The sequence below is a fragment of the Actinomadura sp. NPDC048955 genome (assembly GCF_040649435.1).
Classification (GTDB): Bacteria; Actinomycetota; Actinomycetes; order Streptosporangiales; family Streptosporangiaceae; genus Spirillospora; species Spirillospora luteofluorescens.
The window spans coordinates 1-53,481 of the sequence record NZ_JBEZJI010000059.1 but is presented as its reverse complement, the minus strand read 5'-3'; the positions used below and the strand labels follow the sequence as shown (position 1 = coordinate 53,481).

General features: G+C 73.9%; 57 protein-coding genes, 1 pseudogene and 2 riboswitches. Of the genes and pseudogenes, 24 read left to right on the top strand and 34 right to left on the bottom strand.

Annotated features, from left to right (window positions below; translation table 11 throughout):
* Positions 1–148 (bottom strand): maltotransferase domain-containing protein (locus tag AB0C84_RS37050; protein ID WP_361075324.1); only part of this gene is annotated, 148 nt, incomplete at its 3' end.
* 210 nt (positions 149–358) lie between these two features.
* Between AB0C84_RS37050 and AB0C84_RS37045 the strand changes: the two genes are divergently transcribed.
* Positions 359–1,159, top strand: coding sequence for an SAM-dependent methyltransferase (locus AB0C84_RS37045; RefSeq protein ID WP_361075316.1), 801 nt, complete (start codon positions 359–361; stop codon positions 1,157–1,159).
* 266 nt (positions 1,160–1,425) lie between these two features.
* Here AB0C84_RS37045 and AB0C84_RS37040 read toward each other — a convergent pair whose 3' ends face one another.
* Genes AB0C84_RS37040 through AB0C84_RS37015 form a run of 6 tightly spaced genes read right to left on the bottom strand, consistent with a single transcriptional unit; the run spans position 1,426 to position 6,335 of the window.
* Positions 1,426–2,169 carry a copper homeostasis protein CutC gene (locus AB0C84_RS37040; protein ID WP_361075314.1) on the bottom strand — a complete coding sequence of 248 codons (744 nt, stop codon included), beginning with the start codon at positions 2,167–2,169 and terminating at the stop codon, positions 1,426–1,428.
* Positions 2,166–3,107 (bottom strand): asparaginase, encoded by a 942-nt coding sequence (locus AB0C84_RS37035; RefSeq protein ID WP_361075312.1) that lies wholly within the window; start codon positions 3,105–3,107, stop codon positions 2,166–2,168. Before AB0C84_RS37035 ends, AB0C84_RS37040 begins: the two co-directional genes overlap by 4 nt.
* Before the next feature lie 8 nt (positions 3,108–3,115).
* Complete coding sequence (locus AB0C84_RS37030; RefSeq protein WP_258943145.1) at positions 3,116–3,958, bottom strand: amino acid ABC transporter permease; 843 nt, start codon at positions 3,956–3,958, stop codon at positions 3,116–3,118.
* A complete protein-coding gene (locus tag AB0C84_RS37025; protein WP_179847852.1) occupies positions 3,955–4,599 on the bottom strand; it encodes an amino acid ABC transporter permease in 645 nt (214 codons plus the stop codon). The genes AB0C84_RS37030 and AB0C84_RS37025 overlap by 4 nt, the downstream gene beginning before the upstream one ends.
* Before the next feature lie 19 nt (positions 4,600–4,618).
* The gene (locus AB0C84_RS37020; protein WP_179847853.1) at positions 4,619–5,554 is read right to left on the bottom strand and encodes a glutamate ABC transporter substrate-binding protein; all 936 of its coding nucleotides are present in this window, start codon (positions 5,552–5,554) and stop codon (positions 4,619–4,621) included.
* A gap of 52 nt (positions 5,555–5,606) precedes the next feature.
* Complete coding sequence (locus tag AB0C84_RS37015) at positions 5,607–6,335, bottom strand: amino acid ABC transporter ATP-binding protein (protein WP_258943148.1); 729 nt, start codon at positions 6,333–6,335, stop codon at positions 5,607–5,609.
* Between the two features lie 116 nt (positions 6,336–6,451).
* On the opposite strand from AB0C84_RS37015, the gene AB0C84_RS37010 reads away from it, so the two are divergent.
* Positions 6,452–7,609, top strand: a complete 1,158-nt coding sequence (locus tag AB0C84_RS37010) for an ROK family protein (protein ID WP_361075309.1) — start codon at positions 6,452–6,454, stop codon at positions 7,607–7,609.
* 4 nt (positions 7,610–7,613) lie between these two features.
* On the opposite strand, the gene AB0C84_RS37005 is transcribed toward AB0C84_RS37010, so the two are convergent.
* Complete coding sequence (locus AB0C84_RS37005; RefSeq protein ID WP_258943150.1) at positions 7,614–7,976, bottom strand: STAS domain-containing protein; 363 nt, start codon at positions 7,974–7,976, stop codon at positions 7,614–7,616.
* A gap of 180 nt (positions 7,977–8,156) precedes the next feature.
* Here AB0C84_RS37005 and AB0C84_RS37000 point away from each other — a divergent pair, with 180 nt between their 5' ends.
* Positions 8,157–8,840: a carbon-nitrogen hydrolase family protein gene (locus AB0C84_RS37000; protein WP_361075307.1), complete on the top strand. Its 684-nt coding sequence runs from the start codon at positions 8,157–8,159 to the stop codon at positions 8,838–8,840.
* 72 nt (positions 8,841–8,912) lie between these two features.
* Positions 8,913–9,188 carry a sulfurtransferase TusA family protein gene (locus AB0C84_RS36995; protein WP_361075305.1) on the top strand — a complete coding sequence of 92 codons (276 nt, stop codon included), beginning with the start codon at positions 8,913–8,915 and terminating at the stop codon, positions 9,186–9,188.
* A gap of 40 nt (positions 9,189–9,228) precedes the next feature.
* On the opposite strand, the gene AB0C84_RS36990 is transcribed toward AB0C84_RS36995, so the two are convergent.
* On the bottom strand, positions 9,229–9,867 hold the full coding sequence (locus tag AB0C84_RS36990) for an FMN-binding negative transcriptional regulator (protein WP_361075303.1): 639 nt from the start codon (positions 9,865–9,867) through the stop codon (positions 9,229–9,231).
* A 52-nt stretch (positions 9,868–9,919) separates the two neighbouring features.
* On the opposite strand from AB0C84_RS36990, the gene AB0C84_RS36985 reads away from it, so the two are divergent.
* On the top strand, positions 9,920–10,873 hold the full coding sequence (locus AB0C84_RS36985) for an ATP-dependent DNA ligase (RefSeq protein WP_361075301.1): 954 nt from the start codon (positions 9,920–9,922) through the stop codon (positions 10,871–10,873).
* Between the two features lie 9 nt (positions 10,874–10,882).
* On the opposite strand, the gene AB0C84_RS36980 is transcribed toward AB0C84_RS36985, so the two are convergent.
* From AB0C84_RS36980 to AB0C84_RS36950, 7 genes are all read right to left on the bottom strand, one after another.
* Positions 10,883–12,112: a cytochrome P450 gene (locus AB0C84_RS36980; RefSeq protein WP_246396248.1), complete on the bottom strand. Its 1,230-nt coding sequence runs from the start codon at positions 12,110–12,112 to the stop codon at positions 10,883–10,885.
* 267 nt (positions 12,113–12,379) lie between these two features.
* The gene (locus AB0C84_RS36975) at positions 12,380–12,652 is read right to left on the bottom strand and encodes a DUF6295 family protein (protein WP_361075299.1); all 273 of its coding nucleotides are present in this window, start codon (positions 12,650–12,652) and stop codon (positions 12,380–12,382) included.
* An 11-nt stretch (positions 12,653–12,663) separates the two neighbouring features.
* Positions 12,664–13,407: a dienelactone hydrolase family protein gene (locus tag AB0C84_RS36970; protein WP_361075297.1), complete on the bottom strand. Its 744-nt coding sequence runs from the start codon at positions 13,405–13,407 to the stop codon at positions 12,664–12,666.
* A 96-nt stretch (positions 13,408–13,503) separates the two neighbouring features.
* Complete coding sequence (gene tnpB / locus AB0C84_RS36965) at positions 13,504–14,970, bottom strand: IS607 family element RNA-guided endonuclease TnpB (RefSeq protein WP_361075322.1); 1,467 nt, start codon at positions 14,968–14,970, stop codon at positions 13,504–13,506.
* 138 nt (positions 14,971–15,108) lie between these two features.
* Positions 15,109–15,939: an undecaprenyl-diphosphate phosphatase gene (locus AB0C84_RS36960; protein WP_258943256.1), complete on the bottom strand. Its 831-nt coding sequence runs from the start codon at positions 15,937–15,939 to the stop codon at positions 15,109–15,111.
* Positions 15,940–16,101: 162 nt separating this feature from the next.
* On the bottom strand, positions 16,102–16,947 hold the full coding sequence (locus AB0C84_RS36955; protein WP_361075295.1) for an LLM class flavin-dependent oxidoreductase: 846 nt from the start codon (positions 16,945–16,947) through the stop codon (positions 16,102–16,104).
* 62 nt (positions 16,948–17,009) lie between these two features.
* Positions 17,010–17,462 carry a MarR family transcriptional regulator gene (locus AB0C84_RS36950; protein ID WP_258943158.1) on the bottom strand — a complete coding sequence of 151 codons (453 nt, stop codon included), beginning with the start codon at positions 17,460–17,462 and terminating at the stop codon, positions 17,010–17,012.
* A 157-nt stretch (positions 17,463–17,619) separates the two neighbouring features.
* Between AB0C84_RS36950 and AB0C84_RS36945 the strand changes: the two genes are divergently transcribed.
* On the top strand, positions 17,620–19,071 hold the full coding sequence (locus tag AB0C84_RS36945) for an MFS transporter (RefSeq protein WP_361075293.1): 1,452 nt from the start codon (positions 17,620–17,622) through the stop codon (positions 19,069–19,071).
* A 21-nt stretch (positions 19,072–19,092) separates the two neighbouring features.
* Here AB0C84_RS36945 and cobF read toward each other — a convergent pair whose 3' ends face one another.
* Positions 19,093–19,842, bottom strand: a complete 750-nt coding sequence (gene cobF / locus AB0C84_RS36940) for a precorrin-6A synthase (deacetylating) (protein WP_361075291.1) — start codon at positions 19,840–19,842, stop codon at positions 19,093–19,095.
* A 60-nt stretch (positions 19,843–19,902) separates the two neighbouring features.
* On the opposite strand from cobF, the gene cbiE reads away from it, so the two are divergent.
* From cbiE to AB0C84_RS36925, 3 genes are read left to right on the top strand one after another with little or no spacing between them, the layout of a single operon-like run.
* Complete coding sequence (cbiE, locus tag AB0C84_RS36935) at positions 19,903–21,120, top strand: precorrin-6y C5,15-methyltransferase (decarboxylating) subunit CbiE (protein ID WP_361075289.1); 1,218 nt, start codon at positions 19,903–19,905, stop codon at positions 21,118–21,120.
* Positions 21,117–21,872 (top strand): precorrin-4 C(11)-methyltransferase, encoded by a 756-nt coding sequence (cobM, locus tag AB0C84_RS36930; RefSeq protein WP_361075287.1) that lies wholly within the window; start codon positions 21,117–21,119, stop codon positions 21,870–21,872. The genes cbiE and cobM overlap by 4 nt, the downstream gene beginning before the upstream one ends.
* Complete coding sequence (locus tag AB0C84_RS36925; RefSeq protein WP_361075285.1) at positions 21,857–22,579, top strand: cobalt-precorrin-6A reductase; 723 nt, start codon at positions 21,857–21,859, stop codon at positions 22,577–22,579. Before cobM ends, AB0C84_RS36925 begins: the two co-directional genes overlap by 16 nt.
* Here the strand turns inward: AB0C84_RS36925 and AB0C84_RS36920 are convergent.
* Genes AB0C84_RS36920 through AB0C84_RS36910 form a run of 3 tightly spaced genes read right to left on the bottom strand, consistent with a single transcriptional unit; the run spans position 22,570 to position 25,768 of the window.
* Positions 22,570–24,057, bottom strand: coding sequence for a precorrin-2 C(20)-methyltransferase (locus AB0C84_RS36920; protein WP_361075283.1), 1,488 nt, complete (start codon positions 24,055–24,057; stop codon positions 22,570–22,572). The genes AB0C84_RS36925 and AB0C84_RS36920 overlap by 10 nt on opposite strands.
* Positions 24,057–24,677, bottom strand: coding sequence for a precorrin-8X methylmutase (locus tag AB0C84_RS36915; protein WP_258943164.1), 621 nt, complete (start codon positions 24,675–24,677; stop codon positions 24,057–24,059). Before AB0C84_RS36915 ends, AB0C84_RS36920 begins: the two co-directional genes overlap by 1 nt.
* Entirely contained in the window at positions 24,674–25,768 is a 1,095-nt protein-coding gene (locus tag AB0C84_RS36910) for a precorrin-3B synthase (RefSeq protein WP_361075281.1), read from the bottom strand. The genes AB0C84_RS36915 and AB0C84_RS36910 overlap by 4 nt, the downstream gene beginning before the upstream one ends.
* Positions 25,769–25,813: 45 nt before the next feature.
* Positions 25,814–25,985, top strand: a riboswitch (cobalamin riboswitch).
* A 31-nt stretch (positions 25,986–26,016) separates the two neighbouring features.
* Between AB0C84_RS36910 and cobN the strand changes: the two genes are divergently transcribed.
* Complete coding sequence (gene cobN / locus AB0C84_RS36905) at positions 26,017–29,613, top strand: cobaltochelatase subunit CobN (protein ID WP_361075279.1); 3,597 nt, start codon at positions 26,017–26,019, stop codon at positions 29,611–29,613.
* Here the strand turns inward: cobN and AB0C84_RS36900 are convergent.
* From AB0C84_RS36900 to AB0C84_RS36875, 6 genes are read right to left on the bottom strand one after another with little or no spacing between them, the layout of a single operon-like run.
* On the bottom strand, positions 29,568–30,899 hold the full coding sequence (locus tag AB0C84_RS36900; protein ID WP_361075320.1) for a cobyrinate a,c-diamide synthase: 1,332 nt from the start codon (positions 30,897–30,899) through the stop codon (positions 29,568–29,570). The genes cobN and AB0C84_RS36900 overlap by 46 nt on opposite strands.
* Positions 30,896–31,498: a cob(I)yrinic acid a,c-diamide adenosyltransferase gene (gene cobO, locus AB0C84_RS36895; protein WP_361075277.1), complete on the bottom strand. Its 603-nt coding sequence runs from the start codon at positions 31,496–31,498 to the stop codon at positions 30,896–30,898. The genes AB0C84_RS36900 and cobO overlap by 4 nt, the downstream gene beginning before the upstream one ends.
* On the bottom strand, positions 31,499–33,589 hold the full coding sequence (locus AB0C84_RS36890; protein ID WP_361075275.1) for a VWA domain-containing protein: 2,091 nt from the start codon (positions 33,587–33,589) through the stop codon (positions 31,499–31,501). It lies immediately after the preceding gene.
* Positions 33,586–34,167 carry a histidine phosphatase family protein gene (locus tag AB0C84_RS36885; RefSeq protein ID WP_361075273.1) on the bottom strand — a complete coding sequence of 194 codons (582 nt, stop codon included), beginning with the start codon at positions 34,165–34,167 and terminating at the stop codon, positions 33,586–33,588. The genes AB0C84_RS36890 and AB0C84_RS36885 overlap by 4 nt, the downstream gene beginning before the upstream one ends.
* A complete protein-coding gene (locus tag AB0C84_RS36880; protein ID WP_361075271.1) occupies positions 34,142–34,930 on the bottom strand; it encodes a CbtA family protein in 789 nt (262 codons plus the stop codon). Before AB0C84_RS36880 ends, AB0C84_RS36885 begins: the two co-directional genes overlap by 26 nt.
* An 8-nt stretch (positions 34,931–34,938) precedes the next feature.
* Positions 34,939–35,124, bottom strand: a complete 186-nt coding sequence (locus tag AB0C84_RS36875) for a CbtB-domain containing protein (RefSeq protein WP_179835852.1) — start codon at positions 35,122–35,124, stop codon at positions 34,939–34,941.
* A gap of 59 nt (positions 35,125–35,183) precedes the next feature.
* Positions 35,184–35,244: riboswitch (cobalamin riboswitch) on the bottom strand.
* Between the two features lie 217 nt (positions 35,245–35,461).
* Between AB0C84_RS36875 and AB0C84_RS36870 the strand changes: the two genes are divergently transcribed.
* Positions 35,462–36,373, top strand: coding sequence for a class I SAM-dependent methyltransferase (locus AB0C84_RS36870; protein ID WP_258943172.1), 912 nt, complete (start codon positions 35,462–35,464; stop codon positions 36,371–36,373).
* Positions 36,374–36,417: 44 nt separating this feature from the next.
* A complete protein-coding gene (locus tag AB0C84_RS36865) occupies positions 36,418–37,263 on the top strand; it encodes an LLM class F420-dependent oxidoreductase (protein ID WP_361075269.1) in 846 nt (281 codons plus the stop codon).
* 93 nt (positions 37,264–37,356) lie between these two features.
* Here AB0C84_RS36865 and AB0C84_RS36860 read toward each other — a convergent pair whose 3' ends face one another.
* Entirely contained in the window at positions 37,357–38,145 is a 789-nt protein-coding gene (locus AB0C84_RS36860; RefSeq protein WP_281382439.1) for an SAM-dependent methyltransferase, read from the bottom strand.
* A 128-nt stretch (positions 38,146–38,273) separates the two neighbouring features.
* Here AB0C84_RS36860 and AB0C84_RS36855 point away from each other — a divergent pair, with 128 nt between their 5' ends.
* Positions 38,274–39,605, top strand: coding sequence for a cytochrome P450 (locus tag AB0C84_RS36855; RefSeq protein ID WP_361075267.1), 1,332 nt, complete (start codon positions 38,274–38,276; stop codon positions 39,603–39,605).
* 25 nt (positions 39,606–39,630) lie between these two features.
* A complete protein-coding gene (locus tag AB0C84_RS36850) occupies positions 39,631–40,170 on the top strand; it encodes a YciI family protein (RefSeq protein ID WP_361075265.1) in 540 nt (179 codons plus the stop codon).
* Between the two features lie 15 nt (positions 40,171–40,185).
* Here the strand turns inward: AB0C84_RS36850 and lexA are convergent, their stop codons facing one another.
* The 3 genes from lexA to AB0C84_RS36835 form a co-directional block, all read right to left on the bottom strand.
* Positions 40,186–40,848, bottom strand: coding sequence for a transcriptional repressor LexA (gene lexA, locus AB0C84_RS36845; protein WP_361075263.1), 663 nt, complete (start codon positions 40,846–40,848; stop codon positions 40,186–40,188).
* A 61-nt stretch (positions 40,849–40,909) separates the two neighbouring features.
* Positions 40,910–41,575: a DJ-1/PfpI family protein gene (locus AB0C84_RS36840; protein WP_361075261.1), complete on the bottom strand. Its 666-nt coding sequence runs from the start codon at positions 41,573–41,575 to the stop codon at positions 40,910–40,912.
* Between the two features lie 9 nt (positions 41,576–41,584).
* Complete coding sequence (locus tag AB0C84_RS36835) at positions 41,585–42,010, bottom strand: LPXTG cell wall anchor domain-containing protein (protein WP_246396249.1); 426 nt, start codon at positions 42,008–42,010, stop codon at positions 41,585–41,587.
* 123 nt (positions 42,011–42,133) lie between these two features.
* Here AB0C84_RS36835 and AB0C84_RS36830 point away from each other — a divergent pair.
* The 3 genes and pseudogenes from AB0C84_RS36830 to AB0C84_RS36820 all read left to right on the top strand — a co-directional run.
* Positions 42,134–42,601: pseudogene (locus AB0C84_RS36830) on the top strand (DJ-1/PfpI family protein); the annotation flags it as partial.
* Between the two features lie 271 nt (positions 42,602–42,872).
* Positions 42,873–43,097: a helix-turn-helix domain-containing protein gene (locus tag AB0C84_RS36825; RefSeq protein WP_361075318.1), complete on the top strand. Its 225-nt coding sequence runs from the start codon at positions 42,873–42,875 to the stop codon at positions 43,095–43,097.
* Between the two features lie 124 nt (positions 43,098–43,221).
* Positions 43,222–43,395 (top strand): hypothetical protein, encoded by a 174-nt coding sequence (locus AB0C84_RS36820; RefSeq protein ID WP_361075259.1) that lies wholly within the window; start codon positions 43,222–43,224, stop codon positions 43,393–43,395.
* A gap of 93 nt (positions 43,396–43,488) precedes the next feature.
* Here AB0C84_RS36820 and AB0C84_RS36815 read toward each other — a convergent pair whose 3' ends face one another.
* Positions 43,489–43,893: a hypothetical protein gene (locus tag AB0C84_RS36815; protein WP_361075257.1), complete on the bottom strand. Its 405-nt coding sequence runs from the start codon at positions 43,891–43,893 to the stop codon at positions 43,489–43,491.
* Between the two features lie 181 nt (positions 43,894–44,074).
* Between AB0C84_RS36815 and AB0C84_RS36810 the strand changes: the two genes are divergently transcribed.
* Both AB0C84_RS36810 and AB0C84_RS36805 read left to right on the top strand, forming a co-directional pair.
* On the top strand, positions 44,075–44,704 hold the full coding sequence (locus AB0C84_RS36810) for an ATP-dependent Clp protease proteolytic subunit (protein WP_361075255.1): 630 nt from the start codon (positions 44,075–44,077) through the stop codon (positions 44,702–44,704).
* Positions 44,701–45,303 (top strand): ATP-dependent Clp protease proteolytic subunit, encoded by a 603-nt coding sequence (locus AB0C84_RS36805; RefSeq protein WP_258943182.1) that lies wholly within the window; start codon positions 44,701–44,703, stop codon positions 45,301–45,303. The genes AB0C84_RS36810 and AB0C84_RS36805 overlap by 4 nt, the downstream gene beginning before the upstream one ends.
* 9 nt (positions 45,304–45,312) lie before the next feature.
* Here the strand turns inward: AB0C84_RS36805 and AB0C84_RS36800 are convergent, their stop codons facing one another.
* Positions 45,313–45,675, bottom strand: coding sequence for a helix-turn-helix transcriptional regulator (locus AB0C84_RS36800; RefSeq protein ID WP_361075253.1), 363 nt, complete (start codon positions 45,673–45,675; stop codon positions 45,313–45,315).
* Between the two features lie 82 nt (positions 45,676–45,757).
* Between AB0C84_RS36800 and AB0C84_RS36795 the strand changes: the two genes are divergently transcribed.
* From AB0C84_RS36795 to AB0C84_RS36785, 3 genes are all read left to right on the top strand, one after another.
* A complete protein-coding gene (locus tag AB0C84_RS36795; RefSeq protein ID WP_361075251.1) occupies positions 45,758–46,885 on the top strand; it encodes an FAD-dependent oxidoreductase in 1,128 nt (375 codons plus the stop codon).
* 53 nt (positions 46,886–46,938) lie between these two features.
* Positions 46,939–47,646, top strand: a complete 708-nt coding sequence (locus tag AB0C84_RS36790) for a TetR/AcrR family transcriptional regulator C-terminal domain-containing protein (protein ID WP_361075249.1) — start codon at positions 46,939–46,941, stop codon at positions 47,644–47,646.
* 118 nt (positions 47,647–47,764) lie between these two features.
* Positions 47,765–48,745 (top strand): NAD(P)-dependent alcohol dehydrogenase, encoded by a 981-nt coding sequence (locus AB0C84_RS36785; protein WP_361075247.1) that lies wholly within the window; start codon positions 47,765–47,767, stop codon positions 48,743–48,745.
* A 12-nt stretch (positions 48,746–48,757) separates the two neighbouring features.
* Here the strand turns inward: AB0C84_RS36785 and AB0C84_RS36780 are convergent, their stop codons facing one another.
* Positions 48,758–49,630 (bottom strand): DMT family transporter, encoded by an 873-nt coding sequence (locus tag AB0C84_RS36780; protein WP_361075245.1) that lies wholly within the window; start codon positions 49,628–49,630, stop codon positions 48,758–48,760.
* 155 nt (positions 49,631–49,785) lie between these two features.
* Between AB0C84_RS36780 and AB0C84_RS36775 the strand changes: the two genes are divergently transcribed.
* Both AB0C84_RS36775 and AB0C84_RS36770 read left to right on the top strand, forming a co-directional pair.
* Entirely contained in the window at positions 49,786–51,831 is a 2,046-nt protein-coding gene (locus tag AB0C84_RS36775; RefSeq protein ID WP_361075243.1) for a right-handed parallel beta-helix repeat-containing protein, read from the top strand.
* A 68-nt stretch (positions 51,832–51,899) separates the two neighbouring features.
* The gene (locus AB0C84_RS36770; protein WP_361075241.1) at positions 51,900–52,310 is read left to right on the top strand and encodes a Rid family hydrolase; all 411 of its coding nucleotides are present in this window, start codon (positions 51,900–51,902) and stop codon (positions 52,308–52,310) included.
* Here AB0C84_RS36770 and AB0C84_RS36765 read toward each other — a convergent pair.
* Positions 52,265–53,095, bottom strand: coding sequence for an alpha/beta fold hydrolase (locus tag AB0C84_RS36765; RefSeq protein WP_361075239.1), 831 nt, complete (start codon positions 53,093–53,095; stop codon positions 52,265–52,267). The genes AB0C84_RS36770 and AB0C84_RS36765 overlap by 46 nt on opposite strands.
* Positions 53,096–53,481 lie beyond the last annotated feature (386 nt).

Genomic DNA, 53,481 nt, shown 5'->3' with positions numbered 1-53,481 from the left:
GCCGCTCGTGCCCCTCCCGGAACACCGTCGCCGACACCTCGACCGTCTGACCCACGACCGCCTTCGCCGGCCACCGGCCGCACCCCACCACCGGCGCCACGTCCAGGATGGGGATGCGGCCGAGCTCCGCCTCCAGCTTCACCTGCATGTGTCCCGCTCCCGCTCGTCGCGCCGGGCCGTCCGGTACCGGTCGCAGACATCCATGCCCCGTCCGCAACTCACCGGCATCCGCGAAATCACAAGATCATGCAAAGAACCGTCCGGCCGCGGCGCGCTCATCGGGGTGGGGCGACCGGCGGGCGGGCGGCGCGCCGCGGCGCTAGGTTGGGCGGAAACCGAGGATCTTGGAGGTACCGCGGTGGCGGAGGGACCGGAGATCGACACGAACGTTCCGCATTCGGCGCGGGTCTGGAACCATCTGCTCGGCGGGAAGGACAACTACGAGGTCGACCAGCGGGCCGCCGAGCAGTTCCGGGCCATGTTCCCGCAGATCGTCGACATCGCCCTCGCCGACCGCGCGTTCCTCGGCAGGTCCGTCCGCCACCTCGCGGGCGAGGCCGGCGTCCGGCAGTTCCTCGACATCGGCACCGGCCTGCCGACCATGGACAACACCCATGAGGTCGCGCAGCGCGCGGCGCCGGACGCGCGCATCGTCTACGTGGACAACGATCCCCTGGTGCTGACCCACGCGCGGGCCCTGCTCAGCAGCAGCCCCGAGGGCGCCTGCGACTACCTCCACGCCGATCTGCGCGAACCGGGCGACATCCTGGCGAAGGCCGCCGCGACGCTCGACTTCGGAAGGCCGGTGGCGATCATGCTGCTGGGCGTCATGCACTTCGTCCACGACGACGGCGAGGCCCGCCGGGTCCTCGACGTGCTGCTGGACGCCGTGCCGTCCGGAAGCCACCTGGTGATGACGCACGCCACCCTGGACTTCGACGCGGGGGAGACCGCCCAGGCCGAGGCGCAGCAGGACTGGAACGAGAAGTCGGCCAATCCGATGGTCCCGCGCACGCGCGCGGCCGTCACCCGCTTCTTCGACGGCCTCGAACTCCTGGACCCCGGAGTCGTCTCCATGTCCAGGTGGCGTCCCGAGCACACTCCCTGGGGCGAGCCCGCCGAAGTGGCCGGTTACGCCGCCGTCGCCCGCAAGCCCTGACCCTTCCCGCGCGAGGGAGGGCGGACGGCGCCCGCGGGCGTCGGCGGCTAGGTCCTGTGTCGAAGTGGCTCCGGTCAAGCGTGCGAACGCGTGACCTGGCCGGTGGAGCGAAGCCGGAGGCGAGCGGAGCCGGGCAGATCGCGAAGCGATGCCGCGTTCGCCAAGTCTCGGTCACGTAGCGAGCCGCCAGGCGAGCGAAGTGGGCCGGGACTGTGGAAAACACAGCCGCCAGGCGAGCGAAGTGGGCCGGGACTTTGAAACACAGGCTAGCTGGCCGCGCGGATGACCGAGGCGATGCCGTCGGACGTCGTGACGAGGCGCTGGTACTCCGGCCTCCGCAGCTCCCCGCCCATGAACGGGTACGGGTTGCGGTGCACGGCCGGGCTCGGCTCCTCGCTGAGCGCGGCGAAGTGGATCTCGGTGGCGCCGGTCGCGGCCACGACCCGCGCGACGTTGCGGTCGGTGACGCCGCCGCCGGGCATCACGATGACGCGGTCGCCCGCGTGCCGCACCAGCTCGGCGATCAGCGGCGCGCCCTCCAGCGCGCTCGCGTCCTGCCCGGACGTCAGGACGCGGGCCACGCCGAGGCCGGCGAGGACGTCCAGCGCGCCGAACGGGTCGGCGGCCATGTCGAAGGCCCGGTGGAAGGTGACGGGCAGCCCGCCCGCCGCCGCCATGAGCCGCTCGACGACCGGGCGGTCGACCGTCCCCTCCGGGGTGAGCGCGCCGATCACCACGCCGTGCGCGCCCGCCTCCCGGACGAGCGCCACGTCGTGCTCCATCGCCGCGACCTCGTGCTCGTCGAAGATGAAGTCGCCGCCGCGCGGGCGGATGATGACGTGCACCCTGATCGACGACACGGCCGCGAGCGCGGCGCGGACCGTCCCCAGCGTCGGGGTGAGCCCCCCGTCGAACAGTGCCGCGCACAGCTCGACGCGCTGGGCGCCCGCCTTCTCGGCGGCGACGGCGCCCGCGACGCTGTCGATGCAGATCTCGTAGGTGAGGCTCACGAACGTCCTTCCGGGATGGTGCGGATCTCGCCCACCGGGCGCCCGCCGCCGAGAACGGGGACGGTGCCCAGCGGGTCGGCCGGGGTGGTGTCGGCGCCGAGCGCGGCGAGCGCGCGCAGCGCGATGGCGGTGGTGGCGCGGGGGCTGCCGTCGATGACCTTCACCGCGACGGCGCGGCCCTCGGCGGTGGCGGCGACGAGCACGCCCTCCGCGCCGCCCTTGACGACCGAGCCGGGCAGCGCCCGCATGAACTCGGTGTTGACGTGGCCCGTCCCGCCGACGTACTCGGGGTGGGCGCGCATGGCGTCCGCGACCGGGCGGGCGTCCCCGGCGATGACGAGGGAGCGCGCGGCCCGGGCCAGGCCGGTCAGGGTGAGGCCGAACAGCGGCGCGCCGCACCCGTCGATCGCGACGGGCGAGGGGTCCTCCCCGGCGCAGTCGGCCATCACCTGCCGCACCAGCTGCTGCAGGGGGTGCGACGGGTCGAGGTAGGTGTCGGGCGGCCAGCCGTTGGCGGCGCACGCGGCGAGCATGGCGGCGTGCTTGCCGGAGCAGTTCATCCGCACCCGCGACTCGCCCTCGCCCGCCCTGATCAGCGCGTTCCGCGTCGCCTCGTCCTCGGGCCAGGACGGCGGGCACCGCAGCGCGTCCGCGCCCAGTCCCGCGTCCGACAGGATCCCCTCGACGGTCTTGACGTGGAAGTCCTCGCCGGTGTGGCTGCCCGCCGCGATCGCGAGGCGCTCCCCGTCCAGCGGCGCGCCCGCCTTCAGGCAGGCGAGCGCCTGGAACGGCTTGGTCGTGGAGCGCGGCAGGACGGTCTCCCCGACGGCGCCCCGCGCGTGGGCGAGGGTGCCGTCCGGGGCGAGTCCGGCGACGCTGCCGTAGTGGCGGCTTTCGGGGAAGCCGTTGCGCACGACCTCCGCCAGTACTTCGTACATGTCGGTCCTCACGGTCGCGCCGCCGGGGCGGCCTCGCGGACGGCGCGGGACGGACGGGTCCGCTGCCGCGCCTCCAGCGTCCGCGCGAGCTTGGCCAGCGACGCGTTGATCACCAGGTAGATCAGCGCGATCACCAGGTAGGTCTGGATGAGCAGATGGTTGTAGTTCGCCAGCACCTTCCCGCTGTAGAGCAGTTCGGCGTAGCTGACGACGTACCCGAGCGAGGTGTCCTTCAGCAGCCCGGCGGACTGGCTGACCAGCGACGGCAGGACGCGCCGCGCCGCCTGCGGCAGCACGACGAGCCGCATCGCCCGCCCGCGGGTCAGGCCCAGCGCGAGCCCCGCCTCCAGCTGCCCGCGCTCCACCGACCGGATCCCGGCCCGGAAGATCTCGGCGAACGCGGCGGCGTTGGACACCGACAGCGGGACGACGAGCTTCCAGAACAGCGGGAGGTCGAGGCCGTACTTCGGCAGCGCGAACAGCACGATGTAGACCAGCAGCAGCGCCGGGACCGTCCGGACGATCTCGACGTAGGCCGCCGACGGGACGCGCAGCCACCGCGCCGGCGACAGCCGCCCGAGCGCGAGCGCGACGCCCGCCGCCATGGCGAGGACGATCGACACGGCCGCGGCGTACAGCGTGGAGCGAAGGCCCTCCAGCAGGTACCGCCACATCGGCCACGTCCCGTACGGGCGCCACCGGTCGGCGGCGAGCTGGCCGTTCTCGCCGAACTGGCGCAGCGCGAGCGCGACCAGGACGGCGCCGCCGAGCAGCGTCAGCGCGGTGGCGATCCGGATGCGGCGCCGGGCGCGGGGGCCCGGCTCGTCGAACAGCAGGCGCGAGGAGCTCATCGCAGGATCGCCAGCTTCCGTTCCAGGCCGCCGGTCACCAGGCCGAAGACCGCCGACAGCGCCATGTACGCCAGGCCCGCCGTCACGAAGATCCAGATCGGCTGCGCCTCGGCGAGGTTGACCCGGTTCGCGGCGGCGGTCAGCTCGACCACGCCGACCGCGGCGGCCAGCGCCGTGTTCATCAGCGTCATGATCGCGATGTTGCCGAGCGGCTGGACGACCGTCCGCAGCGCCTGCGGGAGGACGACCAGCCGCAGCGACTGGACGAACGTCAGCCCGAGCGCGCGGGCGGCCTCGCCCTGCCCGGCCGGCACCGCGTTGATCCCGGAGCGGATCGCCTCGGCCGTGTACGCCCCCTGGTAGAGGGCGATCACGATGACCGAGGTGGTGAACAGCCCGGCGATCACCCCGATCTCGGGGAGCCCGAACACGGCGATGACGAGCCACACCAGCAGCGGGATGTTCTGCAGGACCTCGACGTAGGCCATCCCGGCGGCGCGCAGCACGCGCACCGGGCTGACCCGCATCGCGGCGACGGCGATCCCCGTCGCGAGGGCTCCGGCGAGGGCCAGCAGCGTCAGCTCGACGGTGAGCAGGAGGCCGTCGCCGAACTCCCCGAGGTGGTCGGTGATGACGTTCATGACAGGGCGGGGCCTCCGCTCACTCCGAGCCCGGGGCCGAGCCGATCGCGGGCGGCTGCGGCGCCTCGCCCTGCACGACCGTCCCGATCGAGTTCTTCCAGACCTTCGCCCACAGGCCCGACTGCTGGATCTGCTTGAGCCAGTCGTTGACGAACTGCTTCATCTGCGCGTCGCCGTGCTTGAGGCCGATGCCGTACGGGTCGCTGGTGAACGGCTTGCCCTGGATCTGGATGGAGGGGTCCTGCTTGGCGGTCGCGAGCAGCACGGCCTCGTCCTGGACGTAGGCGTCGCCGCGCCCCTGCTTGAGCGCCTGCACGCACTCGGGGTCGCTGCCGAACGTGACGATCTTCGCGCCCGGGGCGGCCTTCTTGATGGCCGGGATCGCCGGGGTGTTGGCGCCCGCGATGACGGTCTTGCCCTTCAGGTCGGCGGGGGCCTTGATCCCGGTCTCGTCCTTCTTGGTGGCGATGACCAGGCCGGAGCTGTAGTACGGCCCGGCGAACGCGACCTGCTTGGCACGTTCCGGAGTGATGCTGTAGGTCTGGAACACCACGTCCACGGTGCCGTTGGACAGCAGCGCCTCGCGGGTCTCCGACGCCGAGTTGACGATCTTCACGTTGGGCTTGCCGATGATGTACTTGGCGAGCAGCCGGCCGAAGTCGGCGTCCAGCCCCTCGACCTTCTTCGTCGCCGGGTTCTGCTGGGACAGCAGCGGCGCGTCCAGCGAGCCGCCCACGACCAGCTCGCCGCGCTGCTTGATCTTCTCCATGGTGGAGCCGGCGGGCAGGTTCGCGGCGACCGGGGCCGAGGCCGCCAGGTCGTCGCCGCTGCCGCCGCCGGAGCCGGGAACCGCGGAGTCGGAGTCGCCGCCGGAGCAGGCCGCCAGGCCCGTCAGCGACAGCGCGGCCACCGCGGCCACCGCCGCCCGCCGCATCCCCGCAGGGGTACGCACCATGATCATCAACCTTTCTCGGGTGGCGCGCCATGGGCGGCGCGCCGGGGTCGCACTAGTGGCTGAGGACCTTGGCCAGGAAGTCCCGGGCCCGGTCGCTGGCGGGGGAGTCGAAGAAGGCGGCCGGCGCGCCGGTCTCGACGACCTCGCCGTCCGCCATGAACACGACGCGGTCGGCGACCCGGCGGGCGAACCCCATCTCGTGGGTGACGACCACCATCGTCATGCCGTCGCGGGCGAGGCCCGTCATCACGTCGAGGACCTCGCCGACCATCTCGGGGTCGAGCGCCGAGGTCGGCTCGTCGAACAGCATCGCCTTCGGCCGCATCGCGAGCGCGCGGGCGATCGCGGCGCGCTGCTGCTGGCCGCCCGACAGCTGCGCGGGCAGCTTGCCGGCCTGCTCGCCGATGCCGACCCGGTCGAGCAGTTCGCGCGCGGTCCGCTCGGCCTCGGCGCGCGAGACGCCGCGCACCCGGGTGGGCGCGAGCGTCAGGTTCTCCAGGACGGTCTTGTGCTGGAACAGGTTGAACGACTGGAACACCATGCCGACGTCCGCGCGGAGGCGGGCGAGGGCGCGGCCCTCCTCGGGCAGCTCCTCGCCGTCGATGCGGACGACGCCGGAGTCCGGCGTCTCCAGCCGGTTCAGGCACCGGCACAGCGTCGACTTGCCCGACCCTGACGGGCCGACCACCACGACGACCTCGCCGCGGGCCACGTCCAGGTCCACGTCGCGCAGGGCCGTGTGATCGCCGAAGCGCTTGTACAGCCCGCGAACCTCGATCATTCGGTCACCTTCGTTCCAACTTCCTTCGAAATCGAAGTCAAAGAGGACGATAGAGCGTCAAATCGACGTAAGTCAACGCGTTGCCGTACCAAGTTCGCGCATGCTATCTATCTGGGGTGCGTAACAGCAGAGACGACGGACCGGCGGCACTCGTGCGGCTGGTGGCGACCGGCCAGGCGGAGTCGCGGGCCGAGCTCGCCCGGCTCTCCGGCCTCGCCGCCTCCAGCGTCTCGCTGCGGGTCGAGCAGCTCATCGAGGCCGGCCTGTTCGCAGAGGAAGGCGCCGGGGCCTCGCGCGGGGGCCGGCGGCCCCGCCGCCTTCGGCTCGCCCGCGAGGCGGGCATGCACCTGGTCGCCGACCTCGGCGCGCACCACGCCCGCCTCGCGGTCGCCGACCTCGCCGGGACGCCCCTCGCGCTGTCCGACCTCGCGTGCGACATCGCCGTCGGGCCCGAGGAGACGCTGGCGGCGGTCCTGCGCAGCCTGCACGCCCTCGCCGGCGACCACGGCCTGCGCGACGTCCCCGTCCGCGGCGTCGGGATCGGGCTTCCCGGTCCGGTCGACCCGGCGACGGGCCAGGTCGTCTCGCCCTCGCGCATGCCCGGCTGGAACGACTTCCCCGTCCGCGACTACACGGCCGGCCTCGCCGGCGTCCCGGCCCTGGTCGAGAACGACGCCAACCTCATGGCCGTCGGCGAGCACCGCGCGTCATGGCCGGCGCTCGACAACGTGATGGTCATCAAGCTCGGCAGCGGCATCGGCTGCGGCGTCATCGTGGACGGGCGGCTGCACCGGGGGCGCGGCGCGGCGGGCGACATCAGCCACGTCCGGATCCTGTCCGAGGCCACCGTCGACTGCTCCTGCGGCCACCCCGACTGCCTGGAGGCCCACGCCAGCGGCGCCGCCCTCGCCGCGTCCCTGGCCGCCCAGGGCATCGAGGCGGACAACCCGTCCCGGATCGTCGACCTCGTCACCGACGGCGTCCCCCAGGCGACCAGCGCGGTGCGCACGGCCGGGCGCCTGATCGGCGACGTGCTGACCGCGCTCGTGAACTTCTTCAACCCCGACGCGCTCGTCATCGGCGGCAGCCTGTCCAACGCCGAGCCGCTGGTCGCGACGATCCGGGGGGTCATCTACGAGCGCTGCCTGCCGCTCGCCACCCGCAACCTGGAGATCGCCACCTCCCGCGCGGGCCGCGACGCCAGCATCCTCGGCGCCGGCCACCTGCTCCTCGGCGCCGCGGACGAGTGGATCGACCGCGCCCTGGAGCGCTGAGGGGCTACGCGCCCGCCGACGCCGACAGCGCCTCGCGGGCCGTCGCCACGTCCGGCGCGATCGCGACGCGGCGCTGGAGCCCCGCCACCTCCGACACCCGGCGGACGATCCCGCGCGGCGGCAGCACCACCCACATGGGCACGCCCAGTTCGCTCGCCCGCATCTGCGACCGCGTGATGACGTTCAGGCCGTTGGAGTCGCAGAACGTGCAACCGGTCAGGTCGAGGATCAGTGCGGGCGTCCCGGCGTCCAGAAGCCGGACGGCCTGGGCGAGGACGGCCTCGCCGTTGCTGAGGTCGACCTCGTCCGGGAACGTCAGCGTCCCGCAGGTCTCCGTGCGCTCCACGCGCCCCACTCCGAGATCCATGACTCGCCCCAAAGCCGATTTCCTCACCTGGATGACAACGGGGGGTACTTCACTGCGACTGTAAGCTCCAAAGCTGGACGAAACCTGAAAGAAAGAGTCAAGTCTAGGACCTCCCTCGCCCATATCGCCGACGATCCCGTTCACTAGCGTTTGATCCTGTTTTGTCGAGTTGGAGGACGCGTGCCGGAGCCGCTCACCCTCGCCGCCGTCCAGCCGCCCTCCACGTCACACGACGTGGCGGCGAACGTGACGGAGCACGTCCTGACCATTCATGCCGCCCACTCCAGGGTGGTCCTCTTTCCCGAGCTCTCCCTGACCGGATACGAACTTGACGCTCAGGACGTCGTCCCGGATGACCCCCGCCTGGAACCTTTGATCAAAGCGTGCGCGTCCTCGAACACCGTCGCCCTCGTGGGCGCCCCGGTCGGCGGGAGCATCGCGATGCTCCGGGTGGACTCCACCGGCATCACGGTCGCCTATCGCAAGATGTGGCTGGGCCACATCGAGGTGGACCAATTCGAACCGGGCGAGAAGCCCGCCGTCATCACCGTCGACGGCCGCCGCCTCGGCCTCGCCATCTGCAAGGACACGGGCGTCCGGCGCCACGCGGCCGACACCGCCGCACTCGGCGTCGACGCCTACCTCGGCGGCGTGTGCGAGGACGACGCGGACGTCCTCGCGAACCGGTCCCGCCGGATCGCCGCCGAGCACGGCGTCTGGGTGGCGTTCGCCAGTTTCGCGGGCATGACGGGCGGCGGCTACGAGCCGGCCGCCGGATGCTCCAGCATCCGCACCCCGGCGGGCCTCGTCGCCGCCCAGGCGGGCCCGGAACCGGGCGGCATCGCCCGGGCGGTCCTGGTCTGACCACCGCCCTTGTCACACGAAAGCCCTATATTTCCCCCTACGCCTGCACGTCGCGCGGACCCGGGGGTGGGAATGAGCTCGGACCCAGTCGTCATCGACGGCGGCGACCGTTCCTGCGTGCGCCTCCTGCTCGAACTGCGCGGCCACATCGCCGGCCTGGCGCCCGGGACCGTCGTCCACCTCATCGCCGCCGACCCCGCGGCCCCCATCGACCTGCCCGCCTGGTGCCACCTGACCGGCCACCACTACCTGGGCCCCGTGGACGGCTCACCCACTCCCACCTACGCGCTCCGGGTGGCGGCCGACGCCCGCCCGACCTCACCGGAATCCCCCTGGCGCCCCCGCTGACCGCCGGGCCCGGCGGCCGCCGGCGACGCTCCGCGCCCCCTCACTCTTCGCGTGCCGCGCGCCGCGCCGCGGTCCGGACGGCGTCCGCCATGGTCGCGTCGCCCCGGGCCCGGTAGCCCGCGATGACGCCCGCGATGTCGGCCTCGGGGCGGTTCTGGCTCATCTTCACCTTGGCCTCGACGCGAGTGACGCGCAGCTCCAGGCCCACGATCGCGCGCAGCTGACCGGCGACGAACGCGGGCGGGGCGTCGTCGACCGCCCAGGACGGGTCGCGGCCCTGCTCGTGGCGTTCGGTCAGGCGGCGGACCATCGACTCCACCCACGCCGGGTCGTCGTGCACGACGAGGCGGCCGTAGACGTGGGCGGTGAGGTAGTTCCACGTCGGCACCACGCGCCCGTGCTCGGCCTTGGACGCGTACCAGGACGGCGACACGTACGCGTCCGGCCCGTGGACGATGAGCAGCGACTCCCCGGACGCGGGCTCGCGCCACTGGTCGTTGTTGCGCGCCACGTGCGCCAGCACCGCGCCGTGCTCGCCGACCGTCGGGTCGTACAGGACGGGCAGGTACGTCGCGGTCAGCCCCCGCGGGGAGACGGTGACGAGATCGGCCGCCCCGCACCCGGCCAGCAGCTCCCTGACCTCGGCGTCGTCCGCCGAGAAATGCGCCGGTACGTACATGGACGCGACGCTACCCCACGGCGATGTCGGGGCCGCGTGCGAAGCTGGTGGGGTGAGCGCCGATGAAGAGCGTGACGGGGTTCGGCTGACGAACCTCGACCAGCCCCTGTTCGAGGGGGCGGACGCGACGAAACGCGACCTGGTCGACTACCTGGACGCCGTCGCCGGCTGCCTGGTCCCGCAGCTCGAGGGCCGGCCGCTGTCGGTCAAGCGCGTGCTGCGCGGCCAGAAGCCGTTCATGCAGAAGAACACGCCGAAGTACACCCCGTCCTGGGTGCGGACGGTGGCGGTCTGGGCGGCGACGTCGCAGCGGGAGGTGTCCTACGCGCTGTGCGACGACCGCCGCACGCTGCTGTGGTTCGCGAACCAGCGCGCCGTCGAGTACCACCCGCCGCTCGTGCGCGCCGAGACGTGGGACAGGCCCACCCACCTGGTCATCGACATCGACCCGCCCGGCGCGGACGCGTTCGGCGACGCGGTCGCCGCCGCCCACCTCGTGCGCCGCGCGATGGACGACTCGGGCCTGCGGGGCGCCGTCAAGACCAGCGGCGCCAAGGGCGTCCACGTGTTCGTCCCCCTGGACGGCGCCACGCGCGTCGAGGACGTCGCCGCCGCGACGCGCGCCCTGGCCGTCCGCGCCGAGCGGCTCGACCCCGGCCTGGTCACGACGGCGTTCATCCGCGAGGACCGCGGCGGCAAGGTGTTCCTCGACTCGACCCGCGCGGGCGGCGCGACCGTCGTCGCCGCCTACAGCCCGCGGATCCGTCCGGGCACGCCCGTCTCGTTCCCCGTGGCCTGGGACGACCTCGACCGGGTGGCGCCTTCCGACTTCACGATCCGCACGGCCGCCGCGGCGCTCGCGGGGCGCGACGTCTGGACCGGCCTCATGCCGGAGCCGCAGGCGGTCCCCGCCGACCTGGTCGAGCAGGGCCACACGATCCCGATCGCCCGGGTCCAGGCGATGCACGAGGGCAAGCGCCGGGCCCGGGCGCGCCGCGACGGCTAGCGGAGCCGCTCAGGAACCGAGCACCACGGGCAGCGTCCGGTGGCCGTTGGAGATGAACGACTCGACCGGCCTCAGGTCGGCGGGGTCGACGGCGAGCGCCATGTCGGGGAAGCGGGCGAAGAGCGCCGGCAGCGCGATCTCCGCTTCCAGCCGCGCGAGGTGGGAGCCGACGCAGTAGTGCACGCCGTGCCCGAAGGAGATGTGCTCCTTGTTCGCGCGCCTGAGGTCGAACAGGTCGGCGTCGTCGCCGTGCAGGGCGAGGTCGCGTCCCGCGGCGGCGTAGGCGGCGAGGATCGCCTCGCCCTTGCCGATCGTCACGCCGTCGACGTCGATGTCCTCCACGGCGTAGCGCAGCGGCAGGTTCGCGACCGGCGCCTGCCAGCGCAGCGACTCCTCGATGACCTCCGTCCACGGCACCTCGCCGGACCGGACGAGCGCGTACTGCTCCGGGTGCGTCAGCAGCGCCGTGATCGCCTGGTCGAGCAGGTTCACCGTCGTCTCGTGCCCGGCGGAGATCATCAGGATCAGCGTGTCGACCAGCTCCTGCTCGCTCAGCCGCGAGCCGTCCTCGTCGCGGGAGGAGATCAGCACGCCGGCCAGGTCGTCGGCGGGCTCGCGCCGCCGGAACGCGACGAACTCCTGGAGGATCCCGTACATCTCGGTCTGGTTGGCGAAGGCTTCCTCGGCGGTCAGCGCCGTGTTGAAGACGCCGTCCACGCAGCGGCGCAGCGCGGGCCGGGTCTCGTCGGGGACGCCGAACAGCCGGCAGATCACCTCGATGGGCAGCGGGTAGGCGAACGCCTCGCGCAGGTCGGCGCGGCCGCCGGGGGAGGCGGCCAGGCCGTCCAGGAGCGACCGGGTGATCTCCTCGACGTCCGGCCGCAGCGCCTCGGTGCGGCGCGGGGTGAACGCCCGCGAGATGATGGTGCGGAGCCGCCGGTGGTCGTCGCCGTAGGCGGTGAACATGTTCCGCACCGAGACCCACAGGCTCAGCGGCCAGTCCTCCGCGATCTCACCGTTGATCCATTTCGTCCAGTGCAGGTTCGGATTCTTGGACACCCGCGGATCGGCCAGCAGTCGTTTCAGCTGCTCCTGGCCGGTCACCGCCCAGGCGACGACGCCTCCGGGCAGTTCCACGGGGGTCACCGGCCCCCGCGACCGCAGCTTCGCGGCCTCTCCCTGGACGTCGCTGCCGGCCGGGTCGATGACGAGCGGGATCTCCATTGAGGTCCTCTCCAAGCGGGATATGGAACATGTCCGTAACGACATGCATGCGATGAGCGACGGGTGCCAACGTAAGGGGTCGTGGCGCCTTACCGCCAATTCACCTGGAAATGGACGCGTCCCGCTCGTTTCGGCCTTTCCTTAAACAGCCGTACGGAAATCCTCAGCTCGGGTCTCGGTGTGCTGGGGCCCCGCCGCCTCACCCGTGCCCGGGCGCCGCCGCGTTGCCGGGCGGCACCTCAGGCACGGTGCCGTACGGGTGGGAACCGGGCCCGATCCGGTTCAGCCGGCGGCCGAGGCGAGGCCGGGCGGGGCGGCGGCGAGGGCCCGCTGGATGGCCTCGACGAGCGCCAGCGCCGACTCCTCGGTCAGCTCGACCGCGACGCGCGCGGACGGCCCCTCCCCGGCGTTGGTGAAGTCGATGTTCACGGTGTGCTCGTGGCAGGCGTGGTACGGGTGGTCGACGTAGACCGCGCCGCCGGTCAGCGTGAACCAGCCGTTCGCGCCCTTGGCCGCGCCGTCCAGCTCCGTCTTCACCGTCTGGTAGGTGCACATGGGGCCTCCTCTCAGGCGCCGAGGTGGCGGCCGAGGAAGGCGAAGATCTTCTCCCAGCCGTCCTTGGCCGCGGCGGGACGGAACGCGGGCCGCTCGACGGCGAAGAACGCGTGCCCCGCGCCGGGGTAGCTGTGGAACTCGTGCTCCTTGCCGAGCCTGGTCAGCTCGGCGTCCAGGGCGGCGACCTCGCCGGGCGCGGGGAACCGGTCCTCCTCGCCGAACAGGCCGAGCAGCGGGCACGACAGGCCGGGCGCCTTGGACAGGATCGACCGGGCGGAGGTCGGGTAGTCCTCGGGCGGATCGCTGACGACGAAGGCGCCGTAGCAGTCGACGGCCGCGTCGAGGTCCAGCTCGCAGGCCGCCAGGAACGCGTGCCGCCCTCCCGAGCAGTGCCCGATCACCCCGATCCGGCCGCTGGCGTGGTCGAGCGAGTTCAGATGCGCGGCGGCCCCGGCGACGTCGCCGACGAGTTGCTCGTCCGGGACACCGCCCTTGGCGCGGGCCGCGGCCGCCTGGTCGTCCGGGCTGACGCCGGCGCCCTCGCGCGAGTACAGGTTCGGGGCGATCGCGGCGTACCCGTGCGCCGCGAACGTCCGGACGAACTCCTTGGTGCCGGGGTCGTAGCCGGGCATGTGGTGGATCACCACGACGCCGCCGCGCGGGGCGTCGCCCAGCGGCCGCGCCAGGTAGGCCTCCAGCTCGTCCTCGCCGTGCCCGGTGATGGAGACCGTGCCGGCCCACATCGCGTCGCTCATGCTCGAAGCTCCGTTCCTCAGCGGGGTCCGCGCGCACGCCGTGCTCTCACCGGCGTGCGGACCGTGACAGTCTCTCGCATACCGTTGCTCAGAGCCTTAGCGGCGCTGAGCATCCCGGGCCTTTTGGCCTAGAAGGTCCGTCACAACACCAGAGCTTGGGTCTTTGGTGTGAGTACGGTCTCTCGTTTCTGTCTGTCGCTGGTGCGGCAGGGTTTCGCCACCTGCCCGCCCCGTCCCGGCCTGTCGGCGGGGGCGGGTGGTGCGGGTCTTGTGGTCGGCTCCACGAGGTTTCGGCGCCACGGGGGTGCCCAGGTCTCCGGCCACTCCGGTACCTGTTACAGCGCCTGCCGCGAGTGCGGCGAGGTTGAACGCGGCGTTGGCGTCCCGGTCGATGACCAGGCCGCAGGCGTCGCATTCGAAGGTCCGGATGTGCAGCGGCAGTTTGGCTTTCACCGCGCCGCATCCCGAGCAGGTCTTCGAGGAGGGGGACCAGCGGTCGGCGACCGCGATGCGGCAGCCGTTGCGCTGGGTCTTGTAGGTGAGTTGGCGGCGGATTTCCGCGAACCCGGCGTCGGCGATGTGGCGGGCGAGGCGTCGGTTGCGGAGCATCCCGGCGACGTTGAGGTCTTCGACCACGACGGTGCCGTACTCGGCCGCCACCTTCGTGGTGAGCTTGTGCAGTGCGTCCTGGCGGAGGTTGGCGACGCGGTGGTGGACTCGGTTGCGGGTCGCATTGGCCTTCTCCCACCGCTTGGACGGCTTGCGTCCGCTCTTGCGGTCGGGCCCCTGGCGGCGGGAGGCGATGCGGGAGGCGCGGCGCAGCCGTGTGAGCGCCGCGTCCAGGTGCCTGGGGTTGGGCTCATGGCGTACTTGGCCGGTGCTGTCGGCCATGACCGCGAGGGTCTTCACACCGAGGTCGATGCCGACCGCCGCGTCCGGCCGGCCGACCTTCACCGGGTCACGCTTGACCTCGGTCTGGAAGGAGACGAACCAGCGCCCGCGCTCGAACCTGACGGTCGCCGACAGGATCCGCGCCGTCCCGGCTTGGACGTGGGCGAAGAGCTTGGAGGTGGGTTCGTGTGTGCGGATCGTCCCGAGCCTGGGCAGCGTCACGTGACGGCCGCTGGACTCGACACGGATGGTGCCGGTGGTGAACCGGCAGGCCAGACGCGCTTTCCGTTTCGACTTCAAGCGTGGCATCCCGATCCGCTTGCCCCGCCGCTTACTCTGTTTCGACCTCGCGTAGTTGTCGAACGCGGCGGCGGCGTTGGCCAGGCCCGTGGAGTACGCCTCTTTGGAGTTCTCCTGCCACCAGGCGGCAAATCTCGGATCGGTGTGCTTGGCGGCGTTGAACGCCTTGCGCAGCGCGGGCAGCGACCAGGGCCGCCACTGAGTTAGCGCCTCTTCGGGGATGCCGTAGGACTCTTCCGCACGGCGCTGCCACCAGGACGCCTCGACCCACGCGACGGCCCAGTTGTAGGCGGCGCGGGCCGCACCGCAATGCGAGCGCAGCGCAGACTCTTGGGTGGCGTTGGGATCCAACGCGAACCGATACGCCTGCATTACGAAACCGGGCTGCGGACGGAAATTCTTCACTCGACGGCCGAGTTCGTGGCCATGGCCCTCGTGCGAGCCGCACGGTTCTTCGCCACTCGTCGCCCGTAGAGCCGTGTGCACATCGAAGTCAGCGCCTCAGTGAAGTCAGGCGTTCAGCGCGCCCGCGCCGAGGAGGCCGAACAGCAGCAGGCCGACGACGATCCGGTAGACCACGAACGAGGTGAAGCTGTGCCGCGCCACGAACCGCAGCAGCCAGGCGATGGAGGCGTAGGCCACGACGAACGACACCGCCGTGCCGACCGCGAGCGGCAGGACTCCGGCGCCCGAGCCGAGCGCGCTCGGCAGCTCGTAGATGCCGGCGCCGGTCAGCGCCGGGATGCCCATGAAGAACGACAGGCGGGTCGCGGCGACCCGGTCGAGGCCGAGCATGAGGCCCGTCGACATCGTCGCGCCCGACCGGGAGAAGCCGGGGAACAGCAGGGCGAGGATCTGCGACGAGCCGATCAGCATCGCGTCGGTGAGGGACGTGTCGTCCTCGCCGCGCTTGTGCGTGCCGAGCCGGTCGGCGGCGAACATCACGGCGCTGCCGCCGATCAGGGACCCGGCGACCACCCACAGCGAGGCGAGCGGGCCCTCGATGAGGGGCTTGGCGGCGACCCCGACGATCACGACCGGGATGGTGGCGTAGATGACCCACCAGGCGAACTTGTAGTCGTGGTGGTAGCGCTCGGATGGCCGGGCGATCCCGACGCCCCACGCCTTGACGATCCGGACGATGTCGGAGAAGAAGTACACCAGCACCGCCGCGATCGCGCCGACCTGGATGACCGCGGTGAACCCGACCACGGCCTTGTCGTCCACCGGGATGTCCATCAGACCCTCGGTGATCTTCAGATGCCCGGTCGAGGAGACCGGGAGGAACTCGGTCAGGCCCTCCACGATCCCGAGGACGATCGCCTGCCCGACATTGATCACGCTCAAGGACCCAGTTCCTCTCCGACCTGCGCTGGCTTCGCGCCGAGCCTACTGCCGCGCCGCGGCCGGATCCCGCGACGGGAACGATAACTTCACTGATCGTTAACCCGGCGGACCGCCTTCGGTCACGCTCGGCTCCGGCCGGCCTGGTCCGGGCGTGTGCTACCGGCCGGAGCCGGCCAGGGCGGCGACCGCCGCGAGGTCGCGCCAGGCGTCGCCGGGGCGCAGCGTCTCGTCCGGGTCGCCGTTGAAGGGATCGAGGAGGACCGTGCCCGCGCCGAGCAGCCGCAGCTGCTCCAGGTCGTCGGCGACCTGGTCGAGGGTCCCCTCTCCCGTGAGCCGGTCGGGACCGGTGACGGGGGAGGACGTCAGCCGCAGGGCGATGCGGGGCTCCAGGCCGGGCATCGGGCGCCCCTGCTCGTCCGCGACGGCCTTCAACCGCTCCAGCGCACCGCGGAGCCAGGGGAGGGCGAAGCGCAGGGGGTGCCAGGCGTCGCCGACGCGCACGGCCCGGCGGAGCGCGGCGTCGCTGTTGCCGCCGATCCAGAGGGGGATCCGCCCCGCGCGGTAGTCGCCCTCGTCCTCCCAGGCGGCGCGGATCGCCCGCAGGTACTCGTCGGTGAGGGCGCCGCGCCGGGTGTACGGGACCCCGAGCGCGGCGTACTCCTCGCGGGCCCAGCCGACCCCGGCGCCGAGGACGAACCGCCCGCCGCTCAGGTCGTTGAGGTTGGCGGCCATGCGCGCGATGAGGAGCGGATGCCGGTACGGGACGACCAGCACGGTGGTGCCGAGCCGCACCCGTTCGGTCACGCCGGCGAGCCAGGAGAGCGTGGTGAACGGCTCGTAGAACGGCGCCGGGTACTGCGCGGCGACGTCGGCCGTGATCGCGACGTGGTCGGAGACCATCAGCAGGTCGAAGCCGAGGCCCTCGACCGTCCGCGCCCACTGCCGCAGGACGCCCGGGTCGGTGCCGGGGCCGAAGTTGGGGACGTTCACACCGAGGCGCATCGCCCCAGGCTAGTGGCACGGTCCAGCGGGCCGGGGCGCTCGGTCAGGGCCGGGGCGCCCGGTCAGGGGCGGGGCCAGGGGCTCCCGGCGAGGCGCTCGATGTCGGTGTTGAAGCGCTGGAGGAAGGAGGCGAAGGCCTCGACGTCCTCCGCCGTCCAGTCCGCCATGATCTTGTCGATGCCGGCGGTGATCTGGTCGCGCTCGCTGTCGAGGCGGCGCTCGCCCTCGCCCGTGATGCGGAACTTGCGGGCGATGCCGCCGGCCGGGTCGGGGATGCGCTCGACGAGGCCGTCGCGCAGCATGGCCGAGGTCTGCCGGTTCAGCGTCGAGGGGTCCAGGTCGAAGGCCTCGCTGAGCTGCCGGATCGACATGGGGCCCTCGATGCGGATGCGGCTCAGCAGGATGTAGGCGCTGCGCTCCAGCAGGCCGCCCTCGCGCCGGGAGCGCCGGGTGGCCAGGCTGTGCCGCCCGAGCAGCATGGTCTCGTACTCGATCAGATCCGTGGGCTTGTGCATGCCGGTCCTTCTCCCGGACGCGGTCCGCCCGGGTCGCTCCTGCCTGGATGCTCGCACCCCATGACTACCACAGGGATGTGCATCGTACATAAGTTGTGCATCGACCATAACGTATGTATGGTGCACAAGTTCCTCGACCCGACAGAAGGGATGTCACGTGGACGAGTCCGCGCCCGCCGTCCGACCCGGCGGGATCGTCGGCGTTCTCGCCGTGGGCGGCATCGTCGCCGCGTTCATGCAGACCCTCGTGGTGCCGCTGATCGCCGAGCTGCCGCGGCTGCTGCACACCACGGCCTCCAACGCGACCTGGGTGATCACCTCGACGCTGCTGGCCTCCGCGGTCGCGATGCCGATGATCGGGCGGCTCGGCGACCTGTACGGCAAGCGGCGGATGCTGCTGGTCTGCATGGTGCCGCTCATCACCGGGTCGGTGATCTGCGCGTTGGCCGGCTCGCTGGTCCCGATGGTCGTCGGCCGGGGCCTGCAGGGCGTCGGCATGGGCATGATCCCGCTCGGCATCAGCGCGCTGCGCGACCTGCTGCCGCCCGAGCGGCTGGGGTCCTCGATCGCGCTGCTGAGCTCGTCCATGGGCATCGGCGGGGCGTTCGGCCTGCCGCTCGCGGCCGTCATCGCGGACAACATGAGCTGGCGGGTGCTGTTCTGGGGCTCGGCCGCGATGAGCGCGCTCGTCGCCACGCTGATCTACCTGCTGGTGCCGGCCACGCCCGTCCAGGCCCGGGGCCGCTTCGACGCCGTGGGAGCGGTCGGCCTCGGCATCGGCCTCGTGTGCCTGCTGCTCGGCGTCTCCAAGGGCGCCGACTGGGGCTGGGCGAGCGGCACGACCATCGGGCTGTTCACCGCCACGGTCGTCGTGCTGCTGGCGTGGGGCTGGTGGGAGCTGCGGACCCGCGAGCCGCTGGTCGACCTGCGCGTCACCGCGCGCACCCAGGTGCTGCTCACCAACGCGGCCTCGGTCGTGATCGGGTTCTCGATGTACGCCCAGTCGCTGATCGTGCCGCAGCTGCTGCAGCTGCCGAAGGCGACCGGGTACGGGCTGGGCCAGTCGATGGTGGCCGCCGGCCTGTGGATGGTGCCGTCCGGCCTGCTGATGATGGCGGTGTCCCCGCTCGGCGCGCGGCTGTCGGCCGCCCGCGGGCCCAAGGTCACCCTGGTCGCCGGGAGCCTGGTGATCGCTCTCGGGTACGGGTCGTCCACGCTGCTCATCGGCGCCGCGTGGGGCCTGATGGTCGTCACGGCGATCTGCGGCATGGGCGTCGGCCTCGCCTACGGCGCGATGCCCGCCCTCATCATGGGCGCGGTGCCGCGGTCGGAGACCGCCTCGGCCAACAGCTTCAACACGCTGATGCGCTCGGTCGGCACCTCGGTGTCGGCGGCCGTGGTCGGGGTCGTGCTGTCCCAGCTGACCATCGACCTCGGCGGGCACGTGCTGCCGTCCGAGGACGGCTTCCGCGCGGGCCTGCTGATCGGCTGCGGCGTGGCGCTGCTCGCCGGGGCCATCGCGCTGGCCATCCCCGGGCGCGGGCGCCCGGTCACCGCCGGGGCCGAGCAGGCCGCCCCGGCTGAGGAGCGCGCCGCGTTCAAGGCCTGACCCCGGTCAGGGACGTGCCGGTCAGGGACGTGCCGGGGGCTCGCGCCGCAGGAGGTAGGTGTCCATGATCCACCCCTTGCGGGCGCGGGCCTCGGCGCGCACGGCGCGGATCCGCTCGGCCACCTCCGCGACCGGGCCGGAGACGAGGATCTCGTCGGGCGTGCCCAGGTAGGCGCCCCAGTAGATGTGGTAGCCGTCGCCCGCCTCGGTGAACGCGCAGTGCGCGTCCAGCATGACGAGGACGTCGTCGGCGGTGGGGCCCTCGGCGGCGAGACGGCGGCCGGTGGTGACGTGGACGGGGCGCCCCACCCGCGTGAGCCCGACGCCGTGCCGCGCGGTGAGCGCCGAGACGCTGCTGATGCCCGGGATCACCTCGCACTCGAACTCGGCGCCGACCTCCTCCAGCGCCGCGAGGGTGCTGTCGTAGACGCCGGGGTCGCCCCAGACGAGGATCGCGCCGGTCTGCCCGTCGGCGAGCTCGCCGGTGACGAACGACTCGTAGATCCGTGCGCGCCGCGACCGCCAGTCCTCGACGGCGGCGGTGTAGGCGGCGGCGTCGCGGTCGCGGTCGGGGTCGGGGGCCTCCACGATCCGGTACGGGGGCCGGCCGTGCGCCGCGATGAGGTCGTGCCGCAGCCCGGCCAGGTCGTGCTTGGCCCCTCCCTTGTCGACGACGAGGAAGACGTCGGCGGCGGCGATCGCCTTGGCCGCCTGGAACGTGAGGTGGTCGGGGTCCCCCGCGCCGATGCCGATGATCAGAAGCCGCTTCACGGCGCCAAGTGTGCCAGAGCGCTCCTATAGGCTTTATGTCCCGTTCGACCGAGGAGGCCAGTGGACGCGCGTGTCATCACCGTCGTGGGAATCGGCGCCGACGGGTGGGACGGGCTCGCGGAGGAGTCGCGCGAGGCACTGCGGACGGCGGAGGTCCTGTTCGGCAACCGCAGGCAGCTCGACCTCGTCCCCGGCGCCGACCGCGAGCGGGTCGCCTGGCCGTCGCCCCTGCTCCCCGCGCTGCCGGGGCTGATCGAACGGCACGAGGGGCGCGCGATCGCCGTGCTGGCGAGCGGCGACCCCATGTTCCACGGGATCGGCTCCACCCTCGCCGGGATGCTCGGCGCCGACCGGCTCCGCGTGCTGCCCCACCCGTCGTCGGCGTCGCTCGCGTGCGCCCGGCTCGGCTGGCCGCTGGACCGGGTCGACGTCCTCAGCATCGTGGGCCGTCCCGCCGCGGCGCTGAACGCGGCTGTCGCCCCCGGCCGGCGGCTCGTCGTGCTCGGCGCCGGACGGGAGGCTCCGATCATCGTCGCCGCGGTGCTGTCGGGCCGCGGCTTCGGCCCGAGCCGGATGACCGCCCTGTGCGACCTGGGCTCGGCCGAGGAGACGATCAGGCACGGCGTCGCGCAGGAGTGGACCGAGCCCGCCGCGTCCGCGCTGACCCTCACCGCCGTCGAGTGCGTGCCCGGCCCGGACGCGGCGCCGCTGCCCCGCACCCCCGGGCTCCGCGACGACGCCTTCGAGCACGACGGGCAGATCACCAAGAGCGAGGTCCGCGCGGTGACGCTGTCGCGCCTTGCCCCGCTGCCCGGCGAGCTGCTCTGGGACGTCGGCGCCGGCTCCGGCAGCGTGGCGATCGAGTGGGCGCGGGCGCACCCCGCCTGCGAGGCCGTCGCGATCGAGAGCAACCTCCGCCGGGCCGAGCGGATCGGCGCCAACGCGGCCGCGCTGGGCGTGCCGCGACTGCAGGTCGTGAAGGGCGAGGCTCCGGACGCGCTGGACGGCCTGCCCGAGCCGGACGCGGTCTTCATCGGCGGCGGGATCACCGACGCCGGGCTGCTGGACCGCTGCTGGGACGCCCTCAAGCCGGGCGGACGCCTGGTCGCCAACGCCGTGACCCTCGAATCGGAGGCCAGGGTGGTCGAGGGGCGCCGGCTGCTCGGCGGTGAGCTGGTCCGTGTCGGCGTCGAGCGCGCCGGGCCGCTGGGCGGGTTCACGGCCTGGCGCCCGGCGATGCCCGTCACGATCTGGACGGTCCGCAAGGACGCCCCGTGACGGTGTACTTCGTCGGCGCGGGCCCCGGCGCCGCCGACCTCATCACCGTGCGCGGCCTGCGGGTCCTGGAGTCCGCGCCGGTCTGCCTGTACGCGGGGTCGCTGGTGCCGGCCGAGCTGCTGGAGGCGTGCCCGCCCGGCGCCCGGGTCGTCGACACCGCGAACATGACGCTGGACGGGATCGTCGCCGAGCTGACGGCCGCCCACCGCGGCGGCCTGGACGTCGCGCGGCTGCACTCCGGCGACCCGTCGGTGTTCAGCGCGGTCGCCGAGCAGATGCGCCGCCTCGACGCGGAGGGCGTGCCGTACGAGGTCGTCCCCGGCGTCCCGGCGTTCGCGGCGGCGGCGGCCTCGCTCGGGCGGGAGCTGACCGTCCCCGGCGTCGGCCAGACCGTGATCCTGACCCGGACGGCCGTGCGCGCCACCCCGATGCCGGACGGCGAGGACCTCGCGACCCTCGGCGCGAGCGGCGCCACGATGGTGCTGCACCTGGCGGTCCAGCGCATCGAGGAGGTCGCCGGCGAGCTGCTGCCCCGCTACGGCGCGGACTGCCCGGTCGCCGTCGTCGCCCGCGCCAGCCGCGAGGACGAGCTGATCCTGCGCGGCACCCTCGGCGGCATCGCCGCCCTGGTCCGCGAGGCCGGGGTGCGGCGCACGGCGGTGATCGTCGTCGGGCGCGTCCTCACCGCGTCGGCGTTCCCCGACAGCCACCTCTACAGCGCCGGGCGGGACCGGGCGTGCGGCGCGTCCTGATCCTCGGCGGGACGGCGGAGGCCCGCGCCCTCGCGGCCCGCTTGACCGGCGTGCACGTCGTCTCCTCGCTCGCCGGGAGGGTGTCCGATCCGCGCCTGCCCGCGGGCGAGGTCCACATCGGCGGGTTCGGCGGCGCCGAAGGGCTCGCCGCGTGGCTGCGCGAGCACCGGATCGACCGCCTCGTCGACGCGACGCACCCGTTCGCGGAGCGGATGAGCGCCTCCGCCGAGCGCGCGTCGCGGCTGACGGGCGTGCCGCTGCTCGCGCTGCGCCGCCCCGGGTGGGACGAGGATGACGGCGACGACTGGCGGCGCGTCCCGTCCCTGCCGGACGCCGCCGCCGCGCTGCCGGACGGCGCCCGCGCGTTCCTCACGACCGGCCGCCGCTCCATCCCGGTGTTCGCCGCGCGGGCCGGCGTGTGGTTCCTGGCCCGGTCGGTGGACCCGCCGGAGCCGCCCGTCCCGCCCAACGTGCGCGTCCTGCTGGCGCGCGGCCCCTACACCGTGGACGGCGAGCGCGCCCTGATCCGCGAGCACCGGCTGGACGTCCTCGTCACCAAGGACAGCGGCGGCGCGATGACCCGCGCGAAGCTCACCGCCGCCCGCGAGGACGGGCTGCCGGTCGTGATGGTCGACCGCCCGGCCCTCCCCGAGGGCGTCCAGGCGACCGGCGACGTGGCGGCCGCGGCGGCCTGGGCTCAGGGGTAGCGGCGCGGGGTGAAGACCACGCCCCGCCCGGTCACGCGGGTGGCGGACGACCCGACGATGAGCAGGCAGCGCATGTCGACCCGCTCGGGGTCCAGCTCGCCGAGCGTCGTCACCGTCACGCTCTCCTCCGGCCCGCCGACGTCCCGCCCGACCACCACCGGCGTCTCGGGGGAGCGGTGCTTGAGCAGCAGGTCGCGCGCCGCCGGGAGCTGGTGCCTGCGCCGGGTCGACGAGGGGTTGTAGAGGGCCAGGACCAGGTCGGCCTCGGCCGCGGCGGCGAGCCGCCGCTCCACCACGTCCCACGGCTTGAGGATGTCCGACAGCGACAGGACGCAGAAGTCGTGCCCGAGGGGCGCGCCCGCCCGGGCGGCGACGGCCTGCGCCGCCGTCAGCCCCGGAACGACCTGCACCGGCACGTCCGCGAACTCGTCTCCGGCCGCGGCCTCCAGCACGGCCGTCGCCATCGCGAACACGCCGGGATCGCCGGAGGACACGACGGCGACGCGGGCCCCGTCGCGCGCGAGTTCCAGCGCGTGCCGGGCCCGGTCGGCCTCCACCCGGTTGCCGGACCCGTGCCGCCGCTGCCTCGGGTTCGGCGGCACCCGGTCCAGGTAGGGGCCGTAGCCGACGAGGTCGGTCGCGGACGCCAGGACGTCCTGCGCCTCCGGGGTCAGCCACGGCCGCCCCGCCGGCCCGAGCCCGACGACCCACACCCCGCCGGTCCCCTCCGGCCGCGCCGGGGGAGGCGCCGCGAACGAGCGCTCCGCCGGGCTCGTCAGCAGCGCGAGCGACATGTAGGGCACGTCCGCCGGGTCGACGGCGGCGAGCGGCAGGACGCGCTGCCGGTCGGTGGCGGCCCGCTCCACGTACCAGCCGTCGCCGAGCCGCCCCGCGTCCTCGAAGGCCTGCCTGACCTTGGGGAACGTCCGGCCGAGCTTGAGGACGGCCGCCGCGTCCGCGGTGCGCAGCCGCTCGGCCAGCTGCTCGCCGGGCAGCGTCCCCGGCAGGACGGTCAGCGTCTCCTCCCGCTCCACCAGCGGACGGCCCGCCGCCGCCGACGCCGCGCTGAGCGACGTCACGCCCGGCACCACCTCGGCCGGGTAGTGCGGCGCGAGCCGCTTGTGCAGGTGCATGTACGACCCGTAGAACAGCGGATCGCCCTCGCTCAGCACCACGACCGTCCGCCCCGCGTCGAGGTGCGCGGCGAGCCGGGCGGCGCAGTCGGCGTAGAACTCCTCCAGCGCCCCCGGGTACCCGCCCGGATGGTCGGTCGTCTCGGTCGTCACCGGGTAGACGAGCTGCTCCTCGATCCGCCCGTCCCGCAGGTACGGTCCGGCGATCGCCCGGGCGATGCTGCGGCCGTGCCGCGCGCAGTGGAAGGCCACCACGTCCGCCTCGCCGATCAGCCGCGCCGCCTTCACCGTGACCAGCTCCGGGTCGCCGGGCCCGACGCCCACGCCGAACAGCCGTCCCGCCATCACTCCGCCTCACTGGCGACGGCGTTGACCGCCGCCGCCGTCATCGCGCTGCCGCCGCGCCGCCCGCGCACCACCAGATGGTCCAGGCCGCTCGCGGCGAGCGCCTCCTTGGACTCGGCCGCCCCGATGAACCCGACCGGGATCCCGAGGACCGCCGCCGGGCGCGGCGCGCCCTCCTCCACCAGCTCCAGCAGCCGGAACAGCGCGGTCGGCGCGTTGCCGATCGCGACGACCGCGCCGCCGAGCCGGTCGCGCCACAGCTCCAGCGCCGCCGCGCTGCGCGTGGTGCCGAGCCGCTCGGCCAGCCCGGGCACTTCCGGGTCGCCCAGGGTGCACACGACCTCGTTGCCGGCGGGCAGCCGCGCGCGGGTCACGCCGGAGGCGACCATCCGCGCGTCGCACAGCACCGGCGCGCCCGCCAGCAGCGCCGCCCGAGCCCGCGCCACCACCCCCGGCGACCAGGCCAGATCCTCCACGAGGTCGGTCATGCCGCAGGCGTGGATCATGCGGACCGCGACCCGCGCCACGTCGTCCGGCAGTCCCGCCAGGTCGGCCTCCGCGCGGATCGTCGCGAACGACCGCCGGTAGATCTCGGCGCCGTCCCGGACGTAATCGATCACTGCTGTCCCTCCGCCGTCCTCAGCTCGACCGGGCCGCGGGGCATCCCGCAGCGCCGCTCGCATCCCGTCCAGTGGACGGGGGTCTCGGGCGCGCGGCCGAGCCCGGCGACGAAGCGCCGCGCCTCGCCCTGCACGTCGCCGCGCGACTTCGCGCATCCGGGGCTCCCGGTGCAGGCCGTCACGCCGACCCAGGGCGACGCGGGGTCGGCCGCGAAGCCCGCCGCCGCGAGCGCCGCCGCAGTGCGCCGCGCCTCGCCGCGGTCCAGGTCCCGCAGCACGACGCTGCGCCAGGGCGTCACCCGCACCTCGTCCGCGACTGCGGCGAGCGCCTCGGCCTGCGCGCCGGACAGCCGGCCGAGCGGGGCCACGGCCTCCAGCGCGGCGCGCCCGTCCCGCTGCGCGACGATCCCGGCGTGCGGCGGCGCGGGATCCGGGCGCGGCGGCGTCTCTCCCACGGCCGCGCCCAGCCGCTCGGCGACGAGCCGCGCGCCGTCCGGGACCTCCGCGAGCCGCCAGGCGTCGCCCCGGATCTCCAGGAACGCCTCCGCCGCCGCGAGCAGGGCCGCGACGGGATCGCCGGGGACGGGCCCGAGCCGCGTCCCGGCCAGCCGAAGGCCGCCGGGTGCGAGGGCCGCGTCGGCGTTCAGCGCGGCCGTGTCGCCGGTGCCGTCGTCGAGCGCGAACAGGAACCGCCCCGGCAGCCGGGCCAGCTCCGGACGGCCGCACAGCGCCTCGTCCAGCGCCGTGACCAGCGGATCCGTGGCGAGGGCGCCGTGCGGGCCGCGCCCGCCGAGCGGGGACGCGACGATGTTGCGCACCCGCTCGTGGGTCGCCGACGGCAGCAGCCCCGCGGCGGCCAACCGGGCCGCGAGGGCCGCCGGGTCGCGGACGCCGCGCACCTGGAGGTTGCCGCGGGACGTGAGTTCGATCACGTCCCGGCCCAGTTCGCGTGCGGCGGCGCCGAGCACCGCGAGCTGCGCGGACGACACCGCGCCGCCCGGGACGCGGACGCGCGCCAGCGGCCCGTCGGCGGCGTCGTGGGTGCGCAGCGCCCCGGGGCACGCGTCGGGACGGGCTCTGACATTCGGCACGGGGAGGATGTTAACCACAGTTTGCAGGGCGACCGCGCTGCCGTACTCTTCTGCTCAGGCGATGGCAATGGGAGGAAGCCGGTGCGAATCCGGCGCGGTCCCGCCACTGTGACCGGGGAGCGAACCCCGCTGTAGGCCACTGTCCGCGAGGACGGGAAGGCCGGGGCGAGCGTCGATCCGGGAGCCAGGAACTCCTGCCGTCGCGATGACCCGCGACCGGGGCGAGGACCCCAGGGGGAGGATGCGCCGTGCCCGAGCACAGCCGCACGGTCCTGTTGCTGTCGACGTCCGACACCGATCTGCTGAGCGCCCGCGCATCCGGCGCCGCCTACCGGCTCGGCAACCCCGCGCGGCTCACCGCCCGCGACCTGCCCGAGCTGACCGACGGCGCCGACCTCGTCGTGGTGCGGCTGCTCGGCGGCCGGCGCGCCTGGGAGGACGGGCTCGGCGCGCTGCTCGCGGGCCCCCGGCCGGTCGTCGTCCTCGGCGGCGAGCAGGCCCCCGACGCCGAGCTGATGGAGCTGTCCACGGTCAGCGGCGGGGTGTGCGCCGAGGCGCACGCCTACCTCGCGCACGGCGGTCCCGCCAACCTCGCCGAGCTGCACGCGTTCCTGTCCGACACCGTGCTGCTGACCGGGCGCGGCTTCGCCCCGCCGGCGCCGGCGCCGGCCTGGGGGCGGCTCGACCGCGCCGCCCGCGACGGCGGCGGACCCGTGGTCGGCGTGCTCTACTACCGCGCCCACCACATGGCGGGCAACACCGCGTTCGTCGAGGCGCTGTGCACGGCCGTGGAGGACGCGGGCGGGCGCGCCATGCCGGTGTTCTGCTCGTCGCTCCGCACCGCCGAGCCCGACCTGCTGGACACGCTCCGCCAGGCGGACGCCCTGGTGGTGACGGTGCTCGCGGCGGGCGGGTCGCGGCCCGCGACGGCCGGGGCGGGCGGCGACGACGAGGCCTGGGACGTGGGCGCGCTCGCCGCGCTGGACGTCCCGATCCTGCAGGGCCTCTGCCTCACCACGAGCCGGTCGGAGTGGGAGGGCAGCGACGACGGGCTGTCGCCGCTGGACGCGGCGTCGCAGGTCGCGATCCCCGAGTTCGACGGGCGGATCATCACGGTCCCGTTCTCGTTCAAGGAGATCGACGAGGACGGGCTCACCGTCTACGCCGCCGACCCCGAGCGCGCCGCGCGGGTCGCCGGGATCGCCGTCCGGCACGGCCGGCTCCGCCACACCCCGGCCGCCGCCCGCCGCCTCGTCGTGATGCTGTCGGCGTACCCGACCAAGCACGCCCGCGTCGGCAACGCCGTCGGCCTCGACACCCCGGCGAGCACCGTCCGGCTGCTGGCCCGGCTCCGCGACGCGGGCTACGACCTGGGGGAGGGCTTCCCCGGCGTCGACGGGCAGGACGGCGACGCCCTCGTCCACGCGCTCATCGCGGCGGGCGGGCAGGACGAGGACTGGCTCACCGAGGAGCAGCTCGCGGGCAACCCCGTCCGCATCTCCGCCGCGTCCTACGAGCGCTGGTACCGCACCCTGCCCGCCGGCCTGCGCGAGGGGATGGAGCGGCACTGGGGCCCGCCGCCCGGGGAGCTGTTCGTCCAGGACGGCGACATCGTCCTCGCCGCCCTGCGCGCCGGCAACCTCGTCGTCATGGTGCAGCCGCCGCGCGGCTTCGGCCAGAACCCCATCGCGATCTACCACGACCCCGACCTGCCGCCCAGCCACCACTACCTGGCCGCCTACCGGTGGCTGTCGGACGAGTTCGGCGCGCACGCGATCGTCCACGTCGGCAAGCACGGCAACCTGGAGTGGCTGCCCGGCAAGGCGGCGGGCATGTCGGCGTCGTGCGGCACCGACGCGGCGCTAGGCGACGTCCCGCTGGTCTACCCGTTCCTCGTCAACGACCCCGGCGAGGGCACGCAGGCCAAGCGCCGCGCGCACGCCGTCCTCGTCGACCACATGGTCCCGCCGATGGCCCGCGCCGAGACCTACGGCGACATCGCCCGCCTCGAACAGCTCCTCGACGAGCACGCGACGATCGCCGCGATGGACCCGGCGAAGCTGCCAGCGATCCGCGCCCAGATCTGGACGCTCATCCAGGCCGCCAAGCTCGACCACGACCTCGGCCTGGACGACCGCCCGCACGACACCGAGTTCGACGACTTCCTCCTGCACGTCGACGGCTGGCTGTGCGAGGTGAAGGATGCGCAGATCCGCGACGGCCTGCACGTCCTCGGCCAGGCGCCCACCGGCCAGGTCCGCGTCGACCTGGTGCTGGCCATGCTCCGCGCCCGCCAGATGTGGTCGGGTCGCGAGACGCTGCCGGGCCTGCGGGAGGCGCTCGGGCTCAGCGAGGCCGGCGGCGAGGCGCTCGCCGACGTCGACGCCGCCGAGGCCGCCGCCCGTTCCCTCGTCCAGGCCATGGAGGACGCCGGCTGGACCGTGGACGCGGCCCGGGACGCCGCCCGGGACGTGCCGGCGGAGCGCCGCGACGCCGTGACGCGGGTCCTGGAGTTCGCGGCCGCCGAGATCGTCCCGCGCCTGGCCCGCACGACCGACGAGCTCGACCACGTCCTGCACGCCCTGGACGGCGGCTACGTCCCGGCGGGCCCGAGCGGGTCGCCGCTGCGCGGCCTCGTCAACGTCCTGCCGACCGGCCGCAACTTCTACTCGGTCGACCCGCGCGCCGTCCCGAGCCGCCTCGCCTGGGAGACCGGGCAGGCGATGGCCGACTCGCTCCTGGAGCGCTACCGCGCCGACCACGGGGAGTGGCCGCGCTCGGTCGGGCTGTCGGTGTGGGGGACGAGCGCGATGCGCACGGCGGGCGACGACGTGGCCGAGGTCCTCGCGCTGCTCGGCGTCCGCCCGGCCTGGGACGAGGCGTCCCGCCGCGTCACGGCGCTGGAGCCGGTCCCGCTCGCCGAACTGGGCCGGCCGCGCATCGACGTCACCGTCCGCATCAGCGGCTTCTTCCGGGACGCGTTCCCGCACGTCGTCGCCATGCTGGACGACGCCGTCCGGCTCGTCGCCGGGCTGGACGAGCCGGACGCCGACAACCACGTCCGCGCCCACGTGCGGGCCGACCGGGAGCGGCACGGCGACGAGCGCCGCGCCACCCTGCGCGTGTTCGGGTCCGCTCCCGGCGCCTACGGGGCCGGGCTGCTGCCGCTCATCGACAGCCGCAACTGGCGCGACGACGCCGACCTCGCCGAGGTGTACGCGGTGTGGGGCGGCCACGCCTACGGCCGCGACCTCGACGGGGTGCCCGCCCGCGCCGACATGGAGAGCGCCTACCGGCGGATCGCCGTCGCCGCCAAGAACGTCGACACCCGCGAGCACGACATCGCCGACTCCGACGACTACTTCCAGTACCACGGCGGCATGATCGCCACCGTCCGCGCGCTGACCGGGAAGGCCCCCGAGGCCTACGTCGGCGACAGCACCCGCCCGGACGCCGTGCGCACCCGCACCCTCTCGGAGGAGACCGCGCGGATCTTCCGGGCCCGCGTCGTGAACCCGCAGTGGCTGGCCGCCATGCGCCGGCACGGCTACAAGGGCGCGTTCGAGCTGGCCGCGACCGTGGACTACCTGTTCGGCTACGACGCCACCACCGGCGTCATGGCGGACTGGATGTACGACCGGCTCACCGCCGCCTACGTCCTGGACGAGGAGAACCGCGCGTTCATGGCGGAGTCGAACCCGTGGGCGCTGCACGGCATCGCCGAGCGCCTGCTGGAGGCGGCCGAGCGCGGCATGTGGGAGCACCCCGACCCGGCGGTCCTCCAGGGCCTCCAGGAGGTCTACCTCAAGACGGAGGGCGACCTGGAGGACGACACCAGCCGCTGAGCCGCCTCCGGGAACCCCGCCCAGTGCAGGTGCAGGTAGGAGGCGGTGATCCGGTCGTCGCCGTACCCGTCGCGGCCGTCCCGCCACCGGAACAGCGGCCTGGCCTGCGTCTCCAGCTCCGTCCGGTGGAACTCGTGGCCGCGGAACCGCTCGCCCGGACGGGTCAGCGGCGACTCGGCCACCGCCACCGCCTCCCGGTAGCCGAGCGTCAGCCGGGACGTCATCCGCGCGCGTCCCGGCACCCGCCCGCACATCGCCCGGCCGTCGAGTTCCTCGCACAGGTAGAGGAGACCGGCGCACTCCGCGGCGATCGGACCGGGGAACGCCGCGACCTCGGCGAGCATCGGCGCGTTGGCGGCCAGCTCGGCGGCATGGACCTCGGGGAAGCCGCCGCCGATGACGAGCGCGCCCGTCCCGTCCGGCAGGGCCTCGTCCCGCAGCGGGTCGAAGACGGCCACGTCGGCGCCCGCCGCGCGCAGCAGCTCCACGTGCTCGGCATAGGAGAAGGTGAACGCCGCCCCGCCCGCGACCGCGACGACCGGGCCGCCCTCGACCGCCGCGACCTGCTCGGACGGGTCCCATGCGGGCCCCGGCATCGGGGGAGCGGTGCCCGCCAGGCGCAGCAGGGCGTCCACGTCGCAGGACCGCTCCACCAGCGCGCCGAGCCGCTCCACCGCCCGGACGGCCTCCGCGCCCCGCTCGGCCGCCGGGATCAGCCCGAGGTGGCGGGCCGGGGTGACGACCGCGTCGTCCCGCCGGATCGCGCCGAGCACCGGCACGCCCGTCGCCTCCAGCGCGCCCCGGCACAGCTCCTCGTGCCGCTCCGAGCCGACCCGGTTGAGGACGACGCCGCCGATCCGCACCCCCGGCTCGAACGTCGCGAAGCCGTGCACGAGCGCCGCCACCGACCGGCTCTGCCGCGCGGCGTCCACGACCAGCACGACCGGCGCCGAGAGCAGTCGCGCGACGTGCGCCGTGGACGCGAACCCCGTGTCGCCGCGCCCGTCGAACAGGCCCATGACGCCTTCGACCACCGCCACGTCGCAGCCTTCGGCGCCGTGCAGGAACAGCGGCGCCACCCGTTCCTCGCCGGTGAGCCACGGGTCGAGGTTGCGGCCGGGTCGCCCCGCCGCGAGCGCGTGGTAGCCGGGGTCGATGTAGTCGGGACCGACCTTGTGCGGCGACACGGCGCGGCCGCGCGCCCGCAGCGCCGCGATCAGGCCGGTCGCCACGGTCGTCTTGCCGGTGCCGGACGCGGGCGCCGCGACCACGAGCCGGGGGATCACCACTCGATGCCCCGCTGGCCCTTCTGCCCGGCGTCCATCGGATGCCGGACCTTGCCCATCTCCGTCACCAGGTCGGCGGCCTCGACCAGCGGGCCGGGCGCGTCGCGGCCGGTGACGACGACGTGCTGGCTCCCGGGACGCGCGGTGAGGGTCCCGACCACGTCGTCCAGGTCGAGCCAGCCCCACTTGAGCGGATAGGTGAACTCGTCGAGCACATAGAAACGGTACGTCTCGGCGGCCAGGTCCCGCTTGATCTGCGCCCAGCCCTCGCGGGCGTCGGCCGCGTGGTCCTCCTCGCTGCCGGGGCGCTGGATCCACGACCAGCCCTCGCCCATCTTGTGCCAGGCGACCGGACCGCCCTCGCCGCTCTCCCCGAGCACGCGCAGCGCCCGCTCCTCGCCGATCCGCCACTTCGCCGACTTCACGAACTGGAACACCCCGACCGGCCAGCCCTGGTTCCACGCCCGCAGCGCCATCCCGAACGCCGCCGTCGACTTCCCCTTCCCGGGGCCGGTGTGAACGATCAGCAGGGGCCGGTTGCGGCGCTGCCGCGTGGTGAGGCCGTCGTCAGGGACGGAGACGGGCTTTCCCTGGGGCATCTAGGCCGCCTTTCCACCGTCGTGTCCGCGGTGGGCGCGGACGATTCCGTCGAGGTCGCCGAGCGGGACGAGCCGCGCCCCGAGCCGGACCGCGAGCCGCCCCGCGAGGCCGAGCCGGACCGGGCCGTCCTCGCAGTCCACGACGATCCCGGCGGTACCGGCCAGCAGCCCGGCGGCCCGGTCCACGTCGCCTCCGGCGGTCGCCCGCCCGTCGGTGACGACCACGAGCAGCGGGCGCCGCGCCGGGTCGCGCAGCCGCTCGGCGCGCAGCACCTCCGCCGCGCGCGAGAGCCCGGCCGCCAGCGGCGTGCGGCCCCCGGTCGGCAGGGACCGCAGCCGCGCCGCGCCCGCCTCGACCGACGACGTCGGCGGCAGGACGAGCTCGGCGGTCCGCCCGCGGAAGGTGACCAGGCCGACCTTGTCGCGGCGCTGGTAGGCGTCCAGCAGCAGACTGAGGACGGCCGTCTTCACCGTCGTCATGCGCCGGCGCGCGGCCATCGAGCCGCTCGCGTCCACGACGAACAGCACCAGGTTCCCCTCGCGGCCCTCGCGGACCGCCTCCCGCAGGTCGTCGGGGCGCAGCACGAGACCGGCGCCGGACCGGCCCCGCGCCCGCTGCCGCGGCGCGGCGGCCAGCAGCGTCGCCACCACGTGGGGGTCGCGGACCTTCGCGGCCGGGCGCCGCGCACCGGTGACCCGGCCCCGCGCCGTCCGCGAGCGCGACCGCCGTCCCGCGGCGCCCTCGCCGACGCCCGGCACCTCCAGCAGCGGCACGGCGTGCGGCACGCCGACCGACGCGACCCGCCCCCCGCCCCCGGGCCGCCCGTCCTGCTCCAGGCCCGCGCCCTGCTCGGGGCCTCCGCCCTGCTCAGGGCCCGCGTCTCGCTCCGAGCCCGCGTCCCGTTCCGAGCCCGCGTCCCATTCCGAGGCCGCGCCCTGGTCGGGGCCTGCGCCTTGCTCCGGGCCCGCGCTCTGCCCGGGGCCCGCGTCCGGGGACGGGGCCGGGCCCTGCCCGCCGTCGTGCCGCTGGGACGGGGGCTTCCCGCCGCCCCCGCCGTCCGGGGGAGGATCGTCGCTGGGGGACGTACTGTCGAGCAGCTCGTCGAGCAGGGACTCGTCCAGGCCGGGGGCGTCGAACGGGTCCCGCCTGCGCCGGTGCGGCAGCGACAGCCGGGCCGCCGCGCGCACGTCCTCGTCCGTCACCTCGTCGTGTCCCCGCCACGCGGCGTGCGCGAGCGCGGCGTTCGCCGTGACCAGGTCGGCGCGCAGCCCGTCGACCTCGAAGCCCGCGCACACGGCTGCGATCTGCTCCAGCCGCGCGTCCGGCAGCCCGACGTCGGCGAGCCTCTCCCGCGCGGCCGAGATGCGCTCCGCCAGCTCGGCCTCGGCGTCCTCCCAGCGCGCGGCGAACGCGGCGGGGCCGGCCTCGAACGCCAGCCGCCGCCGCACGACCTCGGCCCGCTCCCTCGGGTCCCGCGTCGCCCGCACCTCGACCGTCAGCCCGAAGCGGTCGAGGAGCTGGGGGCGCAGCTCGCCCTCCTCGGGGTTCATCGTCCCGACCAGCAGGAACCGCGCGGCGTGCCGCACCGACACCGACTCGCGCTCCACGTAGCAGGTGCCGAGCGCGGCGGCGTCCAGCAGGAGGTCCACCAGATGGTCGTGCAGGAGGTTGACCTCGTCCACGTACAGGACGCCGCGGTGGGCCGCCGCGAGCAGCCCCGGCTCGAACGCCTTGACGCCCTCGGTCAGGGCGCGCTCGACGTCCAGCGACCCGGCGAGCCGGTCCTCCGAGGCCCCCACCGGCAGCTCCACCAGCGCGGACGGCCGCCGCACCGCCGGCCCGCCCGGTTCGTGCGGACCGTCCGGGCAGGACGGGTCGGGCGCCGCCGGGTCGCAGGCGAACCGGCAGCCCGGCACCGTGTCCACGGCGGGGAGCTGCGCGGCCAGGGCGCGCACGATCGTCGACTTGGCGGTGCCCTTCTCGCCGCGCACCAGCACACCCCCGACCCGCGGCGAGACGGCGTTGAGCAGCAGCGCCAGCTTCAGGTCGTCCAGCCCGACGACGGCGCTGAACGGATAGGCGACGTTCACACCTGGACCTTCCGGTTGACATGGGCGACCCGCCAGCCGCTCCCGGCGGCGGCGAGCCTCGTGGTGGACAGCGGCGCGAGATCGATCCGGTCGGCCGCGAGGACCCCGAGGCCGAGCGCGTGGGCGAGCGCCGCCCGGATCACGCCCGCGTCGCAGACGGCGACGCCGGCCGGGCCGCCGCCGAGCCACGCCGCGACCCGCGCCGCGAGCGCGGACCGGCTCTCCCCGCCGTGGGGCGCGGCGTCCGGGTCCGCCAGCCAGGCGGCCAGCGCGTCCGGTTCGGCGTCGGCGAGGCGCAGGCCCGCCCAGGAGCCGTGGTCGGCCTCGGCGAGCGCCGCGGCCGGGCGGGCGTCGAGGCCGAGCGCGGCGCAGGTCTCCCGGGCGGCGCGGGCGGGCGACGTCCACGCCGCCCCGTCCGGCAGTGCCCCGGCCAGGGCCCTCGCCCTCGCCAGGCCGGACGGGTCGGCGGCGGGATCGGCGGGGAAGCGGGCCTGCCGCATCCCCGCCGACGTCGCGTGCCGGACGAACAGCACTCCGGTCAGGGCGGCCCGCTCATGCCGGGGCCGGGGCCGGGGCACGGGCGGCCCGGTCGCAGAACCACCCGAACAGGGTTCCGAAGGACGCCCAGAACACCAGCTGCGTCCCGAGCGAGGTGATGCGGAACTGCCACAGCAGCGTGGCGGGGAACCCGTCCGGCACCTCGTCGACGGTGGGCAGCAGCAGGGACGCCACCGCCACCGGCACGACGAACGCCAGCACGGCCGCCGGCCACCGCGCCCACGGCCCGCCGCGCACGCTGCGCGCCGTGGTCACCGCGATGGCGGTGGACAGCAGCCCGACCCCGATCATCGCCAGGTACAGCAGGGTGCGGGTGTTGATCGTCTCCGGGTCGCCCACCGCGGGCGGGTTCGCCGGATACTTCAGGAACGGCACGACGATGACGGCGGCGAAGGCCGTCCCGGCGGCGGCGAGCGCGAGCGCGGCGTCCGAGCGCGGCCCGACGCGCCCCCGCAGCCCCGCGAAGGCCAGCGCGAACACGCCGCCCACCGCGAGGCCGTACAGACCCGTGGCGAGGAAGAGCCCGGCCTTCTGCGTGCCGCGGCTCACCTCCTCGCCGTGCTCGTGCTTTCCGGTCTCCTGTTCGTGTGTTCCGGACTCGTGCCCGTGTGTTGCGGACTCGGGCTCGGCCGCCGCGCCGTGCCCGGGCGCGGCGGCGGCGGCGTTCTCCAGGGCGATCGCGTCGTCGATGCGGGGTTCGCCGACCGCGAAGGAGAAGACGCCCGCGACGAGACCGGCCAGCAGGCCCAGAAGAAGGCCCCTGACCAGCAGGGTGCGCACCATGCGGCGGCCTAGTGGCAGGGCACGCCGAGCAGGTGCCGCCCGTCGTGCATCAGCTCGTGGAGGTAGCCGCCGGTCTGCGACACGGCGCCGTTGTCCATCAGGACGAGGTAGCCGAGGAGCAGCAGCGCGGGCACCGCGAGCAGCCAGGGAACGAGGTGGGAGAGGGGGATGTGGCGAGCCGACAGCGTGCTCACGGAGCCTCCGTAGGGGATCTGGCGCGTCCCGGACAATGAGGTCGCGATCACCCGAGCGACCTGGCTCCCGGGATCGTCGTCCCGGATACAGTGGCGCGTCCGCACCGGCATCTCACCGGATTTCCCTCGGGCAACCGTGAATCAGCCGAACCGTACGATCCCGGCGAACGCCCTGTCAACAGCGCGCCCCCGGCCCCGTCCCGCCCAACGAACCGGATGACCAGCCAGCAAGAGGCCGAAATCCGGCTTTGTTGCCATGAAGCGCGACTCACCTATCATGGCGATTTTCGTCTCGCGTCCCCCCGCTGTCGAGAACGACGACGTTGGAGCTCCCCACATGATCAGTCAAGAGACCGGCCCGCCCTCCTCCCTCGACGAGGTCCGGGGGTGGTTCCCGAAGATCGACCAGCTGCTCTTCACCTGGTTCCTGGAACGCCAGGAGCGGCTCGGCCAGCGCGGCGACCTGGTGGAGCTCGGCTCCTACCTCGGCAAGAGCGCCATCCTCATGGGCCGCCACCTGCGGGACGGCGAGACCTTCACCGTCTGCGACCTGTTCGACAACGACGCCCCCGACGACTCCAACCGGGCGGAGATGCAGGGGTCCTACTCGACCCTGACCCGCCGGGCCTTCGAGTCGAACTACCGGGCCTTCCACGACCGGCTCCCGGAGATCGTCCAGGGGCCGACCTCGCTGATCCTGGACCACGTCCAGCCGGAGACCTGCCGGTTCGTGCACGTGGACGCGTCCCACCTGTACGAGCACGTCCACGCCGACATCCAGGCGGCGCACGTGCTGCTCCCCGCCGGGGGCCTCATCGTGTGCGACGACTACCGGTCCGAGCACACCCCCGGGGTCTCCGCCGCGGTGTGGGAGTCGGTCGCCACCGACGGCCTGCGCCCGATCTGCGTCACGACGCAGAAGCTCTACGGCACCTGGGGCGACGCCGACGCGGTCCAGGACGACCTCCTGGACTGGCTGGCGACGAGGGAGGACGCCTGGCACGAGATCCAGCAGGTGGCCGGGCGGCGGCTCGTCCGCGTCAAGGGCAAGGGGGCGACGCGCCCGCCGAACGAGACGGGCAGGCTCAAGGAGCGGCTCGCGCGGGCGGAGAAGCGGCTCGCCCGCGCCGAGGACAGGCTGGCCCGCGCGCGCGGCGAGCTGGAGGCCGTCCGCGGCTCGGTCAGCTTCCGGGTCGGCCGGGCCGCCACCGCGCTCCCGCGCGCCCTGCGCGGCGGCCGCGGCCGGTAGCCCGCCCTCGGCACGTCGATAGAACGCGTTCTAGTATCGGCGGCATGCGACACGGCATCGTGCTCTTCACCAGTGACCGGGGCATCACGCCCGCCGCCGCCGCGCAGGCCGCCGAGGAGAACGGGTTCCATACCTTCTACGTGCCCGAGCACACCCACATCCCGGTCCGGCGCGACGCCGCGCACCCCGGGACGGGCGACGAGACGCTGCCCGACGACCGCTACACGCGCACGCTCGACCCCTGGGTCGCGCTGGCGTCCGCGGTCACCGTCACCTCGGCGATCCGGCTCGCGACGGCCGTCGCGCTCCCGGTGGAGTCGGATCCGATCACGCTCGCCAAGACCATCGCCTCGCTCGACCACCTGTCGGGCGGCCGGGTCACGGTCGGGGCGGGGTTCGGCTGGAACACCGACGAGCTCGCCGACCACAACGTGCCGGCCGACCGGCGCCGGACGGTGCTGCGCGAGTACGTGGAGGCGATGCGGGCCCTCTGGACGCGGGAGCAGGCCTCCTACGCGGGGGAGTTCGTCTCGTTCGGGCCGTCCTGGGCGTGGCCCAAGCCCGTCCAGGCGCACGTCCCGTTGCTGATCGGCGCCGGCGGCGGCCCGAAGACCCTCGCGTGGATCGCCGCCCACGCCGACGGATGGATGACGACCCCGACCGAGCGCGACATCCTGCCCAAGGTCGCCGCCCTGCGCGCGGCGTGGGCGGACGCGGGGCGCGCCGGCCGGCCGGAGATCTGCGTCCTGGCCGCGGCGCGCCCCTCGCCCGAGGACGTCGCCGCCTGGGAGGAGGCCGGCGTCACCGAGATCATGTGGGGGCTGCCGGACCGGCCCGCCGACGAGGTCGTCGCCTTCCTCGCCCGCCACGCCGCCCGGCTCGGCCTGTGACGCGGGCCGGAGGGATGTAGTGAAAGAAGGGCCTTTAATGTACTTTGCCGGGCTCGTCCGAAATGTCAGGGAACAATGGCGCGGACCCGCCGGTCAGCGCTTTCGGCCGACCCCCGCATAGCACCATTGGCGGTCCGCGCGGGGCGGCATGGCCGTCCCCGGATCGGGGCGCCACATCGACAGGGTGGTGAGACCGGGCTCCACGAGCTCGAAACCGTCGAACAGCCGCATCACCTCCGCGCGTTCGCGCAGGGTGATCTGGTACGTGGCCCGCTCGTACACCGCGCCCGCGTGCCGGACCCTGCGGTCGGCGTCGAAGTCGCCGGTCACGTGGGACACCGTCAGGTAGCTGCCGGGGGCCATGGCCTCGCGGAGCCGCGCCACGATCCCGGGCGGGTCGTCGCCGTCGCCGATGAAGTGCAGCACGGCCAGCATCAGCACGGCGACCGGCCGGTCGAAGTCGATGAGCCTGTTGAGCTCCGGGTTCGCCAGGACCTCGCCCGGACGGCGGGCGTCGCCCTGGATGACGGTCACCTCGGGCGTCCCGGCCAGCAGCGCCCGCCCGTGGACCAGGACCACCGGCTCGATGTCGACGTAGACGACGTGGGCGTCCGGCGCGACCTGGTGGGCGATCTCGTGCACGTTGCCCTGGGTGGGCAGGCCCGAGCCGATGTCGATGAACTGCCGGATGCCGGACTCGGCGAGGAAGCGCACCGCGCGCCGCAGGAACGCGCGGTTCTGGCGCGCCATGAAGGGCGTGTCGGGAGCGTGCTTGACGACCTCGTCCACGGCCTCCCGGTCGGCGGCGTAGTTGTCCTTTCCGCCCAGAAGGTAGTCGTACATCCGCGGAACGTTCGGCGTGTGCGGATCGACGGTGTCCAGCGTCCTCTCCCCGGGTCGCGGCGTCGCGACTTCCGGCCTGGGAAATGTCGCGAAGTTACCCGGGACATGTAAGCATTGTGATCAACCCGGAAACAACCGAAACGACGATGCCGACGCGGAGGACGCGAATGCGAAGCGACGCCGGTACCCCATCGCTCATCCCCGGCCCGCCCGCCCGGGACGATGGGACGGCGGCCATCGCGGCGGCCGGCGGCCTGCACGAGTACCAGCTGAGGCTGCACGCCGAGTACGGGCCGGTGGTGCGGTTCCCGCTGCCCGGCGCCGGCCTGGCGGTGTCGGTGGCCGACCCGGTGCTGCTGGAGGCCACCGCGAAGATCGACAAGCGGCCGGAGAAGCTGTTCGAGTTCCTGGCGCCCCTCCAGGAGTCGGGCAACCTGCAGACGATCCCGGCCGACGAGCACGGCCCCTGGCGCCGGGTGATGCTGTCGGTGCTGGCGGGGCGCCCCTCCCACGAGGCGCACTTCGCCTGCTTCACCGCGCTCGCCGCCGAACTGGCCGGGCGGTGGGAGGCCCACGACGGCCCGGTCGCGCTGCAGCGGGACCTGAGCGAGCTGTCGCTGCGCATGATCTGCCAGTACGCGCTCGGCAGCGGCCTGGAGTCGCCGGACTCGGCCGCGCGGGTCGTGGCCGCGTTCGAGACCGTCCTCACCGAGTACATGGGCCAGGCCGGGGACGGGGCGGGGGACCGCGCCCAGGAGGCCCTGGCCTACCTGCGCGCCACCGTCGACCAGGTGCTGACCGCGCACCGCGAGCGCGGCGACGCGGCGCCGGCCGGACGCAGCGACCTGATCGCGGCCCTGGCCGAGGCGGGCGAGTCCCCGGCGCGGATCCGCGACACGGTCCTGATGACGATGCTCGCCGCCCACCACACCACCGGCGTCGCCATCTCCTGGACGCTGTACCTGCTGGCCCGGCACCCGGACGCCGCCGAGCGCGTCGCCGAGGAACTGGACCGCGTGCTCGGCGACCGGTCCGTCCCCGAGTACGGCGACCTCAGGCGGCTGACCTACCTGGACATGGTCCTCCGGGAGACCATGCGCCTGTACCCGCCGGGACCCTACGGCGCGCGGGAGGCCACCGAGGACCTCGTGCTCGGCGAGTACACCGTCCCGGCCGGCACGACGATCTTCTACCCGTTCTGGGCCGTGCACACGAACCCCGAGTACTGGCCCGACCCGCAGCGGTTCGACCCCGGCCGGTTCGCCCCGGAGGCGTCGGCCGGCCGCCCGCGCCTGGCCTACATCCCCTTCGGGATCGGCCCCCGCAGCTGCGAGGGCGCCGCGCTCGCGACGGTCGAGGCGCAGCTCGTCCTCGCCGTCCTCCTCAAGCGTTTCTCCTTCCGGATGGCCCCCGGCCAGACGGTCACGCCCATCGAGCGCTTCGTCCTCTGGGCCGCCGAGGACATCCACATGACGGTCGCCCCTCGCGCGTCCACCTGAGTCCGGCGGATGGTAGAAAGCCCGGATGGAGTTCTTCTGCTACCACCGTGACCGTGCCGGCTCGATCGGGCTCCGCGAGGAACTGGGGGAGCAGCACTGGTCCTACATGGACCGTTACGACAAGGAGCTGATCGCCCGGGGCCCGACGTTCGTCGGCGAGGTCCCCACGGGCAGCGTCCACATCGTCGACCTGCCCGATCCCGCCGCCGCCCGCGCGTTCGCCTTCGACGAGCCCAACTACCAGGCGGGCGCGTACCGGGACGTCATGCTGCGCCGCTGGCGCAACGCGCTCGGCCGCACGATGTGGGACTTCCCCGGCGGCCGGACGGGCGGCGACCGCTTCCTGGTCATCGGCCTGGGCGAGGGGGAGGCCGCCGACCTGGAGCTCCCGGCGGGCGACGACCTGATCGCCTACGGCCCCCTGCTCTCCGACGACGGCGAGGCCTGGCTCGGCACGATCGCCCTGCTCCGCGCCCCGGACGCGGACGCGGCCCGCGCCGTCCTGACCCAGGACCGCTACGCCGCCGTCGAGGTGCACGAGTGGGAGTTCGGCGGACGCCGCTGACGCCGCGTCCCGGGGTCAGACGTTGCGCAGGACCGAGACGACGATGCCGAGGACGGCGGCCTCGTCGCCGTCGATGACGTCGTAGGCGGGGTTGCGGGGTTCGAGCAGGACGTGGCCGTCGCGGCGGCGGTACACCTTGACGGTGGCCTCGCCGTCGATCATGGCGGCGACGATCTGGCCCGAATGGGCCTCGGGCTGCCGGCGGACCACGACGATGTCGCCGTCGCAGATCGCGGCGTCCACCATCGAGTCGCCGCGCACGCGCAGGCCGAAGACGGTGCCGCGCCCGGTGAGCTCGCGGGGCAGCAGCAGCGTGTCGTCGGCGTGCTCCTCGGCCGGGATGGGGACGCCGGCGGCGATGTCCCCGACCACGGGCACCGGCACCGGGCCGCCGCCGGACTCCCGCGACGGGCCCTCCCGCAGGAACGCCCGCACGTCGATCGGCCGGGCCACCGCGTCGCCGCGCCGCAGGAAGCCCTTGTCCTCCAGGCTCGCCAGGTGGCGCGACACCGACGACGGCGACCGCAGGCCCACGGCGTCGCCGATCTGGCGGGTGCTCGGCGCGTACCCGTACCTGACCGCCCAGTCGCGGATCATGGCCAGTATCCGCTGCTGGCGCGGCGGCAGCGCGGAGGCGTCCAGGTCTCCGAACGGGTCGAGATCACTGTAGGCGGTCACCCACGGGATTGTAGGGGCGCGGAGGCCGCGGGAGCGGCCGGGACGCGCGCGGGGGCGCCGCTCAGGCGCGCGTGGCCGCCTCCAGCGCGGCCGTCTCGAACTCGGCGGCCAGCGCCACGACGTCCTCGGGGGCGCGGGACGGGGAGCCCGCGTCGAACGGGGGCCGCGGGTCGTACTCCGTCCAGAGCTGGACGGCCTGGGCGGTCCGCGTGTCGGTGAGGAACTCCACCAGCCGCAGCGCCATGTCGATGCCGCTGGAGACGCCGGCGGCGGTCACGATGCGGGCGTCCCGCTCGACCACCACCCGCTCCTGGGCCGGGACGGCGCCGAAGAGGGGGAGTTTGTCCAGGTGCCGGTAGTGGGTGGTCGCGCGCAGCCCGTCGATCAGGCCAGCGGCGCCGAGGACGAGCGACCCGGAGCACACCGAGGTCGTCCAGCGGGTGGCGGGGTGGACCTCGCGGAGCCAGGCGGGGAGCGCCCCGTCCAGGACGTGCACGGTGCCGGGCCCGCCGGGGACGACCACCACGTCCGGGCGCGGCGCCTCGTCGAGCCCCACGGCGGTCAGCCGGAGGGCGCGGCAGTCGTCGAGCACCGGGCCGGCCCGCTCGGCCGCGAACACGACGCGCACGCCGGGGGTGAGGGCCAGCATCTGGTAGGGGCCGATGACGTCCAGGGCGGTGAAGCGGTCGTACAGCGGGATGACGACGGTGGTGTCGGGAGTGGTCATGGCGGCGGCTCAGTGGTGGTACTCGCGCCGGCGCCGGAGCAGCACGGCGAGCATCGCGACCATCATCAGCACGTGCGCGGCCGTCATGAACGCCATCCCGCTCATGACATCGGCCCACACGAGCGGGACGAGCACCGCCGGGACGTACATCGCGGCGCACATCTCCAGCGTGCAGGCCCAGCCGTGGCGGCGCAGGCGCATCCAGGCGGCCATGCCGATCGCCATGTCGGTGGCCATGAGCAGGTAGTGGGCGCCGGGATGCGCGTCGAACGCGACCGTGAGCCCGAGAAGCGCGCGAAGGCCGCCGAGGACGAGCATCCCGGCGAACATCGCGAGGACCATCTCGACGTAGTGCAGTGTGAGCCTGCGCCAAGGGGCGCGCGCCCGTGCGGGGGCCGGTGAACCCTGATCCAGGGTGGGGGACGTGGTAGCCATGACATCACTTTCGGCGCGCCGGGGCTCGGCCGCCAGCCCCGGACGAGGGCGGGTCCGAAAACTTGGGGTACCCGTCTATCGGACATAGGTGATAGGCGCCGGATCGGGCAATACCGTGGCGGTATGCACGAACTGCGGCGCGTCCTCGTGGTGGGCTACCCGGCGGCCGAACTGCTCGACATCGCCTGCGTCGTCACGGCGCTCCAGGTGGCGAACTTCCTGAACCGGCGCGGCGTCTACGAGGTCTCGCTGGCCTCGCCGGGCGGCAGGCCGATCGACACCGGGACGGGCCTGACGCTCCAGGCGCAGCGGTCGCTGGAGCGCGCCACCGGGCCGCTCGACACGCTGGTGGTGTCGGGAGGCATCGGCTACGTCGACGCGATGGAGGACAAGCGGCTGGTCGCGCACGTGCGCAGGCTCGGCCTGGAGTCCCGCCGCGTCGCGTCGGTGTGCACCGGCGCCGGGGTCCTCGCCGCGGCCGGTCTCCTGGACGGGCGGCGGGCGTCGACCCACTGGGAGCACGCCGACTTCCTGGCGCGCCGGTTCCCGGCCGTCGACTTCGACAGCGGGCCGATCTTCGTGTCCGACGGGCGGTTCTGCACGTCCGCCGGCGTGACCGCCGCCCTGGACCTCACCCTGTCGTTCATCGAGGCCGACGTCGGCCCGGATCTGGCGCGGAGCGTGTCGCGGCAGCTGGTGACGTACCTCCAGCGGCCCGGCAACCAGGCCCAGATGAGCATGTTCACGGCGCCCTCGGCCCGCCACTCGCTGGTCCAGGACGCCGTCGCGCACATCGCCGGGAACCCGGCCGCGGACCTGTCGACGGCCGCGCTGGCGGCCCGCGCGGGGGTGAGCCAGCGCCATCTGGCCCGGCTGTTCCTGGCCGAACTCGGCATGGCCCCGGGGCGGTTCGTGCGCCGCGCGCGGCGAGGCGGCGGCGCACCTGCTGACCGGCACGACGCTGACCGTCGAGACGATCGCGGCCCGCTGCGGGTTCGGCAGCGAGGAGGCGCTGCGTCAGGCGTTCCGAGGCCTGTACGGCGTCTCCCCGTCCCACTACCGCGCCACGCAGAGCACCACGCGGTGAGCCGGGAAGATCCGCCTCGGCGGGTTCGTGCGATCGAGCACCTCGAACACCAGGTCGATGTTTAGATCGAGGCCGAGGCGGTAGCGAGCGGACCGATTGCTTCGGTCGCCTCGGGAGACGAGACATGCCACTTTCAGACCAGCCGCCCCGCGACCAGGCACGCGTGCCCGAGGACCCGACCGGCGACCAGGCGGGCGCGCCTCCCTGCCACACCGCCGCCCGCTACGCCTCCTTCACCGCGGCGACCTCGCCCACACCGGCCGCCCGATCGCCGCTCACCGCGTCCGACCCCACCTGACCCGCGCCCCCGGCTCCGCGCGGCCGGGCGCCCGACACCTGCGCCGGTCTCGGCGGCAGGAGACCGGCGCCCCGGCCGTCCCGGAGCCCGTGATCACTGCTCGCTTCGCGTCGCGTCCCCGGCGGTGCCGCTCGCGCCCGTCCCGAGGTGCCGGACGCGCCGCTCGACGTCCCTGCTCGCGCCGCCGGTGTCGGGCGCCGGGTCCGACCCGAGCGTCCCGGCGGCGCGGCTCGCGCCCGTCCCCACTTCCCGGACGCGCCGCTCCACATCGGCGCGGGCCCCCTCGCCCGCCGACTCCGGCGCGCGGTCCCCGACGTCGCCGTGCCCGCCCGTCCCGAGGTGCCGGACGCGCTCCCGGACGTCGGCGCCCGCCTCGTCCCCGCCCGGCCAGGCCTCGGTTCCGAGCCTTCCCGGCCGGTCGCTCGCGCCGGTGCCGACGCGCAGGACGCGCCGCTCGACGTCCGTCCCGGCGTCCATGCCGCTGGTCTCCTCGCGCACCGCTTCCCCCCGGCCTCTCGTCCGAACACTGCTCATACCCACGCTGACCAGGCAACAAGCCCTCGCGCGCGCAAACACGGCGGTCGAGCCCGCGGACGGGGCGGGCCGTGCTGCTCTGGGCGGATCCGCCCAGAGCAGCACGGGCTGTGACCGGTGCGCGGGCGGGCGCAGAGTGAAGGGCATGAGTGAGGAACAGGCAATCCCGTTGTTCAACGAACGAGTGCGGCGCGAGCTCTACCAGCAGCGCGTCCTCGTCCTCGACGGCCCGCTGGACGACGACAACGGCACGCTGCTGGCGACGCAGCTGATGATCCTGGCGAGGGAGGACTCCTCGACCGACATCGCGCTGTGGATCCATTCCCCCGGCGGGTCGGTGCCGTCGATGCTGGCGATCCGCGACGTCATGCGGCTCATCCCGTGCGACGTGTCCACGCTGGTGCTCGGCATCGCCTACAGCGCCGGCCAGTTCCTGCTGTCGTCCGGCACCCCCGGCAAGCGCCGCGCCATGCCGCACGCCCGCGTGCTGATGCACCAGGGCTCCGCCGGGATCGGGGGCGCCGCCGTCGACATCGAGCTGCAGGCCAACGACCTGCGCCACACCCGCGACACGGTGCTCGGGCTCATCGCCGAGGACACCGGCCGGCCCCTCGATCAGGTCTTCGACGACTCGCTGCACGACCGCTGGTACACGGCGCGCGAGGCGCTCGACTACGGGTTCGTCGACGCGATCGTCAGCTCGTTCGACGAGGTCATGCCCGCCCGCCACCGCCCCGTGGGGCTCGGCGCCCCGTCCGGAGGATCCGCCCGATGAGCACCTACACGATCCCGAACGTCATCGCGCAGCACCCTCGCGGTGAACGCATCATGGACGTCTACTCGCACCTGCTGACCGAGCGGATCATCTACCTCGGCACCGCCATCGACGCGGGGGTGGCGAACGCGCTCGTCGCGCAGCTGCTGTACCTGGAGTCCGACAACCCCGAGAGCGACATCCAGCTGTACATCAACTGCGAGGGGGGAGACCCGAGCGCGATGCTCGCCGTGTACGACACGCTGCGCTACATCCGCCCGCAGGTGGCGACGACGTGCGTGGGGCAGGCCGTCGCCGTCGGCGCCGTCCTCCTCGCCGCGGGCACCCCCGGCAAACGGGCGGCGCTTCCCCACACCCGCGTCGTCCTGCACCAGCCGATGGGGCAGGGCCGCGGCGCGATCCCGGACCTCATCCTCCAGGCCGACGAGGTGGTCCGGGTGCGCGCGGACATCGAGAGCATCCTCTCCCGGCACACCGGACAGGACATCACGACCCTGCGCACCGACACCGACCGCGACCGCGTCTTCACCGCGCGGACGGCGCTGGAGTACGGCCTCCTCGACCACGTGATCGAGGAACGGCAGCCGCTGCCCGCGTAGCGGGCCCCGCTACGCGGCGAGGGCGTACGCCGCCTGGCAGGTCGGGCCGGCCGGAACCGCGGCCGGCACGGCCAGCAGGGTCGTCGCGATCGCGAGCGTCAGGTCGCCGAGCGTCACGTCCAGGGCGCCGGCGACCGCGGCGATCATCTCGCTGGACGGCTCCTTGACGCCGCGCTCCATCTCCGAGAGGTACTGCGGCGAGACCCCGGCGCGGCGGGCGGTCTCCACCAGTATCTCGCCGCGTTCGAGGCGCAGGCGCCGCAGGCACCGGCCGAGCGCGTCGCGCCACAGCGGCTCCGCCGCGGGGTCGCGGGGCGTCTCGTCGGCGGGCCTGTCGTCGGGTGGTGCGAGCGGTCGCGCGGTCTCGGCCATGCGCACATCGTAGATCGGCCGCGCCGTGGTCCCCAGGAATTCCGCCGACCGCAGAACGGCGGGGGCCTGCCATTCTGGGAGCATGCGCGTACTGGTCGTGGGAGCGGGGATCATCGGGGCCGCACTGGCGGACCGGCTCACCCGCCCGGCGTCCGGCGCCGCCGCGCGCCTGACCGTGGTCGAGGCGGAGGGGCCCGGCGCCGGGACGTCCGGCGCGAGCTACGCCTGGATCAACGCCAACGACCCCTCCGACCCGGACTACCACCGGTTCCGGACGGCGGCGATGTCCACCTGGCGTGACCTGGCGGGGGGCTTCGGCGACCCGGCCTGGTACCGGCCGTCGGGCAACCTCACGTGGGCGGCCGGGGACGCCGCGAAGGAGCGGCTGGCCGACCGGGTCGCCCGCCTCTCCGGCCTCGGCTACGCCGCCGGCCTGATCACCTCCGACCGCCTCCGCGCGCTGGAACCGCACGTCGCGGCTCCACCCGGCGCGCTCGCCGCGCACTACCCCGGCGAGGCCCACCTGCATGGAGGCCCCGCCGCGAGAGCACTGGCCCGGCGCGCCCGCGCATCCGGCGCCGACCTCGTGACGGGCCGCGCGGTCCGCCTCAACACTGACGGCGACCGCGTCACCGGCGTCCGGCTCGACGACGGCCGCGACCTGGACGCCGACCTCACGGTCTGCGCGGCGGGCCGGCACAGCCCCGCGCTGCTGGCCACCGCGGGGGTCGCGCTGCCGCTGGTCGACCCGTCCGAGCCGGGCTCTGCCGCCCCCTGCCTCGTCGCCACCACTTCTCCGGTGCACGGCGCCCTCAACGGCCTCGTCCATGCCCCCGGCCTGTCCGCCCGGCCCGCGGAGAACGGGGGACTGGTCCTGGAAGCCGACGACCTGGATGCCGGAATCGACGAGTCGGCCTCCCCGGCGCTCATCCGGGCGGTCGGCGGCGAGCTGCTCGCCCGCGCGCGTGCGCTCGTCCCCACCCTGACCGCGACCATCGCCGAGGTGCGGCGCTGCGTCCGCCCCCTGCCAGTGGACGGATACCCGCTCATCGGCTTCCAGCGCCCCGGCCTGTACACCGCCGTCACCCACAGCGGCATCACCCTCGCCCCCCACCTCGCCGCCCTGATCGCCCAAGAGATCGCCGGCAGACCGTCCCCGGCACTCGCCCCCTACCGCCCGGACCGGGCGGCCCCTCACCCGGAGCTCTAGCGGTACGGGCCAGACTTACCGTGTACGGATAGAGTGCGTCGGGAGGAAGACTGATGAGCCCACGGACCGACGCCGACGAGCTGGCCGAGCGGCCCCGCGTCCCGCTGAGCCGCAGGCGGGTCCTGCGGGCGGCCGTGCGCCTCGCCGACCGCGACGGCCTCGAATCGCTGACCATGCGCCGGCTCGCGCAGGAGGTCGGGGTCGAGGCGATGTCGCTGTACCACCACGTCGCCAACAAGGATGCGGTCCTCGACGGCGTCGTGGAGGGGGTCCTCGACGAGATCATGACGGCGGTGCGGGAGGCCGAGGCCCCGCCCCCCGAGCGGGACTGGCGGGCGGCGCTGCGCGCGCGGATCCTCGCCGCCCGGGACGTCCTGCTCCGCCACCGCTGGGCCCCGGGGCTGCTCGGAGCCCGCACCACCATGAACCCGGTCGTCATCGCGTACTACGACCAGGTCGTCGGCCTGCTCCGCGCGGGCGGCTTCTCCTTCGACCTGGCCCACCGCGCGCTGCACGTCCTCGGCAGCCGCGCCCTCGGGTTCGCTCAGGAGCTGTTCCAGCCCGGCGAGGCCCAGCCCGCCGACGCCGCCATGGCGGAGCAGATGGCCGACCGGTTCCCCAATCTCGCGGGGATGCTGGCGGACGCCGTCCACGACGATCCGGACGGCACCCTCGGCTTCTGCGACGACCAGTTCGAGTTCGAGTTCGCCCTCGACCTGATCCTCGAAGGGCTGGAGCGGCGCCGCGCCGCAGGTGCCTGACCCCGCCCGCCCGCGATCGCACCGACACCCCTTGACTGCCTTACGGCGTACGACTACCTTACGGCGTATGAGAACCTTACGGCGTACGACGCCCGACACGCCCCCGGGGGAGACCGCCATGAAGGCCTGGACCTGGGACCGCTACGGCCCGCCCGACGTGCTGGCCCTCAAGGACGTCGACGAGCCCCGCATCGCCCCCGGCGAGGTGCTCGTCCGGGTGCGGGCGGCGTCCGTCAACCCCTACGACTGGCGGCACATGCGGGCCGACCCGAAGCTGGTGCGGCTCAGCTGCGGCCTGCGGCGCCCGAGGCCGGGCCTCGTCCTCGGGGCCGACCTCGCCGGGGTCGTGGCGCGGACGGGCGACGCGGTGACCGGGCTGCGGCCCGGCGACGAGGTCTTCGGAGAGGTCCGCCTCGGCTCGTTCGCCGAGGCCGTCGCCGTCCCCGAGGACCGGCTGGCCGTCAAGCCCGCCCGCCTCAGCTTCGAGCAGGCGGCGTCGGTGTCGATGGCCGCGCACACCGCGCTGCAGGGGCTGCGGGACGCGGGGAGGATCGCCGCCGGGCAGCGGGTCCTCGTCAACGGCGCCTCCGGCGGCATCGGGACGTTCGCCGTCCAGCTCGCCAAGGCGTTCGGAGCCGAGGTCACCGGCGTGTGCAGCACCCGCAACCTCGAACTGGTCCGCTCCCTGGGCGCGGACCACGTCGTGGACTACACCCGCGAGGACTTCACGGAGCGGAAGGGACGGTACGACCTGCTCCTGGACATCGTGGGCGACCGGCCGCTCGCCGGACTGCGGCGCTGCCTGACGTCCCGCGGCACGCTGGTGATCGTGGGCGGCATCGCCTCGCCGCGCGGCGGGCTGCTCGGCCCCGCGGGGCAGATCATCCGCGGCGCGCTGGCCTCTCCCTTCGTCAGCCAGCGCATCGACCACGTCGGCTGGAGACCCAACGCCGAGGACCTGCGGTTCCTGGCCGACCTGATGGAACGGGAGCAGGTCACGCCCGTCATCGACCGCACCTATCCGTTCGCCGAACTCCCCGACGCCCTCCGCTACATCGAGCGCGGCCACGCCCGGGGCAAGGTCGCCATCGCCCTCTGACCGGCGCGGGGGTCAGGCCATCGCGATGGCGGCGATCCCGGCCAGCACCACGACCGAGCCCGCGAGGCGGCGGACGGCGTTCGCCTCGCCCAGGACCCGCCACGCGGCCAGTCCGCCGAGCACGATGCTCAGCTCGCGGGCGGGAGCGACCAGGCTGACCGGCGCGATCCGGAGCGCGAACAGCACGAGCAGGTACGCCACCGGCGACAGCAGGCCGATGGTCAGCACTTCGCGCCGGTGGTCGCGCCACAGCCCGGCGACCCGCGCCCTGTCCCGCAACGCGAACGGGGCGAGGAGCAGGCTCTGGGCGAGCGCGCCGGAGCCGAAGTAGACCAGGGGCGGCACGGCCAGCCCCGTGACCGAGTGCGCGTCCCACAGCGTGTAGCCCGCGATCACGACCCCGGTCAGCACCCCGTAGAGGACGCCCGCGCGGCGCCGCGCCGGCGAGGCACCGCCCTCCGCCGGGGCGCCGCCGCTGACGACCAGGACCCCCGCGACCACCAGGAGCGCCCCGGCCAGCCCCGGCAGGCCGGGGTCCTCGCCGAGGAAGAGCACCGCCACCAGCACCGACAGCAGCGGCCCGGTCCCCCTGGCCAGGGGATAGACGACCGACAGGTCGCCGACGGCGTATCCGCGTTGCAGCACGATCCCGTACGCCACGTGCAGGATCGCGGTCACCAGTGCCGCAAGCAGCCATGTCCATTGCGGACGCCGGGGATCCAGCACCAGGAAGACCACCGCCGCCGGGGCGAACACAACGGCCGAGACGGAGTAGTAGAGGAAGACGAACGGCGCCCCTCCGTCGCCGACCCGCTTGGCGGAGAAGTTCCAGAACGCGTGCACCACGGCGGCGACCAGAACGAGCGAGAGGGCCCAGCCGTTCACGAGAAGACCTTCCCCTGGAGTGCGGTGTCCGGTTGTGGACGCCGGGCGGGATCTTCCGACCTCCCCGTGGCTACATTGAACATGAATCTCACTCAAATTTCGTGATTCGTGGGGCCGCGGGGCGCGCAGGCGGCTTCCGGGACGAGGGTTGGCTGATGGGCAGACGGTTTCTCGGCAGGCTCTGGTTGATCGTCGTCACCGCGTCCGGGCTGGTGCTCGGTCTGATGGCGAGCGCGGACGCGCACATCGAGCGTCCCTCGTACTGGCCGCTGCCCGGCCCGGACTGCTCGGTCAGCCCGTGCGCGGGCGGCGCGGTTCCCAAGGCGAGGAGCCTCGCCTCGTCGGTCGCGACGGCCAAGGGCAGCACGACCCGCGTGGTGTGCCGTCCCGACTCGCTCAAGCGGCTGGAGGCCTCGATCAAGCGGGCGCGGAAGTCGGGCTACGACATCCGGCCGCACGACCACCGGCGGTTCAGCGCCGCGGAGGCGCGGGAGCTCACACGGATCAACCGGGCGCTGGCGTCGCGCTGCGGGTACAGCGAGATCCAGCCCGCGGTGACCGACTCGGGCAACAACGACCGGGTCGTGGTCCTGCCGGGCGTCTACACCGAGCCCACCTCGCGCGCGAAGCCCACCCACGACAAGGCGTGCGACCCGTACAAGCTGAGCACGGGGGCCTACTCCTACCTCGGCGAGTACAAGTGCCAGAACGACGCCAACCTCATCGCCGTGCTGGGCCGTTCGCCCGGTTCCGGCAAGGACCCGGACCCGCCGCTGGTCGACCGGCACGGCATCCCCAACCGGGGCGCGTGCGTGCGCTGCAACCTCCAGCTCGAAGGGTCCGGCGTCAGCGCGGACGACGTGGTCGTGGAGGCCGGCGACCCCTCGTCGGGCAACGGCGGCCCGCGCCGCTCGGCGAAGGACGTCGGCATCCGCGCCGACCGCGCCGACGGCTTCGTCCTGCGGAACGTGACCGTCCGGCACGCCAACGAGCACGACATCTACGTCCTGGAGAGCAACGGCTACCTGCTCGACCGCTTCAAGACCTTCTACGCGGGCGAGTACGGCGTGCTCACCTTCGTCGAGGACCACGGCGTGATGCAGAACTGCGAGGCGGCGGGCAACGGCGACTCCGGGCTCTATCCGGGGTCCGGCGCCAAGACCTCAGCGGGCCGCGACCCGAGGTTCTATCCGACGGCGCGCTACAGCCAGGAGATCCGCTACTGCGACTCCCACCACAACGCCAGCGGCTACTCCGGCACGGACGGCAGCGGCACCTGGCTGCACCACAACAACTTCTACGGCAACGCCCTCGGCTTCACGACCGACGTGTTCACCGCGGCGGGGCACCCCGGCTTCCCGCAGCAGGGCGACCTGATCGAGAAGAACGACTTCTACTCCAACAACTTCAACCCCTACCTGCCCGGCAGTGACGTGGTGCCGTCGGTGCCGGTCCCCGTCGGCACCGGAATGTGGATCGCGGGCGGCGACGACAACGTCGTCCGCGACAACCGGTTCCGCGACAACAGGAGGCGCGGCGCGATGCTGTTCGCCGTCCCGGACGCCTTCGTCTGCGGGCCCGGGAACGGCCCCATCACCGGCTGCGACCCGCTGAAGCTGTCCACGTCCCACCGCAACTCGTTCCACGGCAACGCGATGTCCGGCAACGGCGTGGACTTCTGGTGGGACGCGTTCCCCGGCAACGTGGGCAACTGCTGGTACTCCAACGGCAACGCGACCGGCTCCCCGAAGAACCTGCCCGACTGCCTGAACGGCAAGGTGCCCTGGCTGAGCATCGGGCTCGGCAACCTCGAGAACGAGGCCGAACTGTTCGTCTGCATGTCCGACCTGAAGCCGGGCGGCCCGTGCCCCTGGTTCAAGTCCCCGGCCGCCGCGAAGGCGGCGCCCGCCGGCGACCATGGCCACGGCGTGACGGGGGAGCTCAACGACGCGCTGCTCGCGGCGGTGACCTGCGGCTCCTGGCACGACATGAGCGCCGACCAGCGCGACCACATGCTGACCAGGATGCAGGTGTTCATGGGCGGCCAGATCGACCATCCCGGCGCGCGCGGCACGACCCTCGGCAACAGGAAGGCGACCAGCGTCCTCGACAACGCCTGCGGCCTGCCCTTCGCCGGCGAGTTCAAGCTGTACAAGCTCTACGCCCGCGCGGCGGCTTTCACCCCGCAACTGCAACGCTGAACAAATACGTCGACCACCGCGGCGCCCTCTGGAAAGGTGTGGAACGACCCCGCACCGAAGGAACTCCCATGCCCCGCGCCGTCACACTGATCCGCTCCGCGTCCCTGTCGTCCGTCGCCGAGTACGCCTACGCGGCGACCGCGCCGGCGGAGGCCAGGCTGATCTTCCTGGCCGGGGCGTGCCCGCTGAACGAGGACGGCTCCACCGCCGCGGTCGGAGACTACGCGGGCCAGGCGGCCAAGGCCCTGGAGAACCTGCGGACCGCCCTGGCGGACGCCGGCGCGTCCTTGCACGACGTCATCAGCACCCGCGTGCTCGTCGCCTCCCAGCGGCAGCAGGACCTGGTGAAGGCCTGGGAAGTGGTCCGGGACGCGTTCGGCGACCACGACGTCCCGAGCACGCTGATGGGCGTCACCGTCCTCGGCTACGCCGATCAGCTGGTGGAGATCGAGGCCGTGGCGGCAGTGCTCGACGCCTGACGTCGCAGGAAGTCACAGATCAGGGCGGCCCACTCGTCGGGTTGTTCAAGAAAGGGAAGGTGCCCGGTCGCGATCTCGGCGTAGTGCGCGCCGGGGATGCCGTCGGCGAGCTGCCGGTGATGCGGCGGTGTGACGAGCTGGTCGAGCGTGGTGGAGATGACGAGGGTCGGCACGGCAAGCCCGGGGAGGTCGCCCCGCACGTCGACGCCCGAGATGATCAGTTCCACATGCTCTGGTGTGCCAGGCGGGACGGTCGACGCACCCGTCGTGACGGCGGCGGCGAGCTCGTCTTCATCGAGGGCGTCCACGACCGGGGCGCTGAGCCCGATCAGTGACAGCAGACCGGCCAGCTCCTCCAGCGCTCCCCGGCGGAGCATGTCCCGCCACAACCGGGCCGCCAGCAGGAACCGAGGGTTGGGGGCGGCGAACCCCGCGGTGAGGATCAGGGCGGTCACGCGGTCAGGGTGCCGAGCGGCGGCCCGGACAGCAACGGGGGCGCCCAGTGAGAACCCGGACACCGCGAAGGTCTCCAGCCCCTCCTCGACGGCAGCACCGACCAATGCGTCGGCCAGCCCGTCCAAGGTGAGCGGAGCACCGCTCCGAGGCGTCCGCCCACTCCCGGGGAAGTCCGGCCCGACAACGGTGTGCTCCGCGGCCAGTACTTCCATGACGGCCCCGTAGTTAGCGTCGATCCCTCCACCGGCCCCATGGGCAAGCAGCAACCCGGGCCCATCCCCGAGCACCACGCGCCCAAGACCAGAAACAGGCAGTGTCTCTTTCGTCATGGCCGGAACGCTAAGACCTCACACCAATGTGAAAGTCAACAAGCTGAGCCCACCCGCCACCACCCCACGACTCCACAAGCCAGAGACACGAGCCACCGAAGCTTGTAGACACCGACGAAGGCGAGCAAAGCTCGCCGAGCAGACGCCACCTCGTGGGTTCCGAACATCTGTCGAGAACCCCAACTAGGGCGGCCAGAGACGAGGCGGCCCAGTAGGAACCCCAGCCACGTGAGCCCGAAGGAAGCGCGAGAAAGCTAAGCCCGCACGCAGGGGGCGTGGGGGACGGAGTCCCCCACATCGGGGGTCCGGGGGTCGCCCCCCGGGAAGCATTGCGGGCCCTCGGGACAGCGCAAAGCGCCGACCCCGACAGCCCGACGCGGGGGTGT

Excerpts from the sequence above, each read along its gene's own strand:
- AB0C84_RS36920 (WP_361075283.1), bottom strand. The coding sequence starts at position 24,057 with ATGGCGGGACGGCTGTTCGGCGTGGGCGTCGGGCCCGGCGACCCGGAG.
- AB0C84_RS36770 (WP_361075241.1), top strand. The coding sequence starts at position 51,900 with ATGCCCCGCGCCGTCACACTGATCCGCTCCGCGTCCCTGTCGTCCGTC.
- AB0C84_RS37005 (WP_258943150.1), bottom strand. The coding sequence starts at position 7,976 with ATGGATCTCGGAGTGGGGCGCGTGGAGCGCACGGAGACCTGCGGGACG.
- AB0C84_RS36975 (WP_361075299.1), bottom strand. The coding sequence starts at position 12,652 with ATGTGCACCTACCAGACGGTGAAGACGGAGCTGGACGGCGCGGCCAAG.
- AB0C84_RS36810 (WP_361075255.1), top strand. The coding sequence starts at position 44,075 with ATGAGTGAGGAACAGGCAATCCCGTTGTTCAACGAACGAGTGCGGCGC.
- AB0C84_RS36870 (WP_258943172.1), top strand. The coding sequence starts at position 35,462 with ATGATCAGTCAAGAGACCGGCCCGCCCTCCTCCCTCGACGAGGTCCGG.
- AB0C84_RS36970 (WP_361075297.1), bottom strand. The coding sequence starts at position 13,407 with ATGAGCGACGCGATGTGGGCCGGCACGGTCTCCATCACCGGGCACGGC.
- AB0C84_RS37025 (WP_179847852.1), bottom strand. The coding sequence starts at position 4,599 with ATGAACGTCATCACCGACCACCTCGGGGAGTTCGGCGACGGCCTCCTG.
- AB0C84_RS36855 (WP_361075267.1), top strand. The coding sequence starts at position 38,274 with ATGCGAAGCGACGCCGGTACCCCATCGCTCATCCCCGGCCCGCCCGCC.
- AB0C84_RS36840 (WP_361075261.1), bottom strand. The coding sequence starts at position 41,575 with ATGACCACTCCCGACACCACCGTCGTCATCCCGCTGTACGACCGCTTC.
- AB0C84_RS36765 (WP_361075239.1), bottom strand. The coding sequence starts at position 53,095 with ATGACGAAAGAGACACTGCCTGTTTCTGGTCTTGGGCGCGTGGTGCTC.
- AB0C84_RS36790 (WP_361075249.1), top strand. The coding sequence starts at position 46,939 with ATGAGCCCACGGACCGACGCCGACGAGCTGGCCGAGCGGCCCCGCGTC.
- AB0C84_RS36805 (WP_258943182.1), top strand. The coding sequence starts at position 44,701 with ATGAGCACCTACACGATCCCGAACGTCATCGCGCAGCACCCTCGCGGT.
- AB0C84_RS36880 (WP_361075271.1), bottom strand. The coding sequence starts at position 34,930 with ATGGTGCGCACCCTGCTGGTCAGGGGCCTTCTTCTGGGCCTGCTGGCC.
- AB0C84_RS36800 (WP_361075253.1), bottom strand. The coding sequence starts at position 45,675 with ATGGCCGAGACCGCGCGACCGCTCGCACCACCCGACGACAGGCCCGCC.
- AB0C84_RS36950 (WP_258943158.1), bottom strand. The coding sequence starts at position 17,462 with ATGCACAAGCCCACGGATCTGATCGAGTACGAGACCATGCTGCTCGGG.
- AB0C84_RS36995 (WP_361075305.1), top strand. The coding sequence starts at position 8,913 with ATGAGCTCGGACCCAGTCGTCATCGACGGCGGCGACCGTTCCTGCGTG.
- AB0C84_RS37015 (WP_258943148.1), bottom strand. The coding sequence starts at position 6,335 with ATGATCGAGGTTCGCGGGCTGTACAAGCGCTTCGGCGATCACACGGCC.
- AB0C84_RS36990 (WP_361075303.1), bottom strand. The coding sequence starts at position 9,867 with ATGTACGTACCGGCGCATTTCTCGGCGGACGACGCCGAGGTCAGGGAG.
- AB0C84_RS36820 (WP_361075259.1), top strand. The coding sequence starts at position 43,222 with ATGCCACTTTCAGACCAGCCGCCCCGCGACCAGGCACGCGTGCCCGAG.
- AB0C84_RS37020 (WP_179847853.1), bottom strand. The coding sequence starts at position 5,554 with ATGGTGCGTACCCCTGCGGGGATGCGGCGGGCGGCGGTGGCCGCGGTG.
- AB0C84_RS36835 (WP_246396249.1), bottom strand. The coding sequence starts at position 42,010 with ATGGCTACCACGTCCCCCACCCTGGATCAGGGTTCACCGGCCCCCGCA.
- tnpB (WP_361075322.1), bottom strand. The coding sequence starts at position 14,970 with ATGCAGGCGTATCGGTTCGCGTTGGATCCCAACGCCACCCAAGAGTCT.
- AB0C84_RS37035 (WP_361075312.1), bottom strand. The coding sequence starts at position 3,107 with ATGTACGAAGTACTGGCGGAGGTCGTGCGCAACGGCTTCCCCGAAAGC.
- AB0C84_RS37030 (WP_258943145.1), bottom strand. The coding sequence starts at position 3,958 with ATGAGCTCCTCGCGCCTGCTGTTCGACGAGCCGGGCCCCCGCGCCCGG.
- AB0C84_RS36850 (WP_361075265.1), top strand. The coding sequence starts at position 39,631 with ATGGAGTTCTTCTGCTACCACCGTGACCGTGCCGGCTCGATCGGGCTC.
- AB0C84_RS36795 (WP_361075251.1), top strand. The coding sequence starts at position 45,758 with ATGCGCGTACTGGTCGTGGGAGCGGGGATCATCGGGGCCGCACTGGCG.
- AB0C84_RS36865 (WP_361075269.1), top strand. The coding sequence starts at position 36,418 with ATGCGACACGGCATCGTGCTCTTCACCAGTGACCGGGGCATCACGCCC.
- AB0C84_RS36955 (WP_361075295.1), bottom strand. The coding sequence starts at position 16,947 with ATGCGCCTCGGTGTGAACGTCCCCAACTTCGGCCCCGGCACCGACCCG.
- AB0C84_RS36785 (WP_361075247.1), top strand. The coding sequence starts at position 47,765 with ATGAAGGCCTGGACCTGGGACCGCTACGGCCCGCCCGACGTGCTGGCC.
- cobO (WP_361075277.1), bottom strand. The coding sequence starts at position 31,498 with ATGCCCCAGGGAAAGCCCGTCTCCGTCCCTGACGACGGCCTCACCACG.
- AB0C84_RS36775 (WP_361075243.1), top strand. The coding sequence starts at position 49,786 with ATGGGCAGACGGTTTCTCGGCAGGCTCTGGTTGATCGTCGTCACCGCG.